Origin of the sequence: Sorangium sp. So ce363 (assembly GCF_051520435.1) — a bacterium.
Classification (GTDB): Bacteria; Myxococcota_A; Polyangia; order Polyangiales; family Polyangiaceae; genus Sorangium; species Sorangium cellulosum_B.
This window is the reverse complement of record NZ_CP150333.1, coordinates 9,235,701-9,293,371: the sequence shown is the minus strand read 5'-3', so window position 1 is coordinate 9,293,371 and position 57,671 is coordinate 9,235,701. Positions and strand designations below refer to the sequence as shown.

Annotated in this window: 33 protein-coding genes (2 of these 33 cut by a window edge); 14 read left to right on the top strand and 19 right to left on the bottom strand. The window is 67.9% G+C overall.

The genetic code is table 11. The annotated features are described in order from the left end of the window. Both WMF12_RS34970 and WMF12_RS34965 read left to right on the top strand, forming a co-directional pair. A protein-coding gene (locus WMF12_RS34970) for a pseudouridine-5'-phosphate glycosidase (RefSeq protein WP_437852332.1) crosses the window boundary here: on the top strand, window positions 1-886 show its 3' portion. 110 nt of this gene lie to the left of the window's left edge; 886 of the gene's 996 nt are visible here — the last part of the coding sequence; the start codon falls outside the window, past its left edge; the stop codon is at window positions 884-886. Then, entirely contained in the window at window positions 883-1,773 is an 891-nt protein-coding gene (locus WMF12_RS34965; RefSeq protein WP_437852331.1) for a carbohydrate kinase family protein, read from the top strand. The genes WMF12_RS34970 and WMF12_RS34965 overlap by 4 nt, the downstream gene beginning before the upstream one ends. Window positions 1,774-1,792: 19 nt before the next feature. Here WMF12_RS34965 and WMF12_RS34960 read toward each other — a convergent pair whose 3' ends face one another. Beyond that, window positions 1,793-2,467: a glutathione S-transferase family protein gene (locus WMF12_RS34960; protein ID WP_437852330.1), complete on the bottom strand. Its 675-nt coding sequence runs from the start codon at window positions 2,465-2,467 to the stop codon at window positions 1,793-1,795. A gap of 71 nt (window positions 2,468-2,538) precedes the next feature. Between WMF12_RS34960 and WMF12_RS34955 the strand changes: the two genes are divergently transcribed. Both WMF12_RS34955 and WMF12_RS34950 read left to right on the top strand, forming a co-directional pair. Continuing rightward, window positions 2,539-3,384: an AraC family transcriptional regulator gene (locus tag WMF12_RS34955; protein WP_437852329.1), complete on the top strand. Its 846-nt coding sequence runs from the start codon at window positions 2,539-2,541 to the stop codon at window positions 3,382-3,384. 177 nt (window positions 3,385-3,561) lie between these two features. Next, entirely contained in the window at window positions 3,562-4,932 is a 1,371-nt protein-coding gene (locus WMF12_RS34950) for an extracellular catalytic domain type 1 short-chain-length polyhydroxyalkanoate depolymerase (RefSeq protein ID WP_437852328.1), read from the top strand. A gap of 453 nt (window positions 4,933-5,385) precedes the next feature. Here the strand turns inward: WMF12_RS34950 and WMF12_RS34945 are convergent, their stop codons facing one another. From WMF12_RS34945 to WMF12_RS34930, 4 genes are all read right to left on the bottom strand, one after another. After that, complete coding sequence (locus WMF12_RS34945) at window positions 5,386-5,844, bottom strand: hypothetical protein (protein WP_437852327.1); 459 nt, start codon at window positions 5,842-5,844, stop codon at window positions 5,386-5,388. A gap of 178 nt (window positions 5,845-6,022) precedes the next feature. Continuing rightward, window positions 6,023-6,412, bottom strand: coding sequence for a hypothetical protein (locus tag WMF12_RS34940; RefSeq protein ID WP_437852326.1), 390 nt, complete (start codon window positions 6,410-6,412; stop codon window positions 6,023-6,025). A gap of 10 nt (window positions 6,413-6,422) precedes the next feature. Then, a complete protein-coding gene (locus tag WMF12_RS34935) occupies window positions 6,423-7,262 on the bottom strand; it encodes a hypothetical protein (protein WP_437852325.1) in 840 nt (279 codons plus the stop codon). A gap of 657 nt (window positions 7,263-7,919) precedes the next feature. Continuing rightward, complete coding sequence (locus WMF12_RS34930) at window positions 7,920-9,392, bottom strand: protein kinase domain-containing protein (RefSeq protein ID WP_437852324.1); 1,473 nt, start codon at window positions 9,390-9,392, stop codon at window positions 7,920-7,922. A gap of 734 nt (window positions 9,393-10,126) precedes the next feature. Here WMF12_RS34930 and WMF12_RS34925 point away from each other — a divergent pair. The 4 genes from WMF12_RS34925 to WMF12_RS34910 all read left to right on the top strand — a co-directional run bounded on the left by WMF12_RS34925 (window position 10,127) and on the right by WMF12_RS34910 (window position 14,703). Then, window positions 10,127-10,921 (top strand): hypothetical protein, encoded by a 795-nt coding sequence (locus tag WMF12_RS34925; RefSeq protein WP_437852323.1) that lies wholly within the window; start codon window positions 10,127-10,129, stop codon window positions 10,919-10,921. 228 nt (window positions 10,922-11,149) lie between these two features. Then, a complete protein-coding gene (locus WMF12_RS34920) occupies window positions 11,150-12,085 on the top strand; it encodes a hypothetical protein (protein WP_437741016.1) in 936 nt (311 codons plus the stop codon). Between the two features lie 153 nt (window positions 12,086-12,238). Further along, a complete protein-coding gene (locus WMF12_RS34915; protein ID WP_437852322.1) occupies window positions 12,239-13,861 on the top strand; it encodes a hypothetical protein in 1,623 nt (540 codons plus the stop codon). Window positions 13,862-13,911: 50 nt separating this feature from the next. After that, the gene (locus WMF12_RS34910) at window positions 13,912-14,703 is read left to right on the top strand and encodes a hypothetical protein (RefSeq protein WP_437852321.1); all 792 of its coding nucleotides are present in this window, start codon (window positions 13,912-13,914) and stop codon (window positions 14,701-14,703) included. A 98-nt stretch (window positions 14,704-14,801) separates the two neighbouring features. Here WMF12_RS34910 and WMF12_RS34905 read toward each other — a convergent pair whose 3' ends face one another. Next, entirely contained in the window at window positions 14,802-15,530 is a 729-nt protein-coding gene (locus WMF12_RS34905) for an RNA polymerase sigma factor (protein ID WP_437873920.1), read from the bottom strand. Between the two features lie 243 nt (window positions 15,531-15,773). Next, window positions 15,774-16,778 (bottom strand): sigma-70 family RNA polymerase sigma factor, encoded by a 1,005-nt coding sequence (locus WMF12_RS34900; RefSeq protein WP_437852320.1) that lies wholly within the window; start codon window positions 16,776-16,778, stop codon window positions 15,774-15,776. Between the two features lie 445 nt (window positions 16,779-17,223). Here WMF12_RS34900 and WMF12_RS34895 point away from each other — a divergent pair, with 445 nt between their 5' ends. Genes WMF12_RS34895 through WMF12_RS34885 form a run of 3 tightly spaced genes read left to right on the top strand, consistent with a single transcriptional unit; the run spans window position 17,224 to window position 21,552 of the window. Next, window positions 17,224-18,315 (top strand): PEGA domain-containing protein, encoded by a 1,092-nt coding sequence (locus tag WMF12_RS34895; protein ID WP_437852319.1) that lies wholly within the window; start codon window positions 17,224-17,226, stop codon window positions 18,313-18,315. Then, a complete protein-coding gene (locus WMF12_RS34890) occupies window positions 18,312-19,940 on the top strand; it encodes a hypothetical protein (RefSeq protein ID WP_437852318.1) in 1,629 nt (542 codons plus the stop codon). Before WMF12_RS34895 ends, WMF12_RS34890 begins: the two co-directional genes overlap by 4 nt. A gap of 31 nt (window positions 19,941-19,971) precedes the next feature. Next, window positions 19,972-21,552 (top strand): hypothetical protein, encoded by a 1,581-nt coding sequence (locus WMF12_RS34885; RefSeq protein ID WP_437852317.1) that lies wholly within the window; start codon window positions 19,972-19,974, stop codon window positions 21,550-21,552. Window positions 21,553-21,800: 248 nt separating this feature from the next. On the opposite strand, the gene WMF12_RS34880 is transcribed toward WMF12_RS34885, so the two are convergent. Both WMF12_RS34880 and WMF12_RS34875 read right to left on the bottom strand, forming a co-directional pair. Next, window positions 21,801-25,478, bottom strand: coding sequence for a tetratricopeptide repeat protein (locus tag WMF12_RS34880; RefSeq protein ID WP_437852316.1), 3,678 nt, complete (start codon window positions 25,476-25,478; stop codon window positions 21,801-21,803). Between the two features lie 106 nt (window positions 25,479-25,584). Next, the gene (locus WMF12_RS34875; protein ID WP_437852315.1) at window positions 25,585-26,253 is read right to left on the bottom strand and encodes a Mut7-C RNAse domain-containing protein; all 669 of its coding nucleotides are present in this window, start codon (window positions 26,251-26,253) and stop codon (window positions 25,585-25,587) included. A 122-nt stretch (window positions 26,254-26,375) separates the two neighbouring features. Between WMF12_RS34875 and WMF12_RS34870 the strand changes: the two genes are divergently transcribed. Next, the gene (locus WMF12_RS34870) at window positions 26,376-27,368 is read left to right on the top strand and encodes a matrixin family metalloprotease (protein WP_437852313.1); all 993 of its coding nucleotides are present in this window, start codon (window positions 26,376-26,378) and stop codon (window positions 27,366-27,368) included. Window positions 27,369-27,393: 25 nt separating this feature from the next. On the opposite strand, the gene WMF12_RS34865 is transcribed toward WMF12_RS34870, so the two are convergent. Continuing rightward, the gene (locus WMF12_RS34865; protein WP_437852312.1) at window positions 27,394-28,086 is read right to left on the bottom strand and encodes a hypothetical protein; all 693 of its coding nucleotides are present in this window, start codon (window positions 28,084-28,086) and stop codon (window positions 27,394-27,396) included. Between the two features lie 354 nt (window positions 28,087-28,440). Here WMF12_RS34865 and WMF12_RS34860 point away from each other — a divergent pair, with 354 nt between their 5' ends. Next, window positions 28,441-29,559: a peptide-N-glycosidase F-related protein gene (locus tag WMF12_RS34860; RefSeq protein ID WP_437852311.1), complete on the top strand. Its 1,119-nt coding sequence runs from the start codon at window positions 28,441-28,443 to the stop codon at window positions 29,557-29,559. Between the two features lie 43 nt (window positions 29,560-29,602). On the opposite strand, the gene WMF12_RS34855 is transcribed toward WMF12_RS34860, so the two are convergent. The 9 genes from WMF12_RS34855 to WMF12_RS34815 all read right to left on the bottom strand — a co-directional run bounded on the left by WMF12_RS34855 (window position 29,603) and on the right by WMF12_RS34815 (window position 56,966). Then, entirely contained in the window at window positions 29,603-30,988 is a 1,386-nt protein-coding gene (locus WMF12_RS34855) for a WD40/YVTN/BNR-like repeat-containing protein (protein ID WP_437852310.1), read from the bottom strand. A 14-nt stretch (window positions 30,989-31,002) separates the two neighbouring features. Then, complete coding sequence (locus tag WMF12_RS34850) at window positions 31,003-32,778, bottom strand: RICIN domain-containing protein (RefSeq protein ID WP_437852309.1); 1,776 nt, start codon at window positions 32,776-32,778, stop codon at window positions 31,003-31,005. Window positions 32,779-33,538: 760 nt separating this feature from the next. Further along, window positions 33,539-34,684, bottom strand: a complete 1,146-nt coding sequence (locus WMF12_RS34845; RefSeq protein WP_437852308.1) for a metallophosphoesterase — start codon at window positions 34,682-34,684, stop codon at window positions 33,539-33,541. Beyond that, a complete protein-coding gene (locus WMF12_RS34840; protein ID WP_437852307.1) occupies window positions 34,660-34,908 on the bottom strand; it encodes a hypothetical protein in 249 nt (82 codons plus the stop codon). The genes WMF12_RS34845 and WMF12_RS34840 overlap by 25 nt, the downstream gene beginning before the upstream one ends. Window positions 34,909-35,080: 172 nt before the next feature. Continuing rightward, window positions 35,081-35,707: a hypothetical protein gene (locus WMF12_RS34835; RefSeq protein WP_437852306.1), complete on the bottom strand. Its 627-nt coding sequence runs from the start codon at window positions 35,705-35,707 to the stop codon at window positions 35,081-35,083. 27 nt (window positions 35,708-35,734) lie between these two features. Then, window positions 35,735-43,171 carry a SpvB/TcaC N-terminal domain-containing protein gene (locus WMF12_RS34830; RefSeq protein WP_437852305.1) on the bottom strand — a complete coding sequence of 2,479 codons (7,437 nt, stop codon included), beginning with the start codon at window positions 43,169-43,171 and terminating at the stop codon, window positions 35,735-35,737. A gap of 17 nt (window positions 43,172-43,188) precedes the next feature. Then, window positions 43,189-44,460, bottom strand: coding sequence for a glycosyltransferase (locus WMF12_RS34825; protein WP_437852304.1), 1,272 nt, complete (start codon window positions 44,458-44,460; stop codon window positions 43,189-43,191). Window positions 44,461-44,505: 45 nt separating this feature from the next. Further along, window positions 44,506-55,197: a neuraminidase-like domain-containing protein gene (locus WMF12_RS34820; protein WP_437852303.1), complete on the bottom strand. Its 10,692-nt coding sequence runs from the start codon at window positions 55,195-55,197 to the stop codon at window positions 44,506-44,508. A gap of 941 nt (window positions 55,198-56,138) precedes the next feature. Then, window positions 56,139-56,966: a hypothetical protein gene (locus WMF12_RS34815; protein ID WP_437852302.1), complete on the bottom strand. Its 828-nt coding sequence runs from the start codon at window positions 56,964-56,966 to the stop codon at window positions 56,139-56,141. Between the two features lie 641 nt (window positions 56,967-57,607). On the opposite strand from WMF12_RS34815, the gene WMF12_RS34810 reads away from it, so the two are divergent. Then, window positions 57,608-57,671, top strand: the 5' end (the start) of a protein-coding gene (locus WMF12_RS34810; protein ID WP_437852301.1) for an efflux RND transporter periplasmic adaptor subunit. The gene runs 1,166 nt beyond the window's last position; 64 of the gene's 1,230 nt are visible here — the first part of the coding sequence; the start codon lies at window positions 57,608-57,610; the stop codon falls past the right edge of the window.

The window sequence follows — 57,671 nt, the reverse complement described above, 5'->3', positions numbered from 1 at the left end:
TCCGCAGAACCTCGAGATGGTGCAGCGCGTGGAGGCGGTAGTCCGCCGGAACGGGGCCGTTCCGGCGACGATCGCCATCATGGACGGCAAGCTCAAGGTGGGCGTGAAGGGGGAAGATCTCGAGCGGCTGGCCAGGGGGGGCAGCAAGGCGGCCAAGGCCTCGCGGCGCGACGTGGCGGCGCTCCTGGTCCTGGGCGGGATGGCCGGGACGACCGTGGCGACCACGATGATGGCGGCGGCCTGGGCCGGTATCCAGGTGTTCGCCACCGGGGGCATCGGCGGCGTGCATCGCGGGGCGGAGACGACCTTCGACATCTCCGCCGATCTCGAGGAGCTGAGTCAGACGCAGGTGGCGGTGGTCTGCGCGGGGGCCAAGTCGATCCTCGACATTCCCAAGACGCTGGAGACGCTGGAGACGCATGGCGTGCCGGTCCTGGGCTACAAGACAGAGGATTTCCCGGCCTTCTGGGCGCGGCAGAGCGGGCAGAAGGTGGACCACAGGGTCGAGAGCGCCGAGGAAGCGGCCAGGGTCATCGCGCTGCAGTTCGAGCTCGGCATGGGCGGGGTCCTGGTGGCCAACCCGATCCCCGAGAGCCATGCGATGGACGCCAGGGCGATCGAGGCGCGGATCGAGGAGGCGATCCGGTGCGCCGAGGCAGAGGGGGTGAGCCGCAAGGACCTGACGCCGTTCCTCTTGAAGCGCATCTTCGAGCTCACCGAGGGCAAGAGCCTCGTCGCCAACATCGCGCTGGTCGAGAACAACGCGGCGGTGGCGGCGGAGATCGCGGCGGCGATGAGCGAGCTCGGGGCCAGGCCCAAGTCGAAGTCGAAGTCGAAGCCGAAGTCGAAGTCGAAGTCGAAGTCGAAGCCGAAGGCCAAGGCATGAGCGCGGCCCGCCGCGTGCTCGTGGTGGGCGACGTGATGACGGACGTGATCGTCCGCCCCGAGGGGCCGCTGGTGCGCGGCTCGGACCGGCGCGCCAAGATCGAGAGCCGCCCCGGAGGCTCGGGGGCCAACCAGGCGGTTTGGCTCGGTTCGATGGGAGCGAAGGTGTCGTTCGTCGCCCGGGTCGGAGCCAGGGACAAGCCGCATCTCGAAGCCTATTTCAGGAGCTTCCATGTCGACCCGATCCTCGTGGCCGACCCGCAGAATCCATCGGGCGTGCTGGTCATCCTCGTCGACGCCGACGGGGAGCGGAGCTTCCTTACCGATCGTGGGGCGAACCTCGCGCTCGAGCCTTCGGACATGCCGGTGGGGCTCCTGGACGAGACGCGGCTGGTGCTCCTCTCGGGGTATTCGCTCTTTGCCGAAGGGCCTCGGCGGGCCGTGCTGCGGCTCGCCGAAGAGGCGCGGCGCCGCGGCGTCCCGATCGCCCTCGACGCCGCGTCCGTGGGCTTTCTGCGGGAGGTGGGGGTCGGGGACTTCCTTGAGTGGACACGAGGGATGTCGACGCTGCTCGCCAACGCCGACGAGGCAGAGGCGCTCTCGGGCACGGGTGACCTCACGGCGCAGATGATCGCGCTGGGCGCCTATTTCGAGCGGGTGATCATCAAGCGTGGCGCGCGGGGCGCGGCGGTGGGCGGACGGCAGGGCCTGCGCCTCGACGAGCCGGCGCCTCAGGTCGAGGTGGTGGACACGACCGGGGCCGGCGATGCGTTCGCGGCCGGGTTCATCACCGCGGAGCTCCAGGGCGCGCGCGAGGCGGAGTGCCTGCGGCGCGGGATCGAGGCGGGATCGAGGGCGGTGAAGCAGCTGGGTGGGCAGCCGGAGTAGACGGCAGCCTGGGCGGCGATCAGCTCGCCCGCGCCTCCGCTGCGGCCGCGGCCTCGTGCGCCGCGGCGAGCTCTGCGTCCTTCGCCGCGATCCGCGCGAACGCCGGCCGGCTGCACACCCGCGCGACGTAGTCCGTCACCTCCGGCAGCTCGGGCACGAGCTTGAACTTCACCATCCACTCCAGCGCCTTGCCCCAGAGGACGTCGGCCGCCGAGAATCGATCGCCGAGCAGATACGGCCCCTTCCGCAGCGCCTCCGCCACCACGCCGAACATCGTATCGAAATCTCCGTACGGAGACGTCGCGGCCGGGGCCGGATCGCGCTTCATCGCCCGATCGACGACGGCCGGCTCGAAGCACGACCCGTAGTACGCGATCCACCGGAGGTACGGCCCGCGCAGCGGATCCCCGATGGCCGGGGTCAGGCCGGCCTCCGGGAACAGATCGGCGAGGTAAATGACGATCGCGACCTGCTCGGTGACGAGCGCGCCGTCGTGCAGGATCGCGGGCACCTTCCCGAGCGGGTTCACGGCGAGGTAAGGGGCCTTCCGCTGCTCCCCGGCCTTCATGTTCAGCACGCGGAGCTCGTGGGGCGCGCCCAGCTCCTCGAGCAGGATGCGCGTGCCCACCGAGCGCGAGTTCGGAGAATGGAACAAGACGAGGTTGCCCCTCGGGGTCGTGGTCGAATCAGCCATGTTGCTGCCTCCGGGGCGGACGCTACTGCCCGGGCGAGGCGCGGTATTGTAAAAGAGCGCCACGCGCGATCATGAGCCGGAGCATCACCCCCGAGGACCCCACCCGCGGCATCCTGAACCCCGCCGCGGGTCTCCAGCGCTTTTTCGCGCTGCACCGCCACGCGCCCGCGCCGGACCTGGCCAGGCTCGTCGACTGGCACTGGGTCGTCCGCTGGTCGCTCACCGCGCCGTTCGAGCAGGAGCTCTTGCCGCACCCCTGCGTCAACCTGGCCATCGAGGCGCCGGGCTCGGCGGTGCACGGCATCGGGACCCGCCGCGAGGTCGTCCGGATCGAGGGCACGGGGCGCGTCGTCGCGACGAAGTTCAAGCCGGGCGGCTTCTTCCCGTTCGCGCCCGTCCCCATGCGCCGCCTGGTCGACAGCGTCGTCCCCCTCGTCGAGATCTTCGGCGGCGCGGCCGGGCCGCTCGAGCGCGCCGTGCTCGACCAGCCGGACGACGCCACCGCGATCCGCGCCGTGGAGGAGCTCCTGCGCGCGCGCAGGGGCCCGGAGGACGCCGGGCTCGACGAGGCGATGGCGCTCGCCGTCCGCGCGCAGGACGATCGCGACATCCACCGCGCCGAGGATCTGGCCCGGATCGCGGGCGTCTCGGTCCGCACGCTGCACCGCGCGTTCGAGCGGTACATCGGCGTCGGGCCCAAGTGGATCATCCGGCGGTCACGCGTGCAGGAGGCCGCGGAGCGCGTGGCCACGGGCGCGCCCGTCGCGTGGGCGGCGCTCGCGCAGGAGCTCGGGTATCATGATCAAGCGCACCTGATCCGGGAATTCAAGACCCAGGTCGGCTTCACACCGGCCGTCTATGCAGAGCGGTGCGCGGCAGCGAGGTCGAAAGGCGGCCCGCCCGGCGTGAAGGGGTGAGCTGCGGGTTTACGGCCATTCACAGCGCGAGAAGGCTCCATGATGCGCAAGGTCTTGGTTCAATTTTCGCGGACTGGAAGAACCCGAAGCGGCTTGCGCCCAAGTTCCTGTGTCGATAGCATCCGCGCGCCAATCGCGCGCCATCGTCGGCGACGCCAGCTTTAGAGGTAATCGAACATGCGTCGATTTCAGAATCGCGGTTTCGTGGTCGCGTCGTTCTCTTTGGGGCTGTTCGCGGCCATGCCGGTGTACGCGGCGTCGGTGCAGGCGGTGAGCCGGGCGACGTGGGGAGCGAGCGGCGTCCCGAGCTACGTCAACATGAACATCTACGTCCCGGACAAGCTGGCCGAGAATCCGCCCATCGTGGTGGGCTGCCACTCGTGCAGCACGCCGGTGAGCTCGTTCTTCAACAGCATCTCGGGTGTCAAGGCGGGCGCCGACAAGAACGGCTTCATCATCATCCTTCCGGAGGCCACCGGCCGGAACTGCTGGGACGTGGGCACGACGAAATCGCTGACCCACGACGGCGGCGGCGACACGCAGGCCGTCGCTCAGATGGTGAAGTACGCGCTCGAGAAGTACAAAGGCGACCCGAAGCGCGTCTACGTGATGGGCGGCTCGTCCGGAGCGATGATGACGCAAGCCATGCTGGCGGTGTACCCGGACATCTTCCGGGCCGGCGCGGCGAGGGCGGGGGTGGCGGCCGGGTGCTGGGCGGACGGCTTCGACGGGGGCCAGCAATGGAGCAACAACTGCGCGGGCGGCAGGACGAGCAAGTCAGCGCAGCAATGGGGAGATCAGGTTCGGGGGATGTTCCCTGGGTATACGGGGCATCGCCCCCGCCTTCAGATCTTCCACGGCACGGCGGACGCGACGATCAACTACAAGAACCAGGCCGAGGCGATCAAGGAATGGACGAACGTCCTCGAGCTGAGCGAGACCCCGACCTCGACCGACATGATCACATCGGGCGGGACCACCTATGATCGCCAGTTCTGGAAGAACGAGTGTGGCTACACGGTGTTCGAGGCCTGGTCAGGAAGAAACGGCGCGCACTCCATGCCGTACGAGGCCGATGCGATCCTCGCGTTCTTCGGTCTGGACAAGGCCGGTGGGGCCGATCCGGAGACCGACTGTTCCGAGGCTGCCGGCAGCGGCGGCACGGGTGGCTCGGGCGACGGCTCCGGGGGTGATCAGAACGTCGGCGGCGCCGGGCCTGCTGCGGGGAGCGGCGGCGCCTCGGGGGACGGCGGAAGCGCGGGCGAGGGCGTGACCGTCGGCTCTGGCGGGCAGCCCGCTGGCGGCGGCGAGGTCACCACGACGGGCGGCAGCGACCCGAGCGGCACGAGCGGCACGAGCGGTACGAGCGGCGCTGCGGACAGCGCCACCACCGGCGCAGGCTCGGAGTCTGCAGGTGAATCGGGTGAAACGGGTGGGTGCGCCGTCGTCGGTAGCGACGCCAAGCCGAAGGGCTCGTACGCAGCGGTCGTCGCCATGGGCCTTGCGCTGTTGACGCTCCGTCGCCGGCATCGAAACGCCGGGCGCTGACACGTCGGCTCGTCGGTGAGATCAGGTCACGACCCAGCTCCGTGAGTGGGTAAATTGTCGTTCCAAGCACCCGAGCCTGATCCGGGAACAACAGCGATTCCAGGTACTTCAACGTAAAGCTTGCCGCTCGGCCTCTCCGTACGCTCGCGGGTGCTGACGAAGAAACCCACGGCCAGGAGGAGAGGTGCGACACCGGGCTGCGCCGGAGCGTCGGCCATGTCGGACGGCCGTTGCGAGCGCCGGGAGCGTGTCGCGAGCGCCGCCGTTCATCATCGCGCGCGCTTGTGGATGCCGCAGCGCATCCCGTCGAGCCTGATGGTTGATGGTGAGGGGTCCTGCGTGCCGCAGGCGTGCGAGGCACGCCCGCCGCGAGGTATGCGAGCGCCAGGACGAGGCCGGGGGGCGCCGAGGGAGGCGAGAGGAGCGACGGGCGCGGCGAGAGCGGCTTCAGAGTCAATCTTCGCGCACTGCGTCGATAAATGGTAGCTGTTTTGAGTGGCGTGGATAATTGTCCGTTAGAAAATTCCTTGCGCCTTCCAGATTGCGGTTCTTGTAGAACCCGCCTTCGTAGACCAGCATGTTGCCGCGTCTGAAGTCCATCCCAGGGACAATGTTGATGTCGCCGATGTAATTTACAGCGGCCGATTTTATGGAAAACCCAAGCCCGCTTCCGGCTGGTCTCATGCCGTTCACCGTGTCGATGCGATAGTCGCCGGCTGGTAGCTCTAGCAGCCAGTAGCTGGAGCCGCTGCTGCCGTGTATGCGCGCTTCTAATAGGTCTTCTGTTGTGTTGGATAAAATGAAGGCGATGGCGTATTGACTGGTGGATGAGACTTGAAGGAGCGCTAGCCCATGGTCGCTCCTTGGGTTCGTGTTTGGGGATATGCTTGTCAAATTCAGGGTTTTGTGCATCCGATGAGCAGCAGCGTGAGGGCGATGATCAGGTTGTTCAGTTTTTGCATATGGCGCGCTGCTTTGTGGCGAATTGCTCGGTGCGTCCCTCGAGGAGCTGCGGTGTCGAGGTGTTCGGGATCAGGGCGGCGGTGCGGTCTCGATTGCCTGTCTGAGCGACCGTTTGATGCGGGTATCCTCACCAGGCGTCCAGGAACAGGCCGAGCCGCAGCGCGTGGCCGATGTCTCCGCCGAGGAAATATCGATATGCTATCTGGAGACCAACCGCGGAACCTCGTCTTGTTGCATTCGACAGTTCGAGCCCCGGTGCCAGGTAGGCTCCGCCATCGATGTCCAGGCGCTCCGCGGCGCAAGTTGGGCATGGTCCGCTATGCTTGGCTGAGCGTGTGAGATGCAAGCCCTGGTGACCCACGCCGGCAAGAAAGGCAACCTGGAATGCGTCGCCATGAGATGTGGGACGTCCCAGAATTCGATGCATCAGTCCGGCCTCTGCCGTGAATGTGAACCCTACAACGCTGGATTTGGACGTCTCACACTCGTCGGTCAACTGGCCATTGGCATCGACCACGCAAGCGGTCTCATTGAATCCGCCTGATTGGGCAGCAAACGCGAGCCCAGCACCAAGTTCGGCATAGGCGTACTTGAAGAGCGTTCCTCGCAGGCCGAGCCCGAGCGCGCCCATGGGCTTCGCCTTGGTCGTGAACGCACCGATTCAAGGCCGACACTCCAACCGTAAAGGACGGCGCTTTGAGCGCCGCATCGTCGGTCGCGTCCGGGACGGGTTGGTGGAGCTGGCGTGAAAACCGCCGCCGCGTAGCCAGGATCAATGTGCGATCGACGGTCAACCGTTCACCGTCGTCCAGCTCGATTACCACAGCGTTGTTGCTCAGCTCGACCAGCTTCCCCACGACCTCTCCATCGCCGGTCACGATGACGGCCTGCCGGCCAAGCAGGCCATCGAATGTCAGCGTTGCGTTCGCGGGGACAGGCGTCGGCGCCGGCTCGCTGAGCGAGGCCGGAGGCGGTCCGCCCTGCGCGGGTTGACCGTCGTCGACGCGGATGCGTGCGGATTGGATGGACGTTCGGTCCATCGTGACCATATGCCCATCTCGTTGTATCAAGCGGATTGTCGCCTCTTCCACGCCGATGAGCTTGCCCTCGAGATGACCGCCGTCTTGCTGCTCAACGACAATGTCGTGATCCATCATCGTGGCCCACTCAGCCTCGAGTACGCCGGCCGAGGCGGACGATGCCGCTGTCATCGCGAGCGCGACGACGAGCGCTCGTGCCCCGGGGAGAACCCTGCGGCACTCGTAGGAGCGCATGCTCCGATGGTCGATCATGTGCGTCGGGTTGTCGTTGTGGATGGTATCGGAGCGAAGGGGAGTTCTTTGATATGTAGGCAATTTGTTCGGCATCGTCGCTTGCCCAGGAGAGGTTGACCGCAGATGGGGGCCAATCCGAAGCGCTGAGGGGCCTTGCTCGACGAGGGCAAAGCGTGCTGCGCAGCCGGGGTCATCGTCTCGCTACTCGCTGCTTCCGCGGCTACCCATAGCTATCCCGATCTGGAAGAACAGCGGAGATGTCGTCTCGTGTCAAGAGGACGTGCCTCCGGTGCCTCGGCAGCGATGCCTCCCGCCGGGGAAGGGCCTCGCCGATGGGCAGGGTGGGGCTCCACGGCTACATTCCTGTGCAGTCGTGTCCGCTGGCCCGGCATGTTTGGACGGAATCTCGGCGTCGCCGACTCGAACCCGGGGTCGGCCCCGCCGGGATCCGGAGGTCGCTCGACAATCTCACCCGCGTTTCCGAGCGGCCGCGCCGCCCTCCCCGGACGCCTCTCGGCGACGCACCGCCAGCGACGAAGACGGGCGACACCCGGCGAAAGAGCAGCGATCTCCGCGCTACAGCGGTTTCCGCCCACCTCTGCACCATCCAGAGCAGAGCGGCAGCAGAGCGGCGGTCTCCCGCACAGGAGACGGGCCCAGATCGGCGTTTTCGGCGCGCAAGCGCACTCCGGTGCGCTGAGCACCGAAAACGTCGAGGTGGGCCCGTATCCGAAGCGGGTGACCGTCGCTCTAGAAGGGCACCTCCGGAATCGGCGCGCGGTCGAGCCCCGGCGCGGTCGTCGGCGGGATCGGCGGCCTCCTGGAAGGAGCGGGGACACCCGTGTGTGGTGTCCTGGGCGTGGCGCTCGACGGCGGCCGTGCTGCCGTGGTGGACGTCGAGGGCGCCGGTGGCGCTGCCGTCTCGCCGGCGGCGTCCGCTGCAGAGCCCGTCGCCTCCGCAACGGGCGCCGCGGGCGTCACGCTCTCCAGCGGCTCCGAGGAGCGCTCGACCTCTGCCGACGCGCTGGCGGCGACCTCCTCCGACGCCGGCGCGCCGGCCGAGGCGACCTTCGCGCCCGCCTCGCCCCCGGCGCTCGATCCGCCCCGACGCAGCGCGATGGTGACGCTGGCGCCGACGAGCATCGCCATCGCCATGCCGATCACCAGCCTCGCGCGCTGAGGTCTCTGAAGTCGGGCCTCCTGCGCCGTCGATCCGGCGCCGGTCAGGGTGCCTGGCCTCGCCGAGCGGGGCGTGGCCGCCGGCTCGTCGAGCTTGGCGACGTCGAGCGCTATCGTCCCGCTGAGCCTCGGCCGAGCGGTGCTCGGCACGCCGGAGCACGGGGATTGCAGATCCGGAATCGATGGAGACGCCATGCCCGCGACACGGCGGAGCTCGCCCATCATCTCTCCGACCGACTGGAAGCGCTCCGCCCGCTCGCGGGCCAGCGCCCGCGCGAAAAAGGCATCGATCGCCGGCGGCAGGTCGGGCGCGATCAGGGACGCGCTGGGCACCGGACCGACCAGGATGTTGGCGATCACCGCGCCGAGCTGGGCCCCCTGAAAGGGCAGCTCGCCGGTGACGCCATAGAAGAGGATGACCCCGAGCGACCAGAGATCGCTGCGCTGATCGATGTCCTTTTCGCCCCGGACCTGCTCCGGGCTCATGTAGTGGGGCGAGCCGAGCAGCTCGCCGGTGCGGGTCACCTCTTCCGTCAGCGCCGCGCCGGTGTCCTTGACGATGCCGAAGTCGAGGATCTTGACGACCTCGTCCTGCTCTCCCTCGACGCGCACGAGGAACAGGTTGGCAGGCTTGAGATCGCGATGGACGAGGCCGGCGTCGTGCGCGCGACGGATGGCCTTGCCGGCCTGCACCAGGATCAGGGTGGCGTCCACGAGAGAGAGCCGGCCGACGCGCAAGAGGCGCGTGCCCAGGTCCTCGCCCTGAAGCAGCTCCATCACGAGGTACGGAGTGTCGTCGTCGACGCCAAAGTCCTGGACGTAGACGACGTGTGGGCTCTGGAGGCTCGCCGCGATCCTGGCTTCACGCGCGAAGCGGGCGAGGAACGTCGACGACGCAGCATAGGTCGGGTCCATGAACTTGACCGCGACGAGAGAGCCCAAGTTGACGTGTCGCGCCACCCACACCGAGCCCATCCCGCCGTGCGAGAGAGGTCGTTCGAGACGATACTTCCCACCTACGACGGAATCCGGAGCGAACTGCATGGTGATGGCTTCCTCCTGATAGCCGAGGGAGGCGAGGGGAGCGTACAGGATAGGAAAGGCGCCGGCCACGACGAGGCGGGAGATGTCAGATGGATTATCCTTCTGTGCGCCACGTTCCGGGCGCCTCGGGCTCGACATGGCCACGAGATGGCTCCCCGGATCGCCGTGGCAGGCCCGGGTCCGACGCGGGCGTCGAGAGCGCCGTCGGTGCGTGACGTTCCTGACAGCGGCGGTGTTCGGCGAGGGGGACGCGCTCGGGACGACGGCGAGCGCGGACGCTGCGCGCGCCGACGCTGCGCATTCGCGCGCGGAGCACCGGCCTTGCTTGCGCAGCGCAGCACGCCGGGCCTCCGCGGCGGTCCGCCGGAGCCCGCGCCGGCGCCGGCGCCGGCGCCGCGAGACACCACGACGCCCCCGCCTCCGAACCCCCGCGCGGCAGCACGAGACCGCCCGCGAGAGCTATTGCGATCCCCTTGCCTCCGTCTAGACTCCACACTGCAATGAACAAATTATTTTGCAATTCAACTATCATCGCTGCTGGTCTCTCCCTCGCTCTCGGCGCGCTGGCCTGCGGAGAAGACGACAGCCCGGCAGACCAGAGTGGAACGGGCGGCGGGGCGACCGCCGGGTCGGGCGGCGGGGCGACCACGGCGGGGTCGGGCGGCGGGGCGACCAGCGGGTCGACCGCGGGGTCGGGCGGCGCGTCGACGTCGGCGTCGGCGTCGAGCGGCGGGGTGACGACGGCGTCCGGCGGCGATCCCAATCCCGATCCCGCGAACGCGCGGACCTTCGACCACCGGCACGCGAGCCTGGACGGTATCCCGGCGAGCTGCGCCGAGGCGCTCAGGTCGGGGGACTTCGTCTTCCACTACGCCCACCGCTCGCACGGCTTCCAGATCATCGTCGGCGCCGAGAGCATCGAGGCGAAGACCCCTACCTACGCCTTCGAGACGGAGTATTGCGACGTCCCGCAGCAGGAAGGCGCCTTCCTGATGTGGGACGGGATGATCGACACCGACCTCATCCCGGGCGAGGAGTACTGGGCGACCGAGGCCGGGATCAACGACGTGCGCACCATCCTCGGAGGGCACCCGGAAATCCGGTACTCGATGTGGGCGTGGTCCTCGGAGATCTCCGAGCAGACCGAGGAGGACGTGCAGCGGTACCTCGACGTGCTCGACGCGCTCGGGCAGGAGTTCCCGGAGGTGACCTTCATCTACATGACGGGGCCCGGTGACGAGGAGTACAACGGCGTGAACCGCACGGAGCGCAACCAGCAGATCCGCGATTTCTGCCGGGAGCATGGGAAGATCCTCTATGACTTCGAGGACCTCGACGTCCACGCGGACGGCGAGCGGCACACAACGACGGTGGACGGCGTCGAGATCCCGATGCAGCACCCGCGTTACGACGTGGAGACGTCCGGCAACGCGGAATACGAGCATACCCACACGACCCAGGGCGCCTGCGAGAACAAGGCCATGGCGTTCTGGCGCATGATGGCCGAGCTCGAGGGGTGCGCGCAGTAGCCCCCGAGGTCGGCGGGCGCGCGGGCTGGCGCTCGGCCGCGGCGACGCCGCGAGCCGCTGTCTTTCCTGTCGGTTAAGTCCCGGTTTCCGGCGGAGAACTCCGCCGGATCGCGTCGCTCACGTCTTGCGGGCCGCCTTGCGCCCATGCTACTCGGCTGTCGCACGGGCATGCTCCCCCGCGCGCCTCCCGCGCAGGGGCGCCGCCTGGCAGCCGATCGGAGGCGGGCCATGGAAAGCGCGATACCGCTCGGGAAGAAGCAGATCATCGACGGCCAGCTGCGGGTCTACTACTACGGTTACTGGATCAAGGCCTACGAGGCGCCGGCCGACACGCTGCTCGCGAAGAAGCGCCTCATCGAGGCGCTGACGCGGCGCCTGTTCAACCACGTCGAGCACGGCATCAACGTCCCAGGGAAACGGCTGGACGAGGCGCGGCTCGCCTTCGAGTCGGAGACCGATCCGCAGCGGAAGCGCGTCAAGGCCGCCATGCTCGCGGGCGCGATCTTCAATCGAGCGACGGATATCTTCACCAAGCTCGTCGAGATCCAGGAGCTCGGCGTCACCATCGAGCCCGACAATGCCCTGATGCGCGAGTGCGGAGAGCACCTCCTCGAGGCGCTGACGCTCGGGAAGATGGTGCTCCACCGCAGCGGCGAGGAGGGCCTCGACGAGCTCTGGGGCGAGCCCTTCAAGGCGTTCTCGTTCCCGATCGAGGCGTTCTACAACAGCCGGTATGTCAAGATCGCCCAGAGCATGAGGGCGATCGACGGCATTCGCGACGCGATGATCGCCACCTTCGCTGGCTCGCCGATGTTCGCCGGGCTGGACCGCCTGGCCCGCGAGTTCGCGCACGCGGCCAAGATCAAGTGCGAGACGCTGCGCACCGACGACGACATCTTCGAGGTCTGGACGTCGTTCGTCGTGTCGGCGGAGAAGCTCGCCGGCTTCCAGCCGCTGCTCGGCGCGGACGCCTCGCCCCATGAGCGGGAGCAGGCCGCCCGGGGCGTCGAGCTGATCGTCCGTGGCAAGAACGTGATCTCGTACATCACGCGCGCGCGCGTGCCGATGCCCAAGACCACGGGCGAGCTCCTCGAGCGGTACGAGCGCTATCGCGCCACGTACGGCGCCGCGCCCGCGTCCGGGCCTGCGCGCAGCGTCGCCTGAGCGCCCGGGTCGCGGCCGCCGCGAGCGCAGAGGCTTTCACGCTCATGAGCGTCAACGGAGCGGTGTTGTAGGCGGGCGCCCGACATTTCGTCTGTCTGCTGTCGCGGAATGTTTCCGTTGACGCTGGGGCGCGCGTCTCGGTATCACCAGGTGATGAAATACGCTTTGATCCTTTCGGGAGCGCTCTTTATCGGCCTCTCGTCGCTCCCCGCGAGCGCGCTGGTCACGCAGCCGAACGGCAGCGTCATGCCGCAGGACTCGAGGAACAACGAGGTCCAGCTCTACACCCTGTTCGCCAACCGGGGAGAGGCGCTCGACTACCAGGCCGATGGGAACACCGAGCCGTCCACGTTCTCGCCGCTCTGCGGCTTCACGGCGGAGCTGGTGCTCCGGCAGACAGGGTCTCGCCTCGGGGTCGGCTGGTACAACGTCGACCCCGCTGCCACGGCGCCGCCGGCGATCGACGACATCCACGAGATCGTCCCCGCCGGCTCCTCGGTCGGCACCGTCATCACCGCCGCGGATATCCGGAGCGATCCAGCCTATGCGGGCGGGCAGATCGGCTTCGCCCTCATCGGCGCGCAGACCCACTACTCCGAGCAGCGTTGGAATCAGGTGTGCACGGGCTGCGCCACGCCCGGACCCTGGGTCACCGCCGTCATCTATGCTTCGACGGTGACGCCGAACGCGTTTTACGTCGCGTTCGAGGATGGCGACGTCGGCCGGAACCCTGGCGACTTCAACAACGATGGCGACTACAACGATTATGTCTACTTCTTCAGCGGACTCACCTGCACCGGCGGCGGCGAGCCGTGCGATACCGGGCTGCCCGGCGTGTGCGCGCCAGGGGTGACCCAGTGCGCGGCGGATGGGCTCACCTGCCAGGGGCTCGTGCCGTCGTCGCAGGAGACCTGCGATGGGCTCGACAACGATTGCAACGGCACCGCCGACGAAGGCGACCTCTGCCCGCCGGAGCACGTCTGCGACCGGGGCGTGTGCGTGCAGGCGTGCGGCAGGGGCGAGTTCGTGTGCCCCTCGGACAAGGCATGTAATGCAGCGGGGTTCTGTGTCGAGCCCGCCTGCGCTGAGGTCGCCTGCGACGCGGGCGAGGTGTGCGTCGGCGGGCGGTGCCGCGCGCCTTGTGATGGAGTGCAGTGCCCCTCCCCGACGGTGTGCCGGGTCGGGGTGTGCGTCGACCCGTGCAGCACCGTGACGTGCGAGGAGGGCACGGTCTGCGACGGCGGCGTGTGCAAGCCGGAGTGCCCGTGCACGCCGTGCTCGAGCGGGCGCACGTGCGAGGAGGCGAGCGGGCTTTGCAGAGAGTCGGCCTGCGTTGGCGTCGCGTGCCCGCCTGGCCAGCGCTGCGACGCGGGCACGTGCGTGGACTCGTGCGCTGGAGCGGTGTGCCCGAGCGGGCAGACCTGCGCCGGCGGCGCCTGCGTGGAGGACACGAGCACGACAGCGGCCAGCGGGACCGGCGGCTCGACGGGAACGAGCCTGGACTCCGGCGCGGGCGGCGGCCTCACGGATCCGGCCGGCAGCGGCGTCACGGGAGGCAGCGGCGGCGGCGGCGGGTCAGGCGGCGGTTCGGGCGGGGCCGCCGCGGGCGGCTCCGGCGCGGACAGCGGCTGCGGCTGCACCGTGGCCGGCGCGCACGGCTCGCTCGGAGCGCCGCTCGCGGCGATCGCGCTGGCGCTGGCTGGAGCGATTTGCCGGCGGAAGCGCGGCATTGCTTCCGCAAGGGGCCGGGCGTTTCGGAGATCGACAGGGGCATGACACCGCCCTGGCCGCTCCTCTCCGGCGAGCGGTCATGGCATAGTCCGTTCATGAGACATGAACTCCTTGGCTCCGTGCTGTGCGGACTGCTCCTCGCCGCATGCAGCGATGATGAAAACGTGTCGCCGGTCGGGGCCGGCGGTGTGGGCGGCGCGGGCGGCAGCATGAGCAGCAGCGCTGGCGGCGGTACGACCGGCGACGGCGGAGGCGGAAGCGGAGGCGCAGCGCCGGTCGCCTGCGGAGGGAGCGCGGGAGCGACCTGCGGCGAGACGGAGTACTGCGCGGCGCGCGACACGACGTGCTCCGCAGAGGCGCAGGGCGAATGCACGCCGAGGCCGAGGGTCGGGGAATGTCCGGACGAATGTCAGGGGGTCTGCGGGTGCGATCAGCGCACCTATTGTAATGAGTGCATGGCGCACGCGGCCGGGGTGAACACGTCGAGGGATACGGTTTGCGCAAGCGCAGATTACGTGATCGCCGATCACGACCGTGTCTACGTGCACCACGCCGACCTGCGAGAAGATCGGTGTCTGGCGATCTCGATCGCGGCGTTCGCCGACAGCGATCCGCTCTATGCCGGGGTCGAGCTGGAGGACCTCTGGGGCGTGCTGGACGTGGCCCTCACCGACCAGATGGGCGATTGCACCGACACGGGCATGCCGGACCCCGACGAGCGCACTTATACCGTGACCGGGGCCACCGGGACGATGTCGTGGGAGGCTGAGCCGAACACCGGCATCCCGTGCATCATCGACATGGATATCACCGTCACGCTCGACGGGGAGCCCGGGACCCTGCGCTTCCAGGAGACCGGCGTGGTCGTCGACAACACGTGCCTGTAGCCAGCTGCTTGCCGGCAACCGGATCCGGTCGCGAGGCTGCCGAGCTGCCTGCCCGTAATCGGGTCGGGTTTCGCGAGGCTGCTCTTTCTTTCGATGCTTCACCATGCTCCCGGTCGCGTGTGAGCCCGGGGCTTCGTGGTGCGCTCCTCCTCCGCAGCGAGGCGCCTCGCGAGCGCTTCCTGCGCGCCCCGGAGCGCTCTCGTGCGCCGCTTGTACGCCGTGCTGAGGGGCAGCTCTCTCGTCTCCGCGATGTCTCTCATGGGGATCTCGTGGAGGTCGCGCTGGACCAGCACCGAAACCAGCTCGAACGGTAGCTCCCGGAGGATCGATCTCATCAGGCGCCGCCGCTCCGCTGCGAGCAGGAGCTCGAGGGCGGTCGCGCTCTCGCCGGCCTCGCTCAGCTCCACGGGATCCGTGATGACCTCGTTCCGCCGAGAAGCCTTTGCGTGGTAACGCGCAGCCAGGTTCACCGCCAGGCCGTTCAGCCACCGCGCGATCGGGCCGCGCGAGGGGTCATAGTTGCCGAAGCTCATGACAGCCGCCAGGAAGACGTCCTGGCTCAGGTCGTGCCGATCGCGCTCGGGCACACGGAGCCGCGCGAGCCACCAGCGAACGCGCCGAATCGTTTCTGCTTGAAAGAGGCATTGGAACGCATGAGCCCGAGACGGGCTCGCGGCAGGCTTCACCTCGTTCTTCCGAGGTCCCGGCTGCGCCGCCGTCCGCTGCGCGGTGCGAGGCGCGCCGACTGCGCTTGAAAGAACCGTCCTGTCGTGCTGGACCGGAGGAGCCCGCTCCTCGGCGAAGACGTGTGTTCTGATGGAATGCATCATCACCCCGCGCGAGGGCAGCGCCAGAAGCTCCATGGTTCGCCTCCAAGTGAAACGTGAGTGCTCCGCGCGAACGCTCGTCCGCGCGCGGACACGATCGCTCCTCTGAGGGCGTCGCTCGGCGCGCGACGCCCTCTCAGGAGGCGCTCAATCCCTTACGACGAAGGCCGCGAACCACGGTGGTTTAGCTCCGCCTCCATGACGAAGGCCACGTCGTTCGCGTCGATGTTTACTGCGCGGTCATCACCTGAGCCCGGCCAGCTTGGCCTCGCGTTCACCCGCCAGGCGACCGCGCGGGAATCTCCGCCCGTGCTCCTCCAGCAGGCGTCGCGCCTCGACGAGCGACACGACATCACCGGCCGCCATGGCCGTCCGTGCGCGGGCGATCAGCTCTCGCTCGCGGGAGCTGATGCTCGGGCGCTGCGCCGCTGGCCAGCCTGTCGGCACGGCGGTGACGGCAGGGGCCGCCATCGCCCCATCCAGCGCCGGAGGGGCCATCACCGCCCCGCCCAGCGCACCGCTCACGCGCGCCGGCTCGGCGGGGTCCCGCGCGGCCTGCCCGGTCGCCGGCTCGGTCGTCCTCCTGGAGAGCAGGGTGGCCATGCAGGGGCGGAGAGGCGCGACGGGCTCCATCGGGCCCACGGCCAGCACACCGAGCGCCGCCGCACAAGCGACGGCGAAGCCTCGCGCCATCCAGCGCGCGGGACTACGTCGCCGCCAGGAACACCGCTCCAGGAGCCAGGGCGGGAACAGCGCGGCGCGCAGCCGGCGAGCGCCGCGGCCTCGTTGCCTCGCTTCCCAGCGGGCCGCCGCCTCTTCGAACTCCTCCCAGGCCCGGCGCAGGCGACTTCGTGCCGTCTCCAGCGGGATCTCCTGCTCTCGGGCGACGTCGGCGATCGGCCGCTCCAGGAGCTCGCACGCGATGAACACCCCGCGGCACCGCTCGCCGATCTCCTCGATGAGCTGCCGCACCAGCGCCGCCTCCTGGCGAGCGATGGCGTGATCCTCGGGGCTCTCCCGCTCGTCGCAGAGCGCCGCCTCGTCGAGGCCCGTGAGCGCCTCCTCGCGCCTGCGCGACGCCCGCCGGTGATCGCGGGCCGTGTTCAGGACGACGCTGTCGCACCACGCGCTCGGGTTCCTCGCCGATCGGGCCTGCTCCCGCCGCTCCCAGAGCCGCACCATCGCGTCTTGCGCGACGTCGTCGCGGTCCCGCTCGGGCACGCCAACGTAGCTGATGAGCGCTCTCACGCGGGCGGGTACAGGGCAGGTCGGCGTTGGTCGGTCCACGGTCCAGCAGACGATCCGAGCCCGGCCCGACGGTCAAAAAATCGAAAAAATCGACCGAGTCCTCGCAAGAGGCGCTGCGAGTGGCTCGACGGTGGGCGAGCCCGAAGAGAGGACCAGCGGCTCGGTGAGGGTTCCGCCTCCGCCGCCACACCTCTGCCGGCTGCGGATCTCGACGGGGGCCCAGCAGCCGTCGTGGGTGCGGTGCTCGTTCCGTCCTCAAAGGCCCTCCGGAGCGGAGTCGTGCATTGTATCATTGTTGCTGAAATTCTCATGTGTCCGGTGGCTTGAGGACGATTTCCGACCATCGTGAGCTCACTGGACCACGAGGCGGATATACGAGGAGGCTCGGCGGTCGCGGGACGGTGCGCGTTGACATGGGCTTGCGTGCAGGAGTATCCACCGTGGCGTGCGCCATGCGCTCCTCTCCGTCTTGCCGTGCGTCTTTCTCGGCGTCGTCGCGGTGCTGGAGGGCGTGGCGAGCGCGCAGGATCTCCATGCGATCGCGGGGACCCACGAGCCATCGACCGCGGAGGATCTGCTGCGCCGTGCTCGTCGGGCGCGCGATGCCAGGCGATGGGCCGAGGCCGAGGCGGCGTACGAGGCGGCGCTGAAGGCGGCCGATGCGGCGTGGACGACCGACGCGGAGCGCGCCGAGATCGCCGCGGAGCTCGGCCTGTGCGAGCTCGCGCTGGGCAGCTATCGAGACGCGGCAGACCACCTGGCGCAGAGCTTGAGACACCGCGGCGCGCTCCGCAGCCTGCTGGCGGAGCGGGCCGAAGAAGGATTGTTGAAGGCCGAGAGCCGGGTGGTGACGCTCTACCTGGGTGTGAGTCCACCGGACGCCGAGGTCTTCGTCGACGGCAAAGCGCTGGGTCGCCGGGCGCCGACGTACGAGCTGTTCCTGGAGCCGGGGCAGCACACCGTGCGGGCGCGGCTGGACGGCCACAGCGAGGCGGTGGGCGCGTTCGACGGGCAGGCGGGCAAGGCCAGCTCGCTGACCCTGAAGTTGCCTCGCGCGCCGGAGCGCGCCGCGGCGGTGGTGGCCGGCGCCGGCCCGGCGCGGCCGGCGGCCCCGTTGCCTCCTCCGGCGGCGCGGCGGGCGCTTCCCCTGACGGAGCTGCGGATCGGGGGCGCGGCGCTGGCGACGGCGGCGCTGGCGGCCGGCACGGTGTTTCTGCTGCGGGCCGATGTGATCGACGGCAACCTGGCCGAGCGGGACGTGGTGCTCCGCCAGCGCGGCTGGACGTCGACGACGTGCTGGTGGCCGAACGCGCCCTCGGCGTGCGCGGAGATCCGCAAAGAGGCGACCGAGCGGGGTCGGTTCGCCACGCTCGGCAACGTGGCGCTAGCGACGGGGGCCGTGTTCGGGCTCGCGACGGCGGCATCGTTCCTCGCGGAGGGATGGCTCCTCGGCGGCACGCCGGCCCGTGAAGGCGTCCATGTGGTCCCGAGCGCGACGGGAACGCAGGCCGGGCTCGTTCTTCAGAGCGTGTGGTGAGACGACGAGGGGTGATGGGGACGCGCGGGAGGCAGGGTCGAGGAACGCTGCGTTCGATCGCGGCGATCGCGCTCGGCTGCGGGAGCGCCGCGGGGGGCGCAGGGTGTTCCTATGCCGAGGACTGCACGACGACGTACAGTTGCGAGCCGCTCCCCGACGAGGCGCCGCCGGCGCTGCCGGCGTCTCCGTGTGACGGCGATCCCGCGACGAGCCCGGCTAAGGACGGGTGCGGGGTGTTCGTCGCGCGGCGCGGGGACGACGCGAGCAACGGGACGAGGGAAGCGCCCATCAGGACGCTGCGGCGCGCGGTGGAGAAGGCGTCGGAGCCCGGGGGACCGCGGCGGGTGTACGCGTGCGCGGAGGACTTCGAGGAGGCGGTCACGCTGCCGTCGGGCGTCGAGCTATGGGGCGGCCGGGACTGCTCCACGGCGGCGTGGACCTGGGGCGGCAAGGACCGTTTCACCGAGATCGCGCCGGGGCCCGAGCGGGTGCCGCTCATCGTGGAGGCGCGCGAGGCGAGCATGACGTCGGCGGTGTTCGGCGTGCGGCTCGTGGCGGCGGACGCGACGCGGCCGAGCGGGTCGTCCATCGGGATGATCGTGCGGGAGGGCGCCGCGGTGGACGTGGTGTCGAGCGAGATACTGGCGGGGAACGGGGCCGATGGGGCGGACGGGGAGAGCGCTCCGCAAGCGTGGCGGGCGTCGGATGGGGCGCCTGGCCATCAAGGCGCGGCCGGGTGCTTGGCGGACTGGAACGAGGGCGCTCTGCCGGAAATGACCGTGTGCGAGGATGGCACGACGTCGATCGGCGGCGCGGGCGGCGACGGCGACGTCGCCGCGGGCGGCGACGGCGAGCCAGGCGCACCAGCACCGGCGGCTGGCTCGGTCGACAACGGCGAAGGGGGAAAGGGCGGGCGGATGACATGCACATCCGGCGAGAAGGGCGACGCTGGGGAGCCCGGCGCGAACGGGGTCGGCGGCGGGACGGGATTGGAGGAGCTGCTCAAGTACGGAACCATCAGCGCGCGCGGCTGGCAGGGTTTCTCGGGACAGGACGGCCAGAACGGGGGGATCGGCCAGGGAGGCGGCGGCGGGGGCGGCGTCGGAACGAATGGGCAGTGCCGCCCTGTGGATCCGCAAGGCGGACCATCCGGGGGCTCGGGTGGGGGTGGCGGCTGCGGGGGGCGCGGTGGTCAAGGCGGCGGCTACGGGGGCGGTAGCTTCGGGATCATCGCGCTCCATGCTCACGTCATGGTGGACAAGACAGAGGTCATCACGGGGGACGGCGGTCGCGGCGGCAACGGAGGGCGGGGGCAAGGAGGTGGCTTCGGTGGGGAACGCGGTCCCGCTGGGTATATCGCACCCGCAGCCTACTTTGCGTGCGATGGGGGTGAGGGTGGCGCCGGAGGCAAAGGCGGTCATGGCGGCGGGGGGCTCGGAGGCATTTCCGTCACCATCGCGCGCGCGGACAGCAGTGTTCACCTCACGGAGAGCGCCGACTGGACTTGGGGAGCTCCTGGTGTCGGTGGAGTCGGAGGCGATCCGGACGACGATAACGCCAAAGGGGAGGATGGCCAGACCGCCGTCCTCTGGGAGTTCCCGGAGCTGATTGTGCCGCCCCAATAAGGGATTTCGCACGGGGATGGACAGAGAGAGCATGAAGATCACAGCCGCTGCGTGGATCGTGCTGCTGTCCTCTCCGACCGCCCTGGGGTGCGGAGCCGAGCCGTTCGCCCCACCGTGCGCGGAGGGGGGCACCTGCGACCCAGAGCCCTCGGCCGCGCCCTCGGAAGAGGAGTGTCTCGAGGGGCTCGCCGCGCTGCGCGTGCAGGCCGGGTGCGGGGTGTTCGCGAGCCGGTCGTTTGGAGACGACAGCAATCCGGGCACGATGGAGAAACCGGTGAAGACGCTCGCCCGTGCGGTCGCGCTCGCGCCGCGTGCTCGCGGGCGGGTGTTCGCCTGCCTCGACTCTTACGCCGAGGGCATCACGTTGCGCTCCGGCATCGATCTGTGGGGCGGGTTCGCTTGCTGGGCGAGATGGCGTTACTACACGGAAGGGCTGACCAACCAGCCTGCGATCCTCTATTCACCAGACGAGGGAGGTCCCCCGATCACCGTGGTGGCAGCGCAGGACGACGGCGAGGGGGCCACCGACGGCGTATCGACGATCGTGGACATGCGAGTGGACCACAAGCGCAGATTGCAGCCGGACCGCTCTTCCATTGCGATGAGGCTTGAGCCGGGCGCGGTCGTGGAGGTGCTTCGGAGCGTCATCAAGGCGGACAGGGGCGGGGGAGGAAAGCACGGCGAGGATGCGGTCTACGTCGATTCGCAGCCAGCGTACGGGGAGATCGGAGCGATCGGCCGGGACGCTTGCTCGGCAGCTACCGTGGCCGGCGCGCCCGCCGTGACGACCGTATGCGGCGACCTGATGTCGACAGGCGGCAAAGGCGGCGACGGGACCCCGGACCGCGGTGGCGATGCCGAGGATGGCAAGCCGCTGCCGGCCCCGAACTCCAGGGATGCGGGCGTGGGCGGCGCGGGCGCGAAGGACGGCGCTCCGTGCGCGGACGGCCGCCGTGGGGGAGACGGCGCGTCGGGCGCGCCCGGCGCAGCCGGGCAGGGTGGACGCCTCACTGCGGCTGGGTGGGAAGGCGTGCCCGGCAGCCAGGGCGGCACGGGAGCGCCCGGCCAGGGGGGCGGCGGGGGCGGCGGCGCACCGGGCGGCCGGAGCGCCTGCGGCAACGCGGCGCTGGGCGGCGCGTCTGGCGGCTCGGGTGGTGGCGGCGGCTGCGGTGGCACGGGCGGCTACGGCGGCGGCGCAGGTGGCGCGAGCATAGCGATCTTCGCCCATCCGGGCAGCAAGCTGACCCTGCGGGAAACGCGCCTCATTACGGGCCCGGGCGGCGGCGGAGGCAGGGGGGGCGAAGGCCAGATGGGCGGGCAAGGCGTGCAAGGTGGCCCGCCGGGGCAGGCGCCGGAGCTGGGCGGCGAACACGCCTGTCGAGGAGGCTACGGCGGCTGGGGCGGCATGGGCGGCTACGGCGGTGGGGGCTCCGGCGGCCCCTCGATCGGCATCGCGTATGCCGATGACGAGCAGCTCACCCTGGATCGCGTCACGTTCGAGGTCGGCCCAGGGGGCCCGGGCGGCATCGCGGATGTATTCGACGAGACGCGCGACAAGGCGAACCGAGGCAGCGACGGCTTCTCCGCCGAAACGATGCGCTTCGCGCGGTAGGTTCGCGCGCGGGAGCGCCGCGACCGGTTCCCCTGACCGGTCGGGAACAGGGTAGGACGGCCAGCGACTCGGGTTTGAGCTTTTTGTGCGCGACTTGGTACTACCATTGCACGTAGCGGCGAAGCGCTCGACATGGCCCGCGATTTCTGCGGAAAGTTGGGGAAGTGTACCGGCTGGCCGCCTGATGGGATCCTCACGATCGGCGCTTCTGCAATTGTAGTATTAAATCAAGAGTGCAACATCCGAACTTAGAGATCTTGATTTGGAAAAGCTCGCTCCACGAGTGCGATGTGCTCCAGCAGTTCGGGTGAGGAGGATTGGCCAAGCATCTCTAGGATTTGGAGCATCCTGCGAAGGATGATAGATGTTTTGGGCGCAAATGCATGAGGCACGTCCAGAAAAAAGGGCCATATTGTGTCGAGTGCCTCTTGGGTGGAAGCGAGCGCCGCTTCCCGCTGCCCCAGCTCGTTCTGCCGATTGCCCAGGCTGTTGAGGCTCATGGCGAGGTAAGGCAGGAACGCATCGGGCCGCTGCTCGGCGAGCGCGCGGCGGATGGTGACGGCCTCATGGGTGGAAGCGAGCGCTGCTTCCCGCTGCCCCAGCTCGCTTTGCATCGCGCCCAGGTTGTTGAGGCTGAGGGCGAGGTAAGGCAGGAACGCATCGGGCCGCTGCTCGGCGAGCGTGCGGTAGCGCGTGACGGCCTCATGGGTGGAAGCGAGCGCCGCTTCCCGCTGCCCCAGCTGGCTTTGCATCGCGCCCAGGCCGGTGAGGCTTTCGGCGACGTCGGGCAGGAACGCATCGGGCCGCTGCTCGGCGAGCGTGCGGCGGATGGTGACGGCCTCTTGGATGGAAGCGAGCGCTGCTTCCCGCTGCCCCAACTCGCCTTGCGTCGCGCCCAGGTTGTGGACGCTTCCGGCGAGGTCGGGCAGGAACGCATCGGGCCGCTGCTCGGCGAGCGTGCGGCGGATGGTGACGGCCTCTTGGATGGAAGCGAGCGCCGCTTCCTGCTGCCCCAGCGCGCTCTGCGCCACGCCCAGGTTGTGGAGGCTTCCGGCGAGGTCGGGCAGGAACGCATCGGGCCGCTGCTCGGCGAGCGTGCGGCGGATGGTGACGGCCTCTTGAGTGGAAGCGAGCGCCGCTTCCCGCTGCCCCAGCTCGCTTTGCATCGCGCCCAGGTTGTTGAGGCTTTCGGCGAGGTCGGGCAGGAACACATCGGGCCGCTGCTCGGCGAGCGTGCGGCGGATGGTGACGGCCTCTTGGATGGAAGCGAGCGCCGCTTCCCGCTGCCCCAACTCGCCTTGCATCACGCCCAGGTTGTTGAGGCTTTTGGCGAGGTAGGGCAGGAGCGCGTCGGGCCGCTGCTCGGCGAGCGTGCGGAAGCGCGTGACGGCCTCTTGGGTGGAAGCGAACGCCGCTTCCCGCTGCCCCAGCTCGCTCTGCCGATAGCCCAGGTTGTTCAGCAGACCCGCTCGCTCGGCCAGCCGCTCCAGTTCAGCGCCTTCCGGAAGGTGTTCCAGGCGCTTCTGCTCTACCCACAGCCTGACCTCGCGCAGCGATACGGTGCGCTCCGGCAGCCCTGCCCGCGCCATCTGCTCCGCAAGATCAATCGTCCCCTCCCGCTCCAGGGCCTTCGCGAGCACGCTTCCGAGCCGCGCATGCGCCGTGCGCTCGCCGAGAGCCTTGGCCGCTTCAAATGCCGCCATCGCTCGGCCCACAACGTCGCGCCCGAGCACGTGCGTGATCCACTGTTCTCCATCCTCGGGCTGATCCTCGGACAGCCGCCCGAGCACCGCGAAGGCGGTCCGCAACGTATCTTCGCCAGCAGGGCGGTCGAGCACGCCGTCCAGGTACGAGCCGGCTTCGCCGCCCTCCAGCGACAGTGTCCGGTGCACCATGGCCTCGCCCAGCAGATCGGGCTCGAGTCCGCCGAGGTAGTCACCTGCGCGAGAGGCACGCCGTTGCCCGGGATAAAGGTCACGCAGGAAGCGGAGGTACTGATCCGCGAGCTTCTCGTCACGCTCGTCAATGATCCTGGCCACGAGCGCGGCCGCCTCACCGCGGCTCGACGCGCCACCTCGCAGCGTGAGCGCGGTGACGGCCCGTCGCATCTGCTCGATGAATCGCCGCGCATCGAAGGAGTCAGCGCGCGGGAAGCGCGAGCTCCAGAAACGCTGCTCGTGATCGAGCGTGCTGGCCATCAGCGTCTCTGCGGTAAACTCCCGCCCCTCGACCGTCGCGAGCGCCGCCATGTGAAGGTAGAGCACCCGATCGTAGCGCCGGTCGTCGAGCGGCGGCGTCGCACCTGGAACGGCTTTCCCGAGAACGTGTGCAAACGATGCCGCCGCCTCCCGGAAAGCCTCTATCCGCTGGGGGCTCGCGGCGACCCCGGGTGGAAGCTCTCGCGGCGCGTGATCGCCAAGCAATGCTCCCAGCTCGGCATCGGAGCCCTGCAGAAACGTCCACCAGTCGCCGGCGTTGCGGGCGAGGAGCACGAGCCGCAGCCGACCCCGGCCCTTCCGGGCGCGAACGCGCCCAGCTGGATCGAGGAGGTCGCGCAGGTCGGGGCGGCTCTCGGCGTAGTCGACGACCGCGAACGTGGGACGCTCCGCTGCCATGAGCGCTTCGACCTGCCGCTCGTCGACGCCTTCTGGGATGAAGCCCGCTCGCCAGCCCTCGCGACGCAGCTGAGCGCAGGCCTCGATGAAGAGCCTCGTCTTCCCTATGCCGCCAGGACCGTAGAAGAGGCGTGCGCGTACGGGGGCTGTAGCACCGCACCAGGCATGGATCTCCTTGAGCACATCGGCGCGGCCGAAGAACGGCACGACCTGGTAGCGAGCGTTCAAGAGCGCGGCGGGGCTCGCCTCGACCGGTGGCTCCGACGTCCCCGGGACGAGGAGGTCGTCGAGCGGGTCGTTCGGTGCTTCCGGTGGGAGGTTGTCGCGCAGGAACGCGATCAAGCACTCGGCCGAGGCGCGAGCGGCGTACTCCTTGAAGTGGTCGTCGCGCCCGTGATTGGCAAAGTCCATGACGCCCTTCATCACCAGCGCGTCGAGCCTCGCATCGCGCTGGGCATGCGCGAGCGCGCCAAGGGCCGCGGCTTCCATCTCGAGACCGAGCGTCTTGCGCATGTGCTCCGACACGAAGCTCCAGTACGCTTGGTCCTCGACGACCTTGTTGCCGCTGCCCATCGGCGCGACATGCACCTTGAAAGGGAGCAGCGCGCCCGCAGGAGAAAGATCCGGGAACCGGCCTCGCTGCTGGATCAGGATTCGCACGATCCGTTCGCGCCCCTCCTCGGTGAGCGCGAGCTTGCCATCGTGTAGATGGCCGGACTTCCACAATGACGCGATGACGTCCGCCCATCGTGGGCACATCTCCTCGCACTCCGGCAGCGCGCCAGGATCCGCGACGCCCTCGTGCAGCTTCGCGAGGACCCAGTTCTCCTGCCATTCGTAGGGGATGGGGCGCGCCTTCCACCAGGAGGCGTCCTTGAAGCGCGCGCTGAAGTCTGTGTGCTCCAGCGCAACCTTCCAGTCATCGCGCAGGTTGTATGTCCTCAGGTCCTGCTGCACCCCGCCTGGCAGAGCCTTGCCTGTGTCATGCAGAAACAACCGTTCGGCGGCGACGACATCGCCCAGCTTGGTCTTGCCCGGCCGCCCCGCGCACACGCCGCACATCGCGACGCACCGCGGCCGAACCTCCTGCACGAGCGGCAGCAGCGCGTTCGTCGCAGCGACGGCCCCCATGTCGCCCGCCTGCGCCAGCGCGATGTGCAGCGGCCTGCCACCGGCTCCCTGGAAGCTCCTGAACGCGACGGGCAGGCCGTTGGGACCTTCCTCCTGCTCCCACCGGCTCTCTGGCAAAGCGCCTTCCTCGACCTGAAGGGCAGCCTTGTACTCCAGCGTGATCGCGGCGAGGATCACCACGTCGACCCTACGTTGGTTCCCGCCGCCCGTGGACATCCGGCGAAGTATACGCGCGCGGGCACGCGGGCGGTCCTGGCCGACGAATGAATTGCGCCCGCCCGCCGCGTCACGGCGGAGGCTTTCGGCCGCCCGCCGGCGGTGCAGGGGCCTCGGTCGCGGCAGCCACGCCGGCCGCGGCGGACACGCCGGCGACGATGCCGTCCCAGTGGCTGCCCTTCCACAGGACCTTGCCGCATCGATCGCACCGCCAGAACTCCTCGTGGCGGTTTGCCACCACCGCCGGCACCGCATCCCGGACGCTGTCCTTCGTGGCGGCCGTGAGCGCGCCGCCGCACGCCATGCAGCGGGGGTCCCGCACGGGCAACCCGAGCTCCCGCAGCACGAAGCCGGCCTGCTCCGTCGGGCGCAGCCCGCGGGGCACGTAGAGCCCGCGCACAGCCGCGGTGCGCAGGGAGCGCCGCTCGAATACGCCGGCGTCGGAGCTCAGCAGCACCCGGCCGGTCTGCTGCGCGAGGCGCACGAGGTCGCCGTCGTCGATGCCATGCTCGAACATGGCGTCGTAGCCCGCGCCGCGCAGCCAGCGCGACAGGCCGCCCAGCATCGCGTCGCACAGGAAGCTCGGCGCCGCCGCGCCGCCCTGCGCCGGGGCCGCGCTGTCCTGCGCCGCCGCGCCGCCCTGCGCCGGGGCCGCGCTGTCCTGCGCCGCCGCGCCGCCCTGCGCCGCCGCGCCGCCCTGCGCCGGATCGGCTCCGCCGCCCGCCTCACCCACGAGCACGCCCCATCACGCTCAGGATGGCGGAGGGCCAGCGGGCGGCAAGGGCGCCGCCGGCGAAATCCCCACGCGCCGGCCGCGCGCTGCTACCGTCGCTGTAGGGTCAACCGATCGTGGAGGAGTCGATGGCGATGAAGCGTGCATGGTGCTCCTGCGTGGCGGCCGCGCTCGCCGTGCTGGCGAGCGCGCAGCAGGCGTCGGCCTACTGCCGCTCGAACACCTGCAAGAGGTCGGAGCTCTGCCTGCAGGACGACCAGCCCGTCGGCGAATGCAAGCCGCTCCGCTGGGCGGGCGATTGCATCGGCTTCAGCATCCAGGAGGACGCGTCCAGCGAGATCTCCTACCAGGAGATCTCCGACGTGATCGAGGCCGCGTTCGATACGTGGATGCAGGCGCCCTGCGACGGGGGAACGCCGGGGCTCCGCGTCCAGAACCTCGGGCCCGTCGCCTGCGGAGCGGTGGAGCTCAACGCGAGGGACGGCAAGACCAGGATCGTCGATGGCCTCGTGCCGGGCAACGCCAACGTGGTCGTCTTCCGCGATCTGGAGTGGCTCGCGGCCGCGGGACACAACACCGAGATGCTCGCGCTCACGACGGTGCAGTTCGACAGGAAGACCGGTAATCTCTGGGGGGCCGACATGGAGATCAACACCGATCTCTACGATTTCACCGTCGCGGACGACTCCGCCGCGCCGAGGGAAGATCTGCTCGCCATCGTCACGCACGAGGCCGGGCATTTCCTGGGCCTCGACCACACCATGGCCGGGCCCGAGGCGACCATGCACTCCAGGTACGACAGGGCGGACCCGATGAACTTCCGGACGTTGCACGAGGACGACATCGCCGGCATCTGCCAGATCTACCCCCCTCGGGATCTCTCCGCGTCGACCTGCAATCCCATCCCGCCGCACGGGTTCTCGCCCGAGTGCGCCGACGACCAGCTGGTCCGCTGCAGCGCGGCGCCGCGGGCCGCCGGAGGCCCAGGATGGAGCGCCCCGCTGGCCGCCGTCGCGATTGGCGCGGTCGCCTGGCTGCGCGCCGTCAGGCGTCCTCGCCGCGAAGGATGGCCCCGATCGAGCTGTCGCGTCTGCGTCAGCCGTCGCTCCGCGAACAGGTGACCACCACCCCAGGGACGAACTTGCCCTACCGCGGCGTCTCTGGCTCCTCGAGGCCGAGGACGCTCTCCAGGCTAGGGTAGGCGGCTTCCTTCTTGTCGATGTTCAGGTCCTTCCAGGGAATTACCTTCTGCAGGAGACCGTAGTCGAAGGCCCAGAGATACTCTGGGCTCCCGGGCTCGAGCAGGGTGCAGCAGTAGTCGGTCCATGTTCCAAACCCATCCACCACGACCGCCTCGCTGCAATTGCATGGGATATCGTCCTCCACCACCCTCCAGGGTATAACCTCCTCGAGCCGAAGCCGGCGCGCCTTGGGCTCACCCGCGCGAACGAAGCGGATCCCACAGAGGGTGTGCTCGTTGCTCATCCTGAGCTCCAGCTCCAGATCAGGCCACACGGGGAGAGAGTAGAACATCTTCATGGCGTTCGGCGCGTGGTCTTCCGGCGCCGGCTCGACGCGCTGCGGCGCACCAAGGAACCGACGATACAAGTCGGCACTGCACTCGTCCGCCATGTCTGGGTCCTCATGATCCAGCCGTGCGCGCGCCAGCATCTCCTTGGCCGCATCGAACGCCGCCTCATCGACGCCTAAACGCCTCAGGCCTCCTGCGACACCCTCCTTGTTCCGCATGCGTGACATGAGATAAATTTGAAGCGCGCTGATACAATCCATGACTGCTCCGCTCCGAGATTCCACAAGCGGTCGCCTCTCGTCTGTCATCACGACCCTTCCTTCTTCACGTTGATCTGGTTGAGTAGCTCCTGAAGTTTATCCACGGGCATCGCTTTCGCCGCGACGATCTCGACGTGAGTCTGGCGCTTGCCACGCTGGATAATTCCAGCCCCGGAGGGAGATGCTCGGCCTGGTACGCGCCCCCGAATCGCTCAACCTCCGCCGCCGCTCCAGCACGACATCGAGCCGGCGATCTGATAAGTTGGACGAATGCACCTGCGTCGCGCGATCCCATACCTCTGTCCGCTGGCCCTGCTCGCCGCGTGCACGGACGAGCAGCGCTCTGACGCGGGCACCGGCGGAGGCACCGGGACCTCCGAGAGCAGCGGGAGCACGAGCGGAGTGACCGGGACCAGCGCAGGCAGCGGCGGCACGGGCGGCGGTGGCGGCGGTGGCAGCACGGGGGGCAGCGGCGGCAGCGGCGACGAGCCGCTCCAGGAACCCGAGGAGGTCCCGGTGCTGGAGGACATCACGTTCTACGACGGCTACGCCGAGACCGTCGACGAACCGATCCCGGCCGGCGTGATCCGCCACAACAACTCGCTGGTTGCAACCAGGTTGACCGACGATCTGCTCGCCAAGATCCAGACCACCCTGAAGGTCCGCGTGGTCGTGGGAGCGCTGTGCGACAACTACGACCGACTCGGCTCGGTCAACCTGGCGCTGGTCCCCAAGGGCGCCCAGACCTACGTTCCCGGGGAGGTCGACCGGATCGAGATCGCACGGTTCGTCACGCCGTTCATGGACATGAACAAGCAGCCGAAGACGGTCCCCTATGAATGGGAGGCCAGCAACCTCGTGCCGATCTTGAAAGACCCCGACCTCCTGGCCGAACACGATCTCTGGTTCGAATTGGGCATCTTCGGCGTGCCTTACGCCGCGAACGACGAGGTCCCCGGTTGCGCTGGTCGCAATGACACGCAGCTCGGATCGCTGCTGCTGTACACCGACAGCACGCGGGCGGCCCAGGACTTCAGCGTCCTGTTGCCGCTGGCGATCAGCGAAGAATTCAACAACTACGCCACGGGCGCCAGCGACAAGGTCGGCACGACCCGCAAGACCGTCAGCTTCGAATTGCCGGCGGATACACAGGATGCACAGCTCGTGTTGATCACGTCGAATCACGGCGCCAACCAGGGCGGCGAGGAGTATGTTCGCCGCGACCATCACGTGTACGTCGACGGCGAGCTGGCCTTGCAGTACAAGCCCGGGCGCACGTCGTGCGAGCCGTTTCGCAAGTACAACACCCAGGGCAACGGCATCTACGGGGCGTCCCCGCGGTCGGACAAAGAGTGGCAGTCGTTCAGCAATTGGTGCCCTGGCGACGTGATCGACACCCGGATCGTCCCGTGGGGCGCCGCGAGCGCCGGCACGCACGAGTTCGTGATCGACGTCCCCGACGCGACCTTCGTGGGCGGGGAGGGCAATATCCCGTTCTCGCTCTACGTGCAGGCGCGTTAGGAGCTCCAAACGCGAGCACCCGACGCGGGAACGGCTCGGGCCGTCACCGCGCTCCCGGCGCCTCTGCGCGCCGGCGTCCGTGCCGTCGCGCGCGCAGGAGCGCGCCGCCGGCCGCGGCGAGGCAGCTCAGCAGCGCCCCGGCGCGCCCCCCGCCCGACGCCCCGCAGGAGCAGCCGCCGCCGGCGCTCGGCTCGGCTGCGCCCGCGCCGGGCTCGCCCCCGCCGGCGCTCGCCTCGCCCCCGCCCGCGCCCGTGGCGCCGCCCGAGCCGGCGCCGGCCTCGCACGAGCCCGCGGCGCCGATGAAGCGCGCTGTCGCCCGCCAGAGCCCGGGGCAGGTCCGGCCGGTCGAGCTGTCGCCCCCGCAGGCCTCCGGCGGGCCGCAGAGCCGGTCGAGCGTCATGAGCGGCGAGAACGTCCTGCCCCCGTCGGTGGAAACGCCGGCGGAGAAGCCGTCCACGGGCTCGTCGGCGCAGGCGAAGAGGCCCCGCGGGGTCCAGGTCAGGCAGCGGACGCCGAGCTGCCCAACCTGGGTGAACTCCAGGGTATCCGTCGGCGCCACCCACAGGCCGTCCAGATCGCTGCCGGCCGCGATCTCGGTCCCGTCGGGCGAGAGGGTGAGGCCGAGCAGGCTCGCCGCCTGGAACACCTCGCGCCACGTGGCGCCCCCGTCTTGCGAGACCAGCAGGGCGTCCGCGCCGTCGCCGTCGCGGCGCACGTACACCACGTCAGGGTCTTTCGGGTCCACGGCGCCGAGGTACGGCAGGTTGCGATCGTCGCTGCCAGGGACGTCGAACTCCTCCCACGTCGCGCCGCGATCGTCCGAGCGCCGCACGATCCCCTCGAACGTGGGGCCGTTGCGGCGCCCGCTCACGTAGATGCGCCGCGGATCGCTGGGCGCGCTGTCCAGGGTCACGCCGAGGAACGTGCTCGGGAAGTCGACCCCGGCCTGAGTCCAGGTCCGTCCGTCGTCCTTCGATTCCCAGACCTGCGTCAAGATCGCGTCGCTGGCCATGACGCTGGAGCCGAGCAGGAGGACGCTCGCGGGATCCGCGCGATCGATCGACAGATCGACGATGTTGCGCTGGGCGAGCGCGCCCTCGGCGATGTGCCAGTCGCAGCCGCGGTCGTGCGTCGCGCTGAGCCCGTCGAAGAGCCCGGCGAGGATCGAGCCGTCGGCGGTGACGACGAGCATCGGGTCCTCGAAGCCGCTGTAGCCGATGGCCGCTTCACAGATCCACGACCAGCGCTCGCCGCCGTCGTGGGTGGTGAGGACGCCGTAGGTCGCGCGGACGACGATGTGCTCGGGATCGGCGGGATCGACGAGGATCTGGCCGGCGGTTGGGTATCGGCCGTTGGCGCGCGCGGGCGTGGCGGCGGAGAGGGCGAGGCCCGCCGCGGCGGCGGCGAGCCCGAGAGCGACGCGGTTCATCGATGCGAGGTTCGCTACTGCCGCCGGAACTGCTGGTTCGTCCCGTTGTTGCACGTGTACTGGGCGATCCTGGCGCCGTCGGCGGTGCTGGCGCTGTAGACGTCCACGCACTTTGCGCTGTTGACAGAGCGCAGCGAGACGGCGCCGTTGCCGCGATCGATGAGATCCCACTTCTGGCTGTTCCTGCCGCTGTTGCAGTCCGCCTGCGTGATGTTCGCCCCGTTGTTCCGGCTGGACCCCTGCACGTCGAGGCACTTTCCGCTGTTCACGTTCTTCACGGTCGCCGTGGTGCCGCTGATGATCTCGACTTGCCATTGCTGGTCGCCCGCCCCGGTGCACGGCCGCTGGACGACGGTGGCGCCGTTGTCCAGGCTCGCCGCGTTGACGCTCATGCATTTGCCGGAATGGAGGGCCGCCAGGCTCTGGCCGGTGGTGCCGCCGGTGCCGCCGCCCGGATCGCCGCCGCCGGTGCCGCCCCCGGGGTCGGTCGTGCCGCCGCCCAGGCCGGAGATCTGGACCTGCGCGCCCGTGGCCGACACGGAGAGGAGCTTCAGCGTCGCGTTCGTCCCGAAGAGCTGATGAGAAGCGCCGACGGCGAGCGGCGCGTCCCTGAAGTTCCCGCCAGGGATCATGTCGAGCAGGTGCGCCCGGCCGCTCTCTCGCGACTGCGTGAAGAACGCATGAATGAGCACGCCCTTCGTGGAGAGGTTGCGCGAGTCGACGACGTTCGTCGCCGCCGGCTGGCGGAACTCGATCTGGTACATGACGTCGTTCGGGCCCTTGACGCGGAGGAGCTGGGTCCCGGTGCTCGCCTCGGTCATCGGGGCGAGCGTATACGTCCCGTCGGCGGTGACCGTCTGGGCCTGCGACGACGGGATCCACCCGAGGTTCACCTTGTAGTTGGCGTTGAAGTGCTGCTTCCCGCCGTTGCCCATCGGGTCGAACGGATCGCCGTACTCGTCGAAGGTGCAGTCGTTGCTCATCGTCACCGTCGCCCCGGCGTTGCGGCACGTCCGCGAGGAGGCGTGCCACAGGCCGAAGTTGTGGCCGAGCTCGTGCACGACGACCTCGGGCCAGAGGCCGGCGATCCAGGTGGCGTTGCCGGGCTGCGCGCCCATGCCGGCGTACCCGCAATCCATCTTCCCCATGATCATGTAGTGCTGGTACGCGTTCAGATCGAAGCCGGCGTTCTTCGCCGCGGTCCTGGCCTCGTTCTGCCATCGGTTGTAGTCGTCGCACTTGCCGAAGCTGATGTTGAACGGGCCGGCGACGTCGTACTCGAGCTGCATCTTGCCGAACGACGAGCCCGCCAGGTGGGTCGCCGCGCCGGCCATGGTGTTGCGCACGTCCTGCTCCGTGCCCAGCGTCTGGCCGCCGTCGAACTGCACGCGCAGCACCAGGACGCGCTTGGTCCCGGTCGTGACGAGCGCGTTCGTCAGCTCGCCGATGCCCTCGGCAGGCCGCATCGTGGCGACCATGATCGTGCCGTCGCCGGTCTCGGTGCCGAACACGTCCACGGGGGAGCCGCTCGCCGTGCGCCAGTCGATCGACGGCTCGACGCCCGGCGCCGCATCCGTCATCGAGCCCAGGTCGAGGCGCACGAACACCCCATCTTCCCGCTCCAGCATGTACCGCGCCTCGCCATTGGCGACGGCGACGGTCAGCGTCCCCGAGGCGGTCGGGGCCGGCCCCGCGCCCTCGTCACCGGCGTCGAGGATCAGGCAGCCGGGCGCGAAGGCGCATGCTGCGGTGAGGGCAGCCGTGGTGAGGTGTGACTTGAAGCGCTTCATTGGATCTTCCTTTCCTGGCTCGGTCCGATGCGCCCATCTCCCCCGATGTCGGAGAGCGCCGCACCATCCCCCTCAGGAGCCAGGGCGCGGCGCGACGGAGCGCTGCCAAGGAGAGGCCGCAAGCGCCGCCAGCCTCTCCGCTGCTGATGTAACTTGACGGCCCATCCGCTCGTGGACCCGCGCGACGATCGCTCGCGATCGCCGCGCCGTGCCGCCGTCCACGCACCCTCGCGAGTGCCTTTGCCGTCAGAGCAAATCCGCGGCCACAGTCGTGCTACCGGCTTGACACGGGCAGGGCGCCTCTCTGGGTGAAACAATCACGTGAGGACGGCCCGTGATCCAATCCGATATGATGTTTGCGCGACTGGCATGGATCGCGAGGGATCCTGAATGGACATGAAAACACCACCCCAGTGAGACCACGTGAGTTGGTGGATGAACTCTTGTGCTCGGTCGATTGAGCGAGCTCGGCCGGCGTTCTGCACGATTTGATGCGAGGGTGGCAATCCGTGGTCGCGGGTGAGCGCGTGAGTTCTCCAGTGAGGGCGCGGGCGGCGATGTGGGTGGATTGGCGCGCTCGCTGCGCGCCCAGCCGGCGGTCACTTCGTCCGGAGCGCCGCGGGGTGCGGGGTACTGGTCAAATCTGGACAGGGAGGCGGGGAGGCAGGGAGAAAAATTCCAGTAAATCTCCCTGTCTCCCCGTCTCCCTGTGATCTCTCTCGGGCAAAGTCGACCACCACTTAAACACGCGCATCGGGCTTCACGCGGGGACGATCAGCTCGGCGAGCGGGAGCAAAGCGTAATCGGCGGCGGCGGTAAACCGCATCTCCCCATCGATCAGGTAGAGGTCGGTCGCTCCGGGTCGATCGTCCAGGATCCCGAGGTCGTATGTGACGACGTCGCCGTCGACGCGCAGCGTGCGGATCCCTCCGATCTCCTTCTGGTGAGCTGCCGCCGTGAGCCAGTCGTGACCGAGCTCCGCCTTGCACTTCCTGTGACCGGTGTGACCGGCGACCTGCCGCAGGCCGCGCGGGAGCGAACGCGGCTCGAAGCGCCGCGGCCGTGCCGGATCGAGCTCCCATGCCGGATCGCCACCCACGCGATCGACGCACGCAGGTCGATGGTAGAGGAGGCCGCCACCCTCGTTGCCCGCGGCGCCTGCGATGTGGAGAGGCTCGAGCGAAAGTGGCGTGCGCGCGCCGCTCTGCCATTCCGTGCGCCGCGCGTCGATCGCGGCGCGCAACTGTCGCTCGAGGGCCACCGCCAGCCGATGCGGGTCGCGCTCGTCCGGCATGCCCAGTATCGCGAGCTCGCGCGTGGTCACGCCCGCGTGGGTCAGCAACACAGCGCGGCCGTCGGGCAGCACGCCTGAGAGCGCGAGATGAAAGCGGCCGCAGAGCAGCAGCTCGATGACGAGCTCGCGCTGGGACTCGCTGAACGACGCGTAATCGCGCGCCGCGAGCCCCGGGGTCGCCACATCGGGAAACTGCGCTGCAAACTCGTCGCGTTGGCGCCGGGCGGCGGCCTCGGCGCCTTCACGCCGCCTGGTCTCCTTGATCGAGCGCCCGAGCGCGCGCGCCGCAGCGAACCGCACGTCGTCGAGGCCGGCGAGCTCCATGACCCGCGCCGCGTCATGGTTGCCGAACAGGAGCCGCACCTGCGCGGGATCGTGGCTGGCCAGCCAGCGCAGCGTGCGGAGCCCCTCCGCGCCCGCGCCCACCGGATCATCGAGGTCATAGTCGAAGTGATCGCCGATCGACACGAGCAAAACGTCGTCGGCCAGCCGGCCGTCCGCGCCGAGCAACGCGTGCGACGCGAGCACGGCCATCACCTTGGCCATCGGCGCCTGCGGGTCGCCCATCACGAAGATGCGCCGTGGTGTCACCGTTGGCTGAGGCGCGGCCATGGCGCGTATTTTAGCATGTCCTCGAATTCGGGCAAACGCTTGTCGATTGTCGCGCTGTACGGCCGCCTTCCGCCGCTGGTCTTGAGCATCTGGCGCTCAGCCGCCTCGGCCATGGCCTGAGTGAGGAGCCGCTCGTGCAGCGCCAGGCGCTCGGGCGTCGAGCATGACGAGGCAGGGGATGAGCCCTCCGAGCCTGGATGGGATCGAACGAGGGAGAGCGCCATCCTGCCATCACTTGCATGCGTCGCAGGCCGCAGCGCCCCCTTCTCCACCGTACTGCTTCCAAAGAGGCCCGGCTTCGGGACGGGGCTTGGAAGGACCTTCCGTGCCGTGGAGGACGTCGCTCCGCGGACAGGTGACCGCCGCCACAGGGATGAACTTGCCCTACCGCGGCGTCTATGGCTTCTCGAGGACGCTCTCCAGGCTAGGGTAGGCGGCTTCCTTCTTGTCGATGTTCAGGTCCTTCCAGGGAATTACCTCCTGCAGGAGACCGTAGTCGAAGGCCCAGAGATACTCTGGGCTCCCGGGCTCGAGCAGGGTGCAGCAGTAGTCGGTCCATGTTCCAAACCCATCCACCACGACCGCCTCGCTGCAATTGCATGGGATATCGTCCTCCACCACCCTCCAGGGGTTAACCTCCTCGAGCCGGAGCCGGCGCGCCTTGGGCTCACCCGCGCGAACGAAGCGGATCCCACGGAGGGTGTGCTCGTTGCTCATCGTGAGCTCCAGCTCCAGATCTGGCCACACGGGGAGAGAGTAGAACATCTTCATGGCGTTCGGGGCCTGGCTTCTCGGCGCCGGCTCGACGCGCTGCGGCGCTCCAAGGAACCGACGATACGAGTCGGCATGGCACTCGTCCGCGATGCCTGGGTCTTCATGGTCCAGGCGTGCGCCCGCCAGCATCTCCTTGGCCGCATCGAACGCCGTCTCATCGACGCCTAAACGCCTCAGGCCTCCTGCGACACCCTCCTTGTTCCGCATACGTGACATGAGATAAACCTGAAGCGCGCTGATAAAATCCATGACTACTCCGCTCCGAGACTCCATGGTTCATCGGATGTATCTAAGGTGTCCAAACGAGTACTCCGTTCCGCTTATCGTCAATTCAGTCGTTGCCATTCTTATCACGCCGCCCGGTGACACCACAAGCACCTTTACGGGGCCGTCCATCAGGACCGGGGTAAGTATTCTATGGTTGCCGTACTGCACCACACGGGTACCCATCGGTTTGTTAGGTATGGATTCGAGTGCAGCCCGGATCGCAATGACGGCCTCTTCCCTCGGGAGGCCGCGCTCGTTGACCCGTCGGACGGCCTCGGCGATCCTCCCACGCTCCTGCGTGATGCTGCTGCCGATTTTCTCACCCTGGATACGTGCTGAATCCAGCAGGGGGCCGCCTTGCGGCTGACCAGCGACTCGTGGAGATTTTTCGACTAGGACGGTCCCTTTCAGCGTAGCGGTACCTTCGCCCGCTGCCGCCGTGCCTCCCTTCGCTCCTGTCGAGCCTGCCTCGGGCTGACGCGCCGGCTCTGCCTTCGGGGGCTCGGGCGGTTTCTTGCCGTCGCCGCCCTTCCCCCCGCTGCCGGTCGTCAAGGCCAGCAGCGCAGCCCCGGTGGGTGCGACCCCGACCGCGCCGCCGCCTACCTCCGCGACCGCTACGGCCGCGCCCGGGGCGGTGAGCCGGAGGCCGGGGGTGATGGCTCCGCCACCTGCGGCTGCCCGCAGAACCATAGCGAACGGCAGGAGCGCCCTGGCCCGCTCCGTGGTAGCGCCCTGACTGTCCCCCGCCTGCTCGAGCTTCTCTGCCTGCTGGAGATGGCGTTGCATCACCACCGCGGGGTTTCTCTCCCTGGTCGCGTGGTAGAAGCCCTCCTCCTTTACATCGCTATAGAAGCTCTGCGCGATGGCGATGGGATCGATGTGGACCACGGAATCGATCGCCTCCGTGACCGCCGTGCTCGTGCCGATCAGGCTCTCTTTGACAGCCTTTTCGGCTTTTCGGATCCCGGGGGTCGACGCGTACATGGCCCAGGCAAGCAGCTTGGCCTGTTCCCAGGTGCCAAACTCTTCACCTTCGTTCCCGCTCGGATCATGTAGCCGAACCGGATTCCCCATTACATAGTTATACAATCCTGGACCATCCACCATCCCCGCCGGATCTGCGCTCGTCCACCTCCCGAGCCAAGGCGCGTAGTACCGCGCCCCATGGTAGTAGAGCCCCGTTTCCTCGTCTTTCTCCTTCCCCGTGTACCGATACCGCCGCTGCGATACTTCGATGCCTGACGCCGCCGACCAGTAAGCTGTCGTCCCGTACGGGTGGTACTCCTCGTAGCCGATCACGAGCCCTGCCCCGTCCACCTCCAGCGACGCCGATCCGAGGTGGTTGTCGAGCTGGTAGCGCACCCGCGGCGTCACCGTGAACGGCCCCGTGGTGTCGACCGTCTTGGTCTCGACCATGGCCACCCGTCGCGCGCTATCCATCACGTGCAGCGTCTGTCGCTCGAGCACGAGCCCCGTCGCGTCGCGCTTGCGGTAGACCTCGTAGCCGCCGATGTAGATGCGCTCCTCGACGAGCCCGCTGTGCTCCCAGACCTTGCGAACGCGCTGCCCGGCGGCGTCGTAGGCGTAATACACGACTCCGCCGCCGTCGAGATCGGTGCTTCGCAGCTGGTCGTTCTCATCCCACGTGAGCGCTTGGATGTGGGGCATGGCCGTCATGTTGCCGTGGGCATCATGGGCATACATCGGGCTCGACGGCTCGTCCTCAGGATCCCCGAACGTGCTCACGAGCCGGTTGCTCGTCATCTCGTAGGAATACCGCCGGATCCAGGTCCCCGCGCCGGCCAGATGCTCCACTCGCTGGATGTTGCCGACGGCGTCGTAAAAGTACTGCTCGGTATAGTTCCTGAGCGCCTGCGGGTCGTTCGGGTGGGGCAGCGCCTGGATCGGCAGGTCGTTCTGGTCGCGCTGCACGTCGGCGAGCCCGCCCGCGTGCTCTCGTCCCGTCGCCTCGATCAGGCGATAGACCGCGTCGTAGGCGTACTGAGCGTTCGGTGACACCACGGCGTTGTTGAAGAACACCGTCTGCTGCGCGCTGTCCTTGATCTCGACGATGTTCCCGACGGGGTCGTACGTGTACGTCAGGTTCTGGAGAACGGCGCCGTCCGAGCTGCGCGTCGTCCGGAGGCGCGCGAGCCGGGAGGTCAGCGGATCGTACGTGTATTCCGTGGACGTGCCGTTGCCGTAGTCGATCCGCTCTCGCTGGCCCTTCGCGTCGTAGTCGATGTTGTCAACGAACGTCGTCCATGCCGCCGCGCCCGGAATCCACACCTCGATGCGTTCGAGCAGGCCCGCCTCGTTGTACGTGGGCTTGATCTCGCTCGCATCCGGCGCGATCTGGCTCGTCGGCCGGTTCAGCGCGTCGTACTCCGTCTGCATCTCGAAGCTCTCGGCCTCGAGCAGCGGGGCGGCCGCGGCGGCGATGGCCGACACGTCCGTGAGCGCCGAGAGCACCGACCAGTCGGCGCCAGCATGCACCTCGCTGCGCAGCCGGCGCGACGCCTGCAGCAAGTTGCCCTTGAAGTCGTACGCCTGGCTGGTCACCACACCCGCACCATCATACACCTGGAACGCCCGCCCGCGAAGGTTGCGTTGCAGTGCTTCCGGATGCGCTTCGCCATAGACCACGCGCCTGACGAGGCGCTCGGGCTCGCCGTCGAGGAACAACCACGTGCGTGTCAGGCGTTGTAGGGTATCGTAGGTGTGACGGCGATTCTGCCTCCTGCCGTTATAACTGCGCACCGACTTGTTGCCGATATCAACGACGTCCAGGTGAGCTCCACCGTCCGGGCTCGCCGTCGAAAAACGCCGCCCAAGGACGTCGAACTGCTCGGTAACCGCCTCGACGCCGCGCGCGTCGATCACACGGAGCACATGGCCTTGCACATCGAGCTTCCTGCGCGTCTCGTGGGAGGGGGCATTCACCCCGTGGATCCTGTTGGGGATCACGGTCCAGAAGGCACGTCCGAGCGCGTCGAGGTACGTGGCCGACGGCGTGTCCGCGTGCTCGAGCGCGAGCGTCGCGGCCCGCTGCTCTGCAGCGCTCGCCGAGCCCGACTGCCGTTCGGCCAGCCAGGGCGTGCCGATGACGGCGTCGTTCTGATCGAACGTCCGTGTGAGCCAGGCATCGAACTCCGCGCGGGATTCGGCTCCGTCGGGAAACTCCGTACGGATGACGCGATCGAGCGGGTCGTAGTGCACGATAGGAGTGACGCCCCATTCCACCAGGTCCGACTCGCCCTCGTATTCCGCGGTGGAGCTGAAGAACGGCTCGAACTGCTTGACCGGATTGCCCTTGTTGTTGAAGACGGTGCGGCCCGTCCCGACCCAGCGGGCCGTCACGGGCCCGATGACGAGCGCGCCATTCCCGTCGCGCACGAGGACACCTTGGCCGTCGCGGAGCGGCGCGTCGCCGGGCTCGGCCTGAACCTTCTGCATCACCACGCGACCGAAGCCGTCGCAGTAGGCGAGGCTCTCTCGAAACGGCGTGGTTGGGCTGTCGGCATGGTGCACCTCGCGCGTGAACGTGTGCACGAAGGTCGGCTTCTGCTCGACCTGCCAGCGAAGAATGTCGTATTCGATGCGCGACGTCGGGTTGTCGAGCGTATCGCCCTCGTTCGCGCTGACTTTGCCCATCACGGCGCTACGGACGACCTCGCCGAGCGCGTCGAAGGCGACGGCGGAGCGGTTGAGGTTCGGGTCGGTGACGTGCCATGGGGCAAGGACGCGGTAGTCGTTCTCGGCCTGGACCTGATTGTTCAGCGGATCCGTCGTGGTCTCGATGAGCAGCGCAAAGTCGTCGTAGGTGACGAAGGAGTGCTCGCCGAACGGGTCGACCGCTTCAACGGGGAGGTAGAAGCGCGCGGGATCGAAGACGAGGTGGCCGCTGGCCGTCCAGTACCCCCCGTCGCGCTGGACATAGCGCCCCTCGGACAACAACACCGCAGGGTCGAACGCCGTCGCGCTGAACTGCCCTGAATCCTGGACGATCTCGCTCACGAGCCCCGGTGTCAGCGCGAGCTCGTAACGCTTGTACGGAAGCGCCAGGGATTCGACTTCACCGAGCGGCAAAGGCCCGGTAAGGTCGTCCTTGTAAAAGACCTGCTGCGTTCGCTGGATCAGGCGGCGCTGGGGTGCAAGGCCGGTCGACTCGCCCTCGTAGGGCAAATCGTCCTCCGGATCGAGCATATCGAGGACACCCGTCCCCTGGTCATCGTGCAGCGCGGAGCGAGCCAGCAAGCCCTGTCCAGCCGCCGGCAGCGTGAGCCCGGTGAGCTCGAAGTGCCGCTCTTCGCATCGCAGGCCAACCCTGTACCACGTGTCTTCCGCTGGCTTGTTGATGAAATCGGCCTCCGATACCGTCGCCCACGCGCGCCGCTGCTCCGGCTCTCCCGTGGCGCGTGCATACGCGAGCGACACCCTGCGCTCGACGTTACCGAAATCGTCGACGTCAATCACGAGCTCGTGGACGACGCGCGGATCGTCGGCCTTGCGCTCGCTGTGAATGAGGACACGCTCTCGCTCATGCACCATGAAGACGCCGTGCCGCGTGCCTTCGCTCGTCTTGATGCGCCTGACGCTGAAGCTCTGCTCGGTCGTGACATACGGGATGTTCTCCTTGTCTGTGCCGTCCAGAGCATAGACCTCTTGACGCAGCAGGCGCCCGCGCAGCGCTCGCGCCGCCTCGCGCTCGTCCTGAATGGACATGCCCTGCGGGAGCACGGTGTCCTTCAAGAGCAGGGCGGCCGGCCCCTTCTGGAAGTACTCCTCCGCCAGCTCCCGTTCGAGCCGCTCTTTCTCGAGCCAGGCGCCCGTGTGATACCAGCTCACCGTCCGTGCCGGCGCCTGGAAGAGCTCGGTCCCGGAGGCTCCCACCGTGAACTCCTCCGCGTCGCGCTGCTCGACGCGGGCGAACCCACGAAACTCGCGCTCCACGCCGTCGAAGAACCCATGCCGATAGCGATACGTCGTCACGAACCGGCTCTTCGAGATTGCGTCGACCCGCTCGACATGATCGACCACGTGCACGGGGAAGGGAAGGCGCGTGAGCCATTGGATGCCGGCGGCCTTGTCCTCGAGGTAAAACTTCGTCGACGGCGCGTAGCTGACCGTCGTCTCGACGCCGAGGTTGTTGACGACCGAGCGGAGCAGGTGCGGCTTCGCGCCCGCCATCAGATCTACGTAGAAGATGGAACGCGCGGTGGGGAGAGGGGACGACCAGACCAGGCACGCGGTACCCTGGCCGAGCAGATCGACGATGCCAAGCCGTGCAACACTGTCCACCGGCGGCAGCGAGCGAATGGGCACCGGCGCAGCGAGGCGATTGCCGGATTCGTTCAGGTAGAGGGCGACGCTATCGCTCCCCAGATACAAGATGTCGCTGGTGCCGGAGCCGTCGACGTCGCCGAAGCGGACGCGCCGCGCGTCGAACTCGTCCATGGCCGCGAAGACGGGGCCATTCTCCAGCGTGACCTTCTTGCCGAAGCGCCCATAGCCGAGGTTGGGCCAGTAGCACACCTCGCCGTTGCGCACGCGGACGATGTCGACGAGCCCGTCGCCGCTCATGTCGGCGAGCTGGATGCTCTGCTCCGGATCCGCGAACACGACCGCCGGCCCGCGCTCGTCGTCGTCCGTATAGAAGACGCGCTGGGCTTCGCCAAAGCCCTGCTTCGCCTTCGAGCGGTACCAGACGAACGCGTGGTCCTCGGTGATCAGCAGATCCGCGAGGCCGTCGCCATCGAGGTCGATGAAGCGCAAGTTCGGATCCATCCAGTCGATGTTCGGAAGGGACTCGAACGTCCGGAGCGCTTCGAAGCCACCCTCTGGCGTGCTCGAGAAGTACCCGGAGAGCGGGGCGCCGTAGGCGACCAGATCGAGCTGGCCATCCCCACCGAGGTCCTCCAGCTGCTGGATGCCCCCCACGAGCGTGCTCGGCGCGGGCAACGCGGAGAGGGTGCGGGGCGCCTCCAGCTTTCCTTGCCCGCGGTTCGCCTTGTAGTACCAGGTCGACCCTTCGTCGATGAGCACCCCGGGGATGCCCTCGCCGTTGAGATCGATCCACTGCTTGGCAGCTCCGTCCACGCCGCCCTCGATCCCCACGAGGCTGTCGCGCGGGAGCACGCTCAGCGTGTCGTTGATGACGGGCCGCACGTAGTCGAGGCGCAGCGTGGGGAGCACCTGGCGCTGCCAGGTGCTCGTGACCGTGTCGAACAGATAACCCGCCTGCGTGACACCCACGAGATAGGTGAACGCTCCGCTGGCATCATACTCGAAGTCCGTCGACCTGACGAGCACCGGCGTGCCATTGGCGGGGAAGCGGTGAAACATGAGCACGCGGCGGCAAAGCCGGTACGTGCGCACCTCGAACGTGGCCCTGTAGCTCGAGAACGGGTCCTGGCGGACCGTCCAGGGCGCGGACCCCGGTCCGGAGTCCGCCGGTGTGGGTACGGCGGTGGTGGTCGTCTCGGCGGGCGCGTGCTCGCCGTAGTCGAACACCATCTCCATCATGAAGTCGCTCGCGACGAACGGGACCGCATTGCAGTATCGGACACGCTTCAGGTAACGCTGGGCAGTGGCAAGAAAGACAAAGTCCCCTCCCTGGCGCTCGAAGCGGCTCTTCTCGCTCAAGTCCGAAGGGTCGACGCCGTCGCCGTCCTCGGCCTTGTACTCGTAACGAAGGATGTTGCCCGTATCGTCGTGGCTCTCTTCGAGCAGCCACCTGAAGATGCGCGCATCGCGGCCCACCTCCGGGCCTCTGGGGTCCGCGATGCGCGTCTCGGGCGTCTGGCCATAGACGTGGGTTGTATTGTCCTTGGTGGTCACACGCCAATGCACGTCGCCGTCGTCCTTTCGGATCCAGCGCTCGATACGCGCAAAGAGGCCTTCCACCCGCGGCCTGTAGGTGCGCGCGACATGGGTACCGCGATCGAGCTCAGGCGCGCCGGTCTGGCTGAGCGTGGGGACCAGATCCTCGGCGCCCGAGAGGATGTAGTCGTCAGAATCGATGTCGTCCAGGTAGCGCGGCAGGCCCTTGTCGGTCTTCCGGGAGATGCTGGCGACCGAGAGAGCGAATCCGAGGCCGAAGGCGCCATTGCCGCCCCCGCTGTCGTACGCGAGCTCGAGCTGGGGGCCGAACCCGCCCCGCCCGGGCGACGCGGGGAGCGGAACGGCGAGCGACGAGGTGCCCGTCGCCGCGTTGACCGAGAATCTCTCGCCGATGCCGCGGATGGCACCTCCGCCCTTCGGCAGGGTGAGCGCGGGCAACAGGGGCTGCCCGCCGGGTTCGCGGCCCTTCCCGTCGCCGGACCCGCCGCCCTGGCGCGCAGCGCGCGCCTCAGCGCCCTGAACGGGCGTCGCCTGCGCGCGGTTCGTCGACGTCGTGTCCGGTTGGCCTTTACGGCCGTCGCTGGATCGCTCTCTCTTTTTCATGACGCCTCACCGACGGTTCAAGGGGCCACCACGCTCTGGATCAGTTGAATGCTGGGCTTCGGTGCCTTACTCTCCTCGGCCTGAAACAACGCCCTCATCTTCGCGAGCTTCTGCCGGATCCACTTGCTCGATGTGGCCGCCGTGAAGAGGCCGCGGAGCTGCTGCGGAGTGAGGTCGGCGACCTCGGAGACGACTCCGATGCCGCTCCTCCGGATCCTCAGGGCGTTGTCCATCTGGTCTTTGCCGTGGGGAACGATGACGATGGGGACCTGCTCCCAAATGGACTCCTTGATCGTGGCGAGGCCGCCGTGCATGAACACCACCTCGGCCTGCTTCAGGATGTCGAGCTGCGAGACCCAGGAGAAGAGGCTGACGTTCGCTGGAAGGCGGTTGTTGAGCGGGTCCACGTCAACGCCGTATTCGACGTTGAGCTGAGCGAGGAGCTTGTCGCCGACCGCGAGGACGAGATGATGGTCGTCCATCCTCTGGGTCTTCATCATATCGATCAGATTGTTGAAGAACTGCCGTGCCTTGAACTCGTAATCCTGGACTTGCGAGCCGGCGGTGCCGAAGATGAGCGATTTGTTCGTCGGGATCCCCGCCGGATTGCCGGGCAAGGAGCCTCCGCCCAGGTGCTGCCGAACGATCATGGGCTCGACGTACTTGACGTGGGCGCCATGATTCCAGTCGTCGTCGGTGAAGTCGAACGCACGGGGGCAAGGGATCAGCTCGAGCCTGTCTCGGAGCGGCTCGATGAATTGATCGATGTCGAGGCCCGGTTGCGGCGAGACGGAGTCGATGATCTTCTGCGAGACGGCGCGCGGCATGTAGACGAGCTTGGTCTTGGCGTGGAGCCTGGGCGTGTCGTCGGGGTGGCGGAGGTAGGTGGTGATGAGGATGAAAGGGATCCCGTATTTGCGATGGATGAGCAGCGTTTCGAGCGCGGTGAAGTAGCCGCCGATGAGCAGATTCGGCGCGGAGGGCCCGAGAAAGACATCATCGAGCGCGCCGCGGCAGATCGGCAGGAGATGGTGCGGCTTCCAGCGCTGGTCGAGCGGCTCGAGTTTGTTCTCGTACGAGTGCCCGAGCGGGTACACCGATGGTAAAATCTCGTGGAATATCGGGTCGCTCAGAGAATTCATGTACGGTTCCATGATGAAACGGCAATCCGGGATACCCATGAACTCCACGGTGTAGCCGGAGCTCTGCAGGGATTTGGCCAGGTTGATGCACGGAAGCCAGTGGCCCTGTTCTTTGTAGAGGTCGGGCCAGATCATTACTCTTGCCATGTTGCTCTCCTCATGACGCAGTAGAGACCGCGGACGGTTCAGGTTTCAGTCGGCGGCCGCCGCCGTGTATCTCACGATAAAGACGATATCTTCGACGGTGTCGGCGTTCAGGCCGTGTTGCTCCAGCGCCCAGGTCTCCGCGGCCCAGTTCTGGAGCAACGCCGTGGAGGCGCTGCCGCCTTTGGGCAGGGACTGCACGGCGACGCCATTTTGCGGGTTCACTTGCGCCTCGTCGCCGCCGTTCAGCGAGATGTCGGCGCCGCTCAGCGTGGCGCCGGGCTTGGTGATGACGTGAACGTCGACGTAGCCCTCGTTATTGACGATGTTGGCGAGCGTCAGCGTCATGCGGGCGCGCCGGATCACGAACGGGAAGTGCTCGGGCAGGAGCGTCATATCGACGGGCTCGCCCGGGCTGGTGAGCAGGCGGTGGAACACGTCGGGGAACTCCTTGCGGAGGCTAAGGACCCGCACGAGCCCGGTCTCCTCGTCGGAGACGACCTTGAGGAGCTTGTTGAGCCCGTCGATGATCGCGGATTCCGCGCCGTCCTTGAGCGTGCCGCCACCGTCGCGCGCGGTGTAGCTGAGCTGCATGACGGCGTCGGAGATGGTGTTGTGATCGAACTGCGGGTACGCGGTCGGCAGCTCGAGCCTCCACCGGCTGATGACCCCTGCGCCCTCGAAGGGCAGGTAGCGCTCGTCGCGGAAGTTGAGCTCGAACAGTCCTGCGTCGCTCTGCGCGCTGCTGGTCGCTATCGATTGAATGCCCACGAGGTCATGGACGAAGCGCGGGTCGTCGAAGCCGGTATACGCGTAGGCGGTCGGATTGGCCGTGCTCTGCTTGCGGATGGCGCTGCCGAGCAGGGTGAGCTTGGCGCTGACGCTGGTATGCGGCCCGGTGACGCAGGGGATCGTGAGCCGGACCGCTCGGATGCGCCGGAAGTACTGGCCAGGGTGATCGAGATCGAACAGCACCTCCGGGAGCTCGAACTCGCAGGCGCCCTTCTCGCGCAGGTCTTGAAGCGCGGCCGGGTTGATCGCGGCGAGCGAGATCGGCTTCTGGATCTCGAACTCGCGTCGGTTGCGCTCGAGGTAGGCCACTTCCATGCGCTTGAGGTCGAGGACGAGCTTCTCGCCGGCGAGCAGCCCTTGCCGCAAGCTGTCGAAGTATCCGAACTGGATGAAGCTCGTTCCATCGAGCCCGAGCTCGAACTGGAAGGTGCGCTCGGCGCTCTTCGCCACGTCGTAGGCGAGCTTGTACACCTGCTGATAAGTGCGGCTGAGCTCGCGCACCATCCACTGGTAGAGGTCGCGGCTCGTGAACTTCTCCTGCAAGAACTCGCGCACCTCTTCCGCGTGCTCCATCTGCGTTTCGTGGTTCTCGAGCTCGCGCTGCGCGATGTCGCGCCGGATCTGCGCGGCCACGATCTGCTGGTTGATCTGGTCGATCTCCTTACGCGCCAGCCGCTCTTGCAGCTTCCAATCCTCCCAGCGCCGCTCGTGGCCGGCGTTGATGCCGGCGAGGTTCGCGTTGCCTCGCGTATAGCTGGCCGCGGCGCCGAGCCCGTCGGCAATGGATCTCATCACGCTGGTGAGCGCGCTTCCGGTCTTCACGTTCACGCCAAGGAACGGAAACGGCCCCACCATGCCTGCCTCAGGGTCGGGGATAGGCGCGAACAGCCCGGCGAGTGTGTGGAATGCACCCTGACCCACCTCGAGCCGGGTGCTCCACTCGGTCAGTGAGATCTGTGTCCGCTCGCTCTTGCTGATGCGAGCGCGCGTGCGGTACTCCGTGTGGCGCTCCTCGGCGAGCGCACGCGAGAGCTCGAGCGCCCTGATGTTCTCCTCGGCCTCGGCGATCTGCGCCTGCCGCACCCGGCGCACGAGCTCCAGCATCTTGATCTCATGCCCCTGGCGCACGAGCTGAAGATCCTCGGCGTCCTTCTTCTCGAGCGCCGCGAGCAGCGCTGCCCCGAAGCCCTTGAGCTCGTTCGCGAGATCGACCGCTCGCTGGATCCACGTGCCGAAGCGGTAGCAGGGCAGCGGCGCGTTGAGCTGCGCGAGCACGCTCCCGAGGTCGAGGCCCGCCGCGGCGGCGCGCACGAGCAGGGCCGGGTCGATGGGGGGCTCGAACAGCTTGAGCTGACGCTTGACCCCATCGATGTTCATGCTGTTTCTTATCTTGAAGAGACGGTCCTGCACCGTGTCCCAGTAGCCATCGAGCCGCTCGTTCCTCGGCACGCAGAAGAAGAGGGTCCTGAGCGAGAGGTTCTTGATCGAGGCCGTCGCCGAGTCCTCTTGCGCGAGCTGGGTCTGCTTGAGGTGCTCGCTGTTGCTCACGAGCCGGTATTCGACGTCGACGATGGCGTTCGAGAAGCTCGTGATCCCCTTCGTCTTGAGCTCGCGGTACGTGTACCTGGGCTCACCCGTCAGCGGCTCGACCGCCTCGGGGCGGTCGCCGAGCAGCTCGGCCGCGAGGATGTAGAGCTGCGTCGCTTGATTGATGGCCTCGATCGTGTCCAGCCGGAAGAGCTGATCCGCCCAGGCGATGAGGTTGTCGAGATACTTCATCACCACGGACTTCTGGTACGCCACCAGCCGCTGCCGCGCGATGAGGTGCGGATTGAAGGGGTTGCGCCGCCAGTCGTCGATCAGCGCGGTGAGCTCCTGGCGATCGTAGGTCGACAGCGTCTTCGTGAGCCCCAGCGTCTCCGAGAGGCTGTCGGTCGCGTCCTTGTTGGCGAAGAACGGCAGGAAGTTCCAGTAGCGGCAGCCGGCCGGCAGGCGCTCGACCCAGCGCTTGGTCTGCTCGTATCGCGTGAGCTCCTGCTTGGGGTCGAAGACATAGTGGTACCATTTCATGGCGTCTTCGAACTTCAGGTCCTGGCTCAGGCGCCCCGCGATCAGCATCGGCAGATGGAAGAAGAGCTCCCAGTTGTAGATACCGAACGGCGTCCCGTAGCCGAACTCGATCGTGGGCAGCGGATACGGCTGCTTCACGCTGCGCGTCGGGTGGAGCTCCGTCTCGATCAGGCGCTGCGTCGTACCCCAGGCCTGCCTGTCGCCGGCGATGTGGTAGCCCAGGTAGAGGTGGCCGTAGTAGTTGTAGTAGTAGTTCGAGTAGTACCGGTTGTCGGCGATGGGCAGCGCCTGCGTCGCGCGGTTCATGATGCCTTCCGGCCCGAACGCCTGCAGGCGCTTTCGCACCTCCGTCACCAGCGGATGGTTGAACGTCGAGAACGAGGCGACTTGCGTCTTTTCCCGGCTCAGGCCCGACTGCGTCACGACCCCCTTGCTCACGGCAAACAAGCTCGTGGAGGGTGTCTCGTAGAAGAAGGGCTTGAGCTCGGCGCTGCCAAGATAGGGGAAGTTCGTGCCGAAGACGCGGAAGGCGCCCGGGGTCCTCCGGAAGAACGGCGCGTTGCCCAGGAATCGAAGCTCATCGCCGGCGTTCCTGGCGTGGACGATGTAATCCACCTCGACGGCGGCGTTCTGCACGAGCAGGGTTCCTTCCGGCCAGCTCTCTCCCACCTTGAGCACGAGGTCGCTGGACCCCAGCGTGTCGTCGCCCGTGTGCCAGATGGCGAACGTGCCGAGCCGCTTCGGTCTGAGGAGGTTCTTGTCTTTCCAGAGCCATTCGGCGAGCGAATCGCCCCGGCTCACGCCGTCCGCACTCGGAATGTTCGTCTTGACGACATCCACCGACACGTACTCGCTGCTCCCGACGGCGACACGCAGGTGGTAGCCCGCCGTCCGGGGCTTGTCTTCGCCAAGCTCGCGATCGAAGATCGTCTCCGCGTCGTCATCGGTCACGCGGCTCTTGGAGAGCTTGGGCTTGAGCCACTTGTTCTCGGAGGCCACGTACTCGCTCCACATGAGGCGGATCTCCGCCTGGAACTCGGCGTGCACGGCTCCGGCGTTGTCTCCGTCCACGTGGTTCTTGTTCGCCGGCAGGGGCTTCGGCTTCTGCTTGCTCTGCACCAGGGGCCAGAACAGGTGGAGGCGCCCATTGAAGACGACCGGCGCGACGACGTCGGCGTTGATATCGAGGTTGATCTTCTTCCACGGCGTCCAGATCCCGTCGTGGAACTGCTTGGCCTGGAACGTCCGGTAATAGAAGCTCCGTGACTGGAAGCGCGTGCGCCCCACGACGTGAAGGACGTGGTTGACGCCGGCAGAAAAGACCTCCTCAGCGTAGGTGCCTACCACCTCGAGGTTCGACACCTCGCTCATCTTCTCCAGGTAGTTTTGGAGGGCCGTGAGGCCCCGCTCGTGCGTGATGTCGCCCTCGACGAGCTCATTCTCGAGCTCCGTGAAGAACTCGGTCTTGTCGTCGCGCAGCTCCGGCTCGATCCAGTTCTCGGGGTAGAGGAAGACCTTGCGGTTGGCCTCCCAGACCCGGTAGTTCTGCATCCACGCCCACTGGTCCTTGGCCTGCTCGAGCTGGATCAGCGAGGCGTTGTCCTCGAGCCCGAGGAAGACGCGCTGGACGAAGAGCTGCACGACGTTCAGAGCGAGCCGGATACGCGAGATGAGCGTGTCGGGCTCCATCTCGACGTCGATCAGGAAGTGAGCGAAGAGGTCGTTCTCGTCGACGAAGTCGGGCTTCTGCTCGCCGTTCACGCCGTCGACCTCGACGGCGCCGGTCGTGAGGTATCCCGTGAGCGCGTCGCGCTGGCGTCGCCGGAGCGGGTCGCGCAGCGGCTTGAAGACCTCCTTCCAGGCATCCCTGCTGAACTGCGATCGGAAGGCGTTCCTGAGCTGAACGGCGGCGCCGATGGTCGGCGCTGGGCTGAGCAAGAGGTCGATGATCTGGCTCGCGTTGAGCTCGAGCCGCCGGACGATCTGCATCGTCGCCCTGAGCATCTGCCAGAGCTTGACCGTGTTCGAGGGAATCTGGATATCATGCCAGGGCGGCGGCGGGGGTGGAGCCGGAGAGATCAGATCGAAGACGGCCAGGATGTCTTCGGTCTTCCATCCAGTGAGCGCCGCCACGTCATCGGCGCCCGCGTCGGCAGCGCCACCGCCTTCGCTCCAGAACTCGAACAGGGTCTTGCTCTTGAGCTCTACCGAACGCTGGAGGTCGAGCAGATCGATGAAGCCCGCGAGCGCCGACCACGGCACATCCGCGTCGGCGTCGCGCGCGGGGAGCGCGTTGAGCGAAAGCCCGATCGAGCTGTCCGCTTCGATCAGATATCTCAGCTCTGGCTTCTTCAGCTCGAGACCTCTGACGAGCCCGACAGCCTTGAACAGCTTGGTGTAGACATCCGTTCGGAATGGGACGATGGCGCTCGCGGGCACGGGGACCACGTCCGCGTTGCCGACTTGCCAGAGCAGCGCGACGTCCTCAGCGTTGCTATAGGTGATACGCACGTCAAGGACCGTGCCCGCCTTCAGACTCAGGACATCGTGGAGGTAGTGCCTGTTCTGTTGAACCTCGTTGAACCCATAGGTGATGCGCTGCTTGCCGTCGACCCACAAGGCGACCTCGATGCTGGGCGCCACCGGCAAGCTGACCGAGATGATGAACACGTAGTCGTCGTCCCGCGGGATGACCACGGTGGCGCTGAGTTCCCCGGGCACCGCGGTATTCCATTCCCCTTTCAGGAAGCTCTTCCAGTCGTGGAGGGCGGGGGAGAAGTCCGTGGTCAAGCTCCGGAGCGCCTTCGTGAGCAGCGTTTCGGTTTCATCACGGGCGAGGTCCATGGACTCGGCAGCCACGGTGAGAGCCGAGGCCGCCCGCGCCTGGTCGACCAGGTAGGCGCGGAGCCGATCCCACACGAGCTTGTAGCGCAGCACGCGCGAGAGACCCGCGTCGTAGGTGACCAGCTGTTCGAGGGGAACGAAGTCGGGGGTCGCCGACCAGAACCGAAGGAAATAGCGCGCCAGGAAATTCAGGTTTTGCTGCGAGAGCGGTGCGTGCACCGCTTCGTACGCTGCGAGCGCGGCATCGTACTCCGCCTGCGTAGCGAAGTCGCCCAGGTTGGGCGGCGCAGGCGGCCCCTCGACGATCTGGATCGCCCGCACGACCTTCTCGGCCGGCATGACCTTGGTGAGCGCAGCGCCCAGCGCGGCCGCGTCAGGGATCTGTTCCGGGTAGATCGCTTCGATCTCCGCCGCTGCCGCCGAGAGCCGTTGAGCGGCGCGATCCATGTCCTCCGCCGCGGGCGTGAACGGAGCGCCCGGCGCGCTCTCATGGCGCAGATAATAGGCGATCTCGGCGGCGGACATGCGCGTCGCCCGAGCTCGCTCGAGCTCTCGAATGACGGCGTAGGTGTTCAGGATGGCCGCCTGGAGATCGGTCACCTCCTCCACGAACGGGCTGCCCACGAGCGCGGTGAGGTCGTAGAACTCGGCGACCGAGAGCCCCATCGCCCTCGAGAGCGTCGCTACCCGGTGCATCTCCGTGAGCTCGGCCAGCCCGAGGTTCGTGACCGACTCTGAGACGATGACCCTCCCCCAGAGCCGCTCGATATCGGTCGAATTCAGACGGAGGGCCGCGCGGAGGTGCGCCGGATAGTCCTCGTCATCCGTCACCGTCGCGAGGTTGACCGTCGCCCCGATCCGCACCCGCTCGAGCCCTTGATACTCGGCCTGGCTCGGGGCGCCCACGAGGAAGACCTCGTCGAAGCGGCTCTTCTCGATTCGCCCGGTGCGACGCGTGTCGAGGTTCGCCCACCACGCGACGACGTCGAGCGGCGGGAGCTTCAGCGAGTCGACCAGGCGCTTCACCTGAGCGAGCCTGACGAGATTGGCGGGGATGTTGCCGCCCTCGAGGCTCATCAGATAGACGTCGAGCTCGCGCATGCTCCAGCCGAGCTTGCGCCAGAGCCGGACGAAGAAGCTGACGCGCCGCAGCGTATCCGTAGTGAGGTGCGCGATCTGGAACTCGTTGTAGTTGCACTCGACGAGCTCGTCTGTGCTCGATACGACGTGGATCCCGTGCTGATCGGCGGCCTGGAGGTGGACGAAGCGGGTATCCAGCAGGTCGAGCAGCTCCTGGTAACTCAGGCCCGCGCGGTGCAGGAATACGGGCACCAGCGTCACGAGCTTGACCCAGGCCGGCCTCGTGTCCGGGTCCCCCGGGGCCGGCTCTGGGGCGGTGATCTTGAGGGTGGGTTTGTCGGGCCGCCGGATGGTCACCTCGTCGGCGCCGGGCGGGATCACGAAGCCCCAGTACTCCGACGCCGGGCGCTCCGCGCCGAGGATCGCCTGAGCCTCGGAGGGCGTCAGGTTCAGGTAAGCGAGCGCGATGTTCACATCCCGGAGCTTCGTGTCGGCGTCGCTTGTCGAGAACGCCTCGAGGATCTCATGCTTTCGGATGTTCTTCTGCTTGAGGAAGACGTCGATTTCTTCCCTGCCGAGCGCCAGCGGCAGATGAAACGGGAAGACGGCCTGCGCGAGCTTGTCGTAAGCCTTGCGGTTGAAGTGCTCCGGGAACACCTCGAGCGAGTCGTTCGCTCCGTTGGTCTGGAGCGCTGGATAGACCGTGAGCGGCGCGGCGTTGCCATGGATTCTGAAGCGGACAGCATCGTCCTCGACGATCCACTCGTTGCTCGCTACGGTATAGGCGGCGCTCCGATTGGCGACCGCGCGCTCGCTGAGCACGTACCCTTCGGCGAAAGCCGCGCTGCGAAGCGCGCCGAGCGCCCCCGCGACGCCGTCCTTCGCCTGCTCCATCGTAGCGGGCGTGAGGCCGATGGTGAACTCGAGCGGCTCGACGACCGCTTCGAGGACCTCGTTGACGATGTCGATATAAGGCAGGACCGTGTTCGTGTTCGAGCAGGTGAGCTCGATGTCCTCGAGGTCGGGCCGGCGCTCGAACAGCGTTCTCTTGGGCGCGCCGTCGACCCACTCCAGCAGGTCCATCAGGTACGCGCCGGGGCTCAGCACCGTCTGGCAATGCTTGCAAGCACATTTGTTGAGGTCGCCGAACAGGGTGATCCAGTTCGGGAACTTGCCCGAAATCGTGTCGTCCGGTGAGTCTACGAGGTTGGGCGTGTAGCCGTGCGTCGGATCGAGCACGGTGAAGTTGACAGGCCCCGGCACGGCGCTCATACCGCCGACCTCGTTCAGGTTCGGGTGGAACTTGACCAGCGTCGCGAGGATCTCGTTCGCGTAATGAGACGCCGTGCGGTGGATATCGCGCGCCGCCGTGAGGCCACCCACGTGCTCTTCATGATCGGCCACGAATCGGTCCTCCGGGATGCGTGCGATCCGGACCGCGGAGTCGAGCGCCTGGCCGATGAGGTGAGCGGCCGCATCGAAATCGGGGGTCAAGCGAAACAAGCGCTGGAGCTGCTTGATCGAGCCGACGTTATCGGCGTTCAGCGTGAGCTCGTTGTCGGCGAGGTAGTCGTCGATGTCGCCCTTCTCGAGGCTGAAGTCGGGGTGATCCGTCAAGAACTGGCGCACCGCCACGAGGGTGGGCGTCCCCTGAATGCGGGAGACGAAGCGACGCTGCGGGCTCAGCTTGCCGAACAGGTCGTAGAGGCGCCTCGCGTAGACAGCTCCTTGCCCGTACGTGCTGTTGAACCCCGGAACATCGCCGGGGTATCGACCGTCATTGTAGCTGGTTGAGCTGGAGGCGAAGTCGGTCCAGTTCGGGTGCGCGCCGTCCAGCGTCACCGTGGCGAGATCCTCGATCGTGCGCCAGCCCGAGCTCGCTTTGTTGGCGTACACGGCGGCGACGATCGGGTAATAGCGGCCGACCTTCTCGTACATCTCGAACACGAACGTGATGTCCTCCGCCTGCTGCTCGGTCAACACGTCGTCATCGACCAGCGCGGCGAGCAGCCCGGGGAGCTCCCCGAGGTTGTCGAAATGCGCGCCGATGAGCGCCTCCTTCTTGGCCCTGAACGGGTTCTCGGCCGCGGGCAGGCCCTGGATTCCGACGGTCCGCGTCAGCCACAACGTACCGGCCGAAGCGACGGTAAAGGGCTGGGGATTTTCGCTGGTGGCCGCCGCTGCACGTGCGGCGGACGCCAGCGAGCAATTTGCAACGTTCGTGGACGAACTCGTGAAATTGTGTGTGTCGTAGTTGTTGGGCCACGATGTCACGATTGGCGCACCAACGAACGCAGCGCATGGGAGCCACAGGGTCTCCGTGGTGCCTGTCGCGGGGGTGAGCGACGGCGGATCGGCCTGGGCGCTCAGTCCAGAGACCGATGCTGAAACGGTGACACTTCCTGATATCGTTCCCTTCCAGCTATTCTTGGCAACCCGATAGACATGCGCGGCCGCCTGCCGTGCGGACGAGGTCTGGAAGTTGACGAGGGTGCCGCCCTCGCTTCCCGTCGCCACTTTGGCGTAGCCGCTCAGGCGAACACTGCCATCCAGACCATGGATGTCGGTCCACAATTGCGTCCAACCGGCCGGCGTCGTCACGGCCGGCCCATCGTGGGCCGCGAACATCACGATGAGCAGGTCGCCGGCCGTGACCGCCGAAGGCATGGCGACCTGGTGCGCCGTCGTTGCGGTGCCAAACGAGGTCTGCCTGAAGTTCAGAATCTGAGGGAATCGCTCTTCCTTGCCGAGCACGAGCTCGAGCAGCTGTTGCTGCCACGGACGGTCTCTGCTCCCGTCCAACGGGACGAAATTCATCAACTTCGCGAGCACCGTTCGCCAGGTGTCGACCAGGGTCGGATAGATGTCGACCTCGATCGCTGCGGAGATGATCCCGCGGTGGACGGCGGCGACGAGCGTCTGGAAGAACTTGTCGGGATTCACGTCGAGCAGCGCGCGCAGGTTGTCGCCGAGCCCGGCGCGCACGAGCGAATAGATGACTTCCCGCGACATGGGCGCGCTCAGCGTCGAGGGAGGAAGCTGTGTGTCGATCTCCCTCGCGATGAGCCAGGAGCGAACGAAGGCGCGGACCAGCGCTTCATCGAAGCCGCTCGAGCGAGCGACCAGGGTCAGGAAATCTGGGCGTTCATCCAGCTTGCGTACGGTCGACAGCTGGGCGGCTTCTGAGACCCCCAGGCTGGGTGTCAGCCCCGTGACCAGGCGCTCGTACTCGGAGCCGGCGTTGGCGACCACGCGATCGACCACCACGTCGAGCTGCTGCTCGCGGGCGGCATTGTAGATCACCTCCGAGGACGATAGCCTCCGCAGCTCCGTTCCCTCCGGATTCAATTTTTCGTTCGCATACAGGATCAGGTTGATCTGTCCCGCGGGTGTGCCGATCGGGATCGACGCGCTCGCCACCGGCGGCGGGCTGTAGAGGATCTCGAAGTTTCCGCCTGCGTCGCTCTCCGCCGTGCTGAGCAGGAATTCGTCGACGCCGCTGCTCGTCCAGCCAACGTGATACGCCTCGACGACGATGCCCGAAGCGGCAAGACCGATCGTGTTCCGCACGGTGCCGAAGGCGCGGTGCTTGCGCGAAGATGCGGTCCAGGTCGCGCTGCTCACGAGCTCGGCGCTCTGGCCGATGATGATGCGCACCCTCGACCCGCTCTGGATCGCGTTGAACGTCTGCGTCCAGCCCACCTCCTGCCCGTTCGCGCTATAGATCCTGAAGCGCAGATTCGCCGTCTCTCGTGTCGAGGCGAACGCCGCGACGCGCTGCAGGACCACCGGCCAGCCGCCGGTCTCCGGGTCGTAGTCGCCCTGGCCTACCTCCGTCTCGGTAGAGCCGTCGATATCGAATGCCCTCACGCGCGCGATCTCGTTCTGAGTCGGACGGTTCATGTTGGGCCAGAACAGGTCGATGTTGATGATGTAAGGGTTCGGGATTGACATGTTCTTTCCTCTCAGGCACGCTCGCGCGCGCACCTTCAACGTCGACAATGGCGCGCCATGCCCTGGCTTGCCTCATGGCCGTGCCCGGGTCGGCGCTCCCTCCAGGGAACGTGGCAGAACGTCAGCGTTGCGGCGTGATCTCGCCGCAAACCATGTGCGACAGACGCACTACGGATTCTGTCGCATTCTGATGGAATGTGCCTTCAATGTTGATTTGACATTGCGTAATCTGCGGCTGCGGAAGCTGCACGCGTCACAGGTGGCGCCGTTTTACTTGCGCTCAGGCGCTGCCCAACGAGTGGCATTCCGTGATGGACGAATATGTCAGCGTGCAGACTGCTGGTCAATCTCGGACCGGTACTTGAGACCATGCGGAGATCTCGGGAGCGAGGCATTCGAACGGTGATCCCCGTGGGGGACTGGTGATCACGGAGCGCTGACGCCGGAAACTGTCGAGGGCCGGCCGCGCCCGGTGAAGCGGCGCGTCACGGCGCGTCGACGCCCAGGTTGGCTCATGAGCTTTCCCGGGCAAGCTCCTTGATGGCCATGGCGGGCGTGCTCGAGTGCATTCGTCGACGATTGTCTCCGCCTCCGTTCGACTCCGCGCAACCGAGTCCGAGCCGTTGACGACCACGACCACGATCACGACAAGGACAACCACGTTGGTGAGCGGGGGGTGAGGGGACGAGGGCGTCGTGGCCCGAGGGCGACCCAACAAGCCTGGTGAACACCGATGCCCTCGTCCGCCTGGCTCGGAAGAGCCGGCTGTGAACCGCAGGGGTCCGGTTCCAGGAGACGCGAGCCCCGGCAACGGGGGCGCCTCCTCGATAGGACGTTATCGAGGCTCGGACATCAGCCCGGCCCTGCCCCGCGTGACGACCTCCCTCCACGGGGGGCGTGCCGCGGACGCGGAACCAGGGAGGAGCCTGAGCGACGCTGTGCTAGGCCGCCCTGGAGCGATCCACGCGGAGCTCGATCCAGGGAGAGGTCTGCTCGGCCAGGGTGCGGTAGGTGAGCGCCGCGGCGCCGACGAAGAAGAGCGCGAGCGCGGCCGGGCCGATGTCGATGGTCCCGGCCGACTCGACGGTGCCGAGCACGCTCGCGTGGAACGCGCGGAACAGGCCGAGGTGAAGCGCCGCGAGCGCCCCGCCGAGCGCGAGCGCCCAGGAGCGGTGGAACCGCGCGCGCTGGGCGTGGTGGGCGATGACCGTCTCCGAGGCGACGCAGAGGCTGCCGTGCGCGGGTGCCCGGAGCACCCAGGCCCGCGCGGCGTCGCGGTAGCCCGTGCCGGCGGCGCTCGCGTCGATCTCGCGGCGCACGGAGCCCGCGATGTAGATCGTGTCGCCGGGGCGGACCTCGGACACGTAGGCGGGCGCGCCGCCCCGTCTCGTCGGGACGAAGGTGGTGTCGAGGCTGAGCCTGCCGCTCGCCGGCTCGACCCGCACGGTGGCGCCCGAGGCGAGCCGGAGCGAGAACGCGCGCGCCCGCGTCTGACACGCGCTCGGCGCGGCGCCGGCCTGGCCGCCGCACGGGATCTCGACCGCGATCACCGCGTCTCCCGGCGCGGCGTCCTCCGCGCTCACCTCGCCGCGCAGGAGCGCAAACCCCTCGCGTATCGCGCCGGGTGATGCCGACGGGCTCCGCGCATACGCGGCGATCTGCGAGCGCCGCCGGTGGTGGAGGCAGCGCCCGATCGCGATGGCGACCGCGACACCCAGCACCACCCCGGCGACCCCGTAGACGATGAAAAGGCTCGCGACAAAACCCATCGTGACAGCGTAGACGTGCGGCGTCGGGGCGTCGAGACGGGGTGTTGGTCGCGGGAGCCCCGGGAGCGCAAGGCGCGCATCTCGCACCCTAGCCGCACCGCGGCCCCGCGCCCCGCGTCGACACAGACAGCGCCGCACAGCGCCGCAGGCACCAATCCCACCCCGTGTGTGGCGCGGAGCGCACCTTCCGCCTGCTCCGCCGCGTGGATCTCGGTGATTGGCACTTCCGCCGTTGTGCAGCGCCGTCGTTCGAGAACGTTGGTTCGATAAATGCTTATAGTTTCGATTACTTGTGGCGGTTTCCCTCCTCTCGCTCCGCTCCGGCTCCATCGCTGGAGCGATGCGCCGGTGCGCCAGCCAACGGACGTGAGGCCCGCCGCGCGCTTCGCGTGAAGGCCGGAGCGCCGCTGCACGCCAGGGAGCGCACAGCCACGGGTGAGGCGCAGGGGGCACAGCCGCGCGGCGCATTGCGGTCTGGACGGGCGGATTGCCACGGCGGGAGGCGATTTCGATATGAGGCAAGCGCCGCTCCAGGGCCGGGCGCGAGGCCGCGTCCTGCGTGTCGGGCGCGGGTGGCGCCGCGCGTCAGAAATAGGCGATAGAAGTTCAACGCGACGCCGGAAGCGTGTTAAGGAGACGCCGTGTCCGACCAGCTCAGCTCGGATCTCGCCTCGCTGCGGATCCAGCGGGACGTCGATCCCGATC

Excerpts from the sequence above, each read along its gene's own strand:
- WMF12_RS34965 (WP_437852331.1), top strand. The coding sequence starts at position 883 with ATGAGCGCGGCCCGCCGCGTGCTCGTGGTGGGCGACGTGATGACGGAC.
- WMF12_RS34960 (WP_437852330.1), bottom strand. The coding sequence starts at position 2,467 with ATGGCTGATTCGACCACGACCCCGAGGGGCAACCTCGTCTTGTTCCAT.
- WMF12_RS34955 (WP_437852329.1), top strand. The coding sequence starts at position 2,539 with ATGAGCCGGAGCATCACCCCCGAGGACCCCACCCGCGGCATCCTGAAC.
- WMF12_RS34950 (WP_437852328.1), top strand. The coding sequence starts at position 3,562 with ATGCGTCGATTTCAGAATCGCGGTTTCGTGGTCGCGTCGTTCTCTTTG.
- WMF12_RS34945 (WP_437852327.1), bottom strand. The coding sequence starts at position 5,844 with ATGCACAAAACCCTGAATTTGACAAGCATATCCCCAAACACGAACCCA.
- WMF12_RS34935 (WP_437852325.1), bottom strand. The coding sequence starts at position 7,262 with ATGCCGAACAAATTGCCTACATATCAAAGAACTCCCCTTCGCTCCGAT.
- WMF12_RS34930 (WP_437852324.1), bottom strand. The coding sequence starts at position 9,392 with ATGCAGTTCGCTCCGGATTCCGTCGTAGGTGGGAAGTATCGTCTCGAA.
- WMF12_RS34920 (WP_437741016.1), top strand. The coding sequence starts at position 11,150 with ATGGAAAGCGCGATACCGCTCGGGAAGAAGCAGATCATCGACGGCCAG.
- WMF12_RS34915 (WP_437852322.1), top strand. The coding sequence starts at position 12,239 with ATGAAATACGCTTTGATCCTTTCGGGAGCGCTCTTTATCGGCCTCTCG.
- WMF12_RS34910 (WP_437852321.1), top strand. The coding sequence starts at position 13,912 with ATGAGACATGAACTCCTTGGCTCCGTGCTGTGCGGACTGCTCCTCGCC.
- WMF12_RS34905 (WP_437873920.1), bottom strand. The coding sequence starts at position 15,530 with ATGCATTCCATCAGAACACACGTCTTCGCCGAGGAGCGGGCTCCTCCG.
- WMF12_RS34885 (WP_437852317.1), top strand. The coding sequence starts at position 19,972 with ATGAAGATCACAGCCGCTGCGTGGATCGTGCTGCTGTCCTCTCCGACC.
- WMF12_RS34870 (WP_437852313.1), top strand. The coding sequence starts at position 26,376 with ATGGCGATGAAGCGTGCATGGTGCTCCTGCGTGGCGGCCGCGCTCGCC.
- WMF12_RS34865 (WP_437852312.1), bottom strand. The coding sequence starts at position 28,086 with ATGACAGACGAGAGGCGACCGCTTGTGGAATCTCGGAGCGGAGCAGTC.
- WMF12_RS34855 (WP_437852310.1), bottom strand. The coding sequence starts at position 30,988 with ATGAACCGCGTCGCTCTCGGGCTCGCCGCCGCCGCGGCGGGCCTCGCC.
- WMF12_RS34850 (WP_437852309.1), bottom strand. The coding sequence starts at position 32,778 with ATGAAGCGCTTCAAGTCACACCTCACCACGGCTGCCCTCACCGCAGCA.
- WMF12_RS34845 (WP_437852308.1), bottom strand. The coding sequence starts at position 34,684 with ATGGCCGCGCCTCAGCCAACGGTGACACCACGGCGCATCTTCGTGATG.
- WMF12_RS34840 (WP_437852307.1), bottom strand. The coding sequence starts at position 34,908 with ATGGCGCTCTCCCTCGTTCGATCCCATCCAGGCTCGGAGGGCTCATCC.
- WMF12_RS34835 (WP_437852306.1), bottom strand. The coding sequence starts at position 35,707 with ATGGATTTTATCAGCGCGCTTCAGGTTTATCTCATGTCACGTATGCGG.
- WMF12_RS34830 (WP_437852305.1), bottom strand. The coding sequence starts at position 43,171 with ATGAAAAAGAGAGAGCGATCCAGCGACGGCCGTAAAGGCCAACCGGAC.
- WMF12_RS34825 (WP_437852304.1), bottom strand. The coding sequence starts at position 44,460 with ATGGCAAGAGTAATGATCTGGCCCGACCTCTACAAAGAACAGGGCCAC.
- WMF12_RS34820 (WP_437852303.1), bottom strand. The coding sequence starts at position 55,197 with ATGTCAATCCCGAACCCTTACATCATCAACATCGACCTGTTCTGGCCC.
- WMF12_RS34815 (WP_437852302.1), bottom strand. The coding sequence starts at position 56,966 with ATGGGTTTTGTCGCGAGCCTTTTCATCGTCTACGGGGTCGCCGGGGTG.